The 48,650-nt window shown below is 60.2% G+C and carries 33 protein-coding genes and 5 tRNA genes (1 of these 38 only partly in view); 13 read left to right on the forward strand and 25 right to left on the reverse strand.

All coding sequences use genetic code 11. The features are described 5' to 3' along the window. Positions 1-899: the 3' portion of a sulfatase family protein gene (locus H1B37_RS15705; protein ID WP_182867607.1), read on the forward strand. The gene continues 634 nt to the left of window position 1, outside the view; the window shows 899 of its 1,533 coding nt (coding positions 635-1,533); its start codon lies beyond the left edge, outside the window; its stop codon occupies positions 897-899. A 2-nt stretch (positions 900-901) separates the two neighbouring features. On the opposite strand, the gene H1B37_RS15710 is transcribed toward H1B37_RS15705, so the two are convergent. Next, the gene (locus tag H1B37_RS15710; protein ID WP_182867608.1) at positions 902-1,504 is read right to left on the reverse strand and encodes a hypothetical protein; all 603 of its coding nucleotides are present in this window, start codon (positions 1,502-1,504) and stop codon (positions 902-904) included. A 255-nt stretch (positions 1,505-1,759) separates the two neighbouring features. Here H1B37_RS15710 and H1B37_RS15715 point away from each other — a divergent pair, with 255 nt between their 5' ends. From H1B37_RS15715 to H1B37_RS15735, 5 genes are all read left to right on the forward strand, one after another. Next, positions 1,760-4,081, forward strand: coding sequence for a peroxiredoxin family protein (locus H1B37_RS15715; protein ID WP_182867609.1), 2,322 nt, complete (start codon positions 1,760-1,762; stop codon positions 4,079-4,081). Positions 4,082-4,353: 272 nt separating this feature from the next. Next, positions 4,354-5,187: an efflux RND transporter periplasmic adaptor subunit gene (locus H1B37_RS15720; protein WP_182867610.1), complete on the forward strand. Its 834-nt coding sequence runs from the start codon at positions 4,354-4,356 to the stop codon at positions 5,185-5,187. Positions 5,188-5,193: 6 nt separating this feature from the next. Continuing rightward, a complete protein-coding gene (locus H1B37_RS34430) occupies positions 5,194-7,083 on the forward strand; it encodes an efflux RND transporter periplasmic adaptor subunit (protein WP_182867611.1) in 1,890 nt (629 codons plus the stop codon). Further along, positions 7,068-9,248: a site-2 protease family protein gene (locus H1B37_RS15730; RefSeq protein WP_182867612.1), complete on the forward strand. Its 2,181-nt coding sequence runs from the start codon at positions 7,068-7,070 to the stop codon at positions 9,246-9,248. The genes H1B37_RS34430 and H1B37_RS15730 overlap by 16 nt, the downstream gene beginning before the upstream one ends. A 160-nt stretch (positions 9,249-9,408) precedes the next feature. After that, positions 9,409-10,608 (forward strand): HD domain-containing phosphohydrolase, encoded by a 1,200-nt coding sequence (locus H1B37_RS15735; RefSeq protein ID WP_182867613.1) that lies wholly within the window; start codon positions 9,409-9,411, stop codon positions 10,606-10,608. Positions 10,609-10,683: 75 nt separating this feature from the next. On the opposite strand, the gene feoB is transcribed toward H1B37_RS15735, so the two are convergent. From feoB to H1B37_RS15750, 3 genes are all read right to left on the reverse strand, one after another. Further along, positions 10,684-12,798: a ferrous iron transporter B gene (feoB, locus tag H1B37_RS15740; protein WP_182867614.1), complete on the reverse strand. Its 2,115-nt coding sequence runs from the start codon at positions 12,796-12,798 to the stop codon at positions 10,684-10,686. 39 nt (positions 12,799-12,837) lie between these two features. Next, positions 12,838-13,137 (reverse strand): FeoA family protein, encoded by a 300-nt coding sequence (locus H1B37_RS15745; RefSeq protein ID WP_182867615.1) that lies wholly within the window; start codon positions 13,135-13,137, stop codon positions 12,838-12,840. 304 nt (positions 13,138-13,441) lie between these two features. Further along, positions 13,442-14,842: a dicarboxylate/amino acid:cation symporter gene (locus H1B37_RS15750; protein ID WP_182867616.1), complete on the reverse strand. Its 1,401-nt coding sequence runs from the start codon at positions 14,840-14,842 to the stop codon at positions 13,442-13,444. Between the two features lie 273 nt (positions 14,843-15,115). Here H1B37_RS15750 and H1B37_RS15755 point away from each other — a divergent pair, with 273 nt between their 5' ends. Further along, positions 15,116-16,405 carry a hypothetical protein gene (locus H1B37_RS15755; protein ID WP_182867617.1) on the forward strand — a complete coding sequence of 430 codons (1,290 nt, stop codon included), beginning with the start codon at positions 15,116-15,118 and terminating at the stop codon, positions 16,403-16,405. Positions 16,406-16,591: 186 nt separating this feature from the next. Here H1B37_RS15755 and H1B37_RS15760 read toward each other — a convergent pair whose 3' ends face one another. Continuing rightward, positions 16,592-17,431: an ABC transporter ATP-binding protein gene (locus tag H1B37_RS15760; protein WP_182867618.1), complete on the reverse strand. Its 840-nt coding sequence runs from the start codon at positions 17,429-17,431 to the stop codon at positions 16,592-16,594. 33 nt (positions 17,432-17,464) lie between these two features. Further along, positions 17,465-17,773: an ATP-binding cassette domain-containing protein gene (locus tag H1B37_RS15765; protein WP_286177799.1), complete on the reverse strand. Its 309-nt coding sequence runs from the start codon at positions 17,771-17,773 to the stop codon at positions 17,465-17,467. A gap of 264 nt (positions 17,774-18,037) precedes the next feature. Between H1B37_RS15765 and H1B37_RS15770 the strand changes: the two genes are divergently transcribed. Together H1B37_RS15770 and H1B37_RS15775 are read left to right on the forward strand one after the other, a co-directional pair. After that, entirely contained in the window at positions 18,038-21,040 is a 3,003-nt protein-coding gene (locus H1B37_RS15770) for an FtsX-like permease family protein (RefSeq protein WP_182867619.1), read from the forward strand. A gap of 313 nt (positions 21,041-21,353) precedes the next feature. Beyond that, positions 21,354-22,886 carry a sulfatase family protein gene (locus tag H1B37_RS15775; protein WP_182867620.1) on the forward strand — a complete coding sequence of 511 codons (1,533 nt, stop codon included), beginning with the start codon at positions 21,354-21,356 and terminating at the stop codon, positions 22,884-22,886. A gap of 56 nt (positions 22,887-22,942) precedes the next feature. Here H1B37_RS15775 and H1B37_RS33875 read toward each other — a convergent pair whose 3' ends face one another. The 3 genes from H1B37_RS33875 to H1B37_RS15790 form a co-directional block, all read right to left on the reverse strand. After that, on the reverse strand, positions 22,943-24,730 hold the full coding sequence (locus tag H1B37_RS33875) for a hypothetical protein (protein WP_182867640.1): 1,788 nt from the start codon (positions 24,728-24,730) through the stop codon (positions 22,943-22,945). A gap of 355 nt (positions 24,731-25,085) precedes the next feature. Then, positions 25,086-26,654, reverse strand: a complete 1,569-nt coding sequence (locus tag H1B37_RS15785) for a serine/threonine protein kinase (protein WP_182867621.1) — start codon at positions 26,652-26,654, stop codon at positions 25,086-25,088. Next, the gene (locus H1B37_RS15790) at positions 26,651-27,319 is read right to left on the reverse strand and encodes an RNA polymerase sigma factor (protein WP_182867622.1); all 669 of its coding nucleotides are present in this window, start codon (positions 27,317-27,319) and stop codon (positions 26,651-26,653) included. The genes H1B37_RS15785 and H1B37_RS15790 overlap by 4 nt, the downstream gene beginning before the upstream one ends. Before the next feature lie 489 nt (positions 27,320-27,808). Between H1B37_RS15790 and dnaK the strand changes: the two genes are divergently transcribed. Both dnaK and clpB read left to right on the forward strand, forming a co-directional pair. After that, on the forward strand, positions 27,809-29,746 hold the full coding sequence (gene dnaK / locus H1B37_RS15795; RefSeq protein WP_182867623.1) for a molecular chaperone DnaK: 1,938 nt from the start codon (positions 27,809-27,811) through the stop codon (positions 29,744-29,746). Between the two features lie 233 nt (positions 29,747-29,979). Next, positions 29,980-32,625, forward strand: coding sequence for an ATP-dependent chaperone ClpB (clpB, locus tag H1B37_RS15800; RefSeq protein ID WP_182867624.1), 2,646 nt, complete (start codon positions 29,980-29,982; stop codon positions 32,623-32,625). A gap of 673 nt (positions 32,626-33,298) precedes the next feature. On the opposite strand, the gene rplK is transcribed toward clpB, so the two are convergent. The 15 genes from rplK to H1B37_RS15875 all read right to left on the reverse strand — a co-directional run bounded on the left by rplK (position 33,299) and on the right by H1B37_RS15875 (position 46,235). Continuing rightward, positions 33,299-33,724 carry a 50S ribosomal protein L11 gene (gene rplK, locus H1B37_RS15805; RefSeq protein ID WP_147866773.1) on the reverse strand — a complete coding sequence of 142 codons (426 nt, stop codon included), beginning with the start codon at positions 33,722-33,724 and terminating at the stop codon, positions 33,299-33,301. 55 nt (positions 33,725-33,779) lie between these two features. After that, positions 33,780-34,538 carry a transcription termination/antitermination protein NusG gene (nusG, locus tag H1B37_RS15810; RefSeq protein WP_286177800.1) on the reverse strand — a complete coding sequence of 253 codons (759 nt, stop codon included), beginning with the start codon at positions 34,536-34,538 and terminating at the stop codon, positions 33,780-33,782. Between the two features lie 107 nt (positions 34,539-34,645). Then, complete coding sequence (gene secE, locus H1B37_RS15815) at positions 34,646-35,104, reverse strand: preprotein translocase subunit SecE (protein ID WP_147866774.1); 459 nt, start codon at positions 35,102-35,104, stop codon at positions 34,646-34,648. 156 nt (positions 35,105-35,260) lie between these two features. Beyond that, positions 35,261-35,333: transfer RNA gene (locus tag H1B37_RS15820), tRNA-Trp, on the reverse strand. 140 nt (positions 35,334-35,473) lie between these two features. Then, positions 35,474-36,670: an elongation factor Tu gene (tuf, locus tag H1B37_RS15825; RefSeq protein ID WP_182867625.1), complete on the reverse strand. Its 1,197-nt coding sequence runs from the start codon at positions 36,668-36,670 to the stop codon at positions 35,474-35,476. Between the two features lie 341 nt (positions 36,671-37,011). Continuing rightward, positions 37,012-37,083: transfer RNA gene (locus H1B37_RS15830), tRNA-Thr, on the reverse strand. A 9-nt stretch (positions 37,084-37,092) separates the two neighbouring features. After that, a tRNA-Gly gene (locus H1B37_RS15835) sits at positions 37,093-37,163 on the reverse strand. 61 nt (positions 37,164-37,224) lie between these two features. Further along, a tRNA-Tyr gene (locus H1B37_RS15840) sits at positions 37,225-37,306 on the reverse strand. 218 nt (positions 37,307-37,524) lie between these two features. After that, positions 37,525-37,597: transfer RNA gene (locus H1B37_RS15845), tRNA-Thr, on the reverse strand. A gap of 270 nt (positions 37,598-37,867) precedes the next feature. Beyond that, entirely contained in the window at positions 37,868-38,629 is a 762-nt protein-coding gene (locus H1B37_RS15850) for an MBL fold metallo-hydrolase (protein ID WP_182867626.1), read from the reverse strand. Positions 38,630-38,793: 164 nt separating this feature from the next. Beyond that, positions 38,794-39,621 carry a TrmH family RNA methyltransferase gene (locus H1B37_RS15855; protein WP_182867627.1) on the reverse strand — a complete coding sequence of 276 codons (828 nt, stop codon included), beginning with the start codon at positions 39,619-39,621 and terminating at the stop codon, positions 38,794-38,796. Continuing rightward, a complete protein-coding gene (locus H1B37_RS15860) occupies positions 39,618-40,553 on the reverse strand; it encodes a hypothetical protein (protein WP_182867628.1) in 936 nt (311 codons plus the stop codon). The genes H1B37_RS15855 and H1B37_RS15860 overlap by 4 nt, the downstream gene beginning before the upstream one ends. A gap of 70 nt (positions 40,554-40,623) precedes the next feature. Beyond that, positions 40,624-41,604 (reverse strand): dihydrodipicolinate synthase family protein, encoded by a 981-nt coding sequence (locus H1B37_RS15865; protein ID WP_182867629.1) that lies wholly within the window; start codon positions 41,602-41,604, stop codon positions 40,624-40,626. Positions 41,605-41,723: 119 nt separating this feature from the next. Then, positions 41,724-43,130, reverse strand: a complete 1,407-nt coding sequence (locus tag H1B37_RS15870; RefSeq protein ID WP_182867630.1) for a DUF1501 domain-containing protein — start codon at positions 43,128-43,130, stop codon at positions 41,724-41,726. A 3-nt stretch (positions 43,131-43,133) separates the two neighbouring features. Further along, on the reverse strand, positions 43,134-46,235 hold the full coding sequence (locus tag H1B37_RS15875) for a PSD1 and planctomycete cytochrome C domain-containing protein (protein ID WP_182867631.1): 3,102 nt from the start codon (positions 46,233-46,235) through the stop codon (positions 43,134-43,136). A 234-nt stretch (positions 46,236-46,469) separates the two neighbouring features. Between H1B37_RS15875 and H1B37_RS15880 the strand changes: the two genes are divergently transcribed. Then, complete coding sequence (locus H1B37_RS15880; RefSeq protein WP_182867632.1) at positions 46,470-47,453, forward strand: D-2-hydroxyacid dehydrogenase; 984 nt, start codon at positions 46,470-46,472, stop codon at positions 47,451-47,453. Continuing rightward, a complete protein-coding gene (locus tag H1B37_RS15885; RefSeq protein WP_182867633.1) occupies positions 47,450-47,650 on the forward strand; it encodes a hypothetical protein in 201 nt (66 codons plus the stop codon). The genes H1B37_RS15880 and H1B37_RS15885 overlap by 4 nt, the downstream gene beginning before the upstream one ends. Here H1B37_RS15885 and H1B37_RS15890 read toward each other — a convergent pair. Then, positions 47,595-48,443, reverse strand: coding sequence for a DUF547 domain-containing protein (locus tag H1B37_RS15890; RefSeq protein ID WP_182867634.1), 849 nt, complete (start codon positions 48,441-48,443; stop codon positions 47,595-47,597). The two genes, H1B37_RS15885 and H1B37_RS15890, sit on opposite strands and share 56 nt — an antisense overlap. Positions 48,444-48,650 lie beyond the last annotated feature (207 nt).

The following is a 48,650-nucleotide window of genomic DNA, read 5'->3' on the forward strand; positions in this document are numbered from 1 at the left end:
TCGAGGAAGTCTTCTTTGATCCCGCCGACGTCACCGTCCCGCCGTTCTTGCCCGACACGCCCGAAACGCGTGAAGAGCTGGCGCAGTACTATCAGTCATGCTCGCGAATCGATTCCGGCGTCGCGCGACTGGTCCAGATCTTGAAGGAAGCCGACCTGTACGACAAAACCATGATCGTCTTCACAAGCGATCACGGGATGGCGTTTGCCGGTGGAAAGACGACGGTTTACGAAGGCGGTTTGCGGGTCCCGTTCGTCGTACGCGATCCGTATCAGCCCGAGCGAGGTGTTCAGTCCGATTCGCTGGTCAGCCACATCGACATCACCCCCAGCCTGCTCGACTTCGCCGGCGGCTTGGATCCCGAAACCAACGGTCCCAAGAACCCCTTGAACGCCAACAAGTTTTGGAAGCAGCGTGGCGAAGCACTCAAGGAAAACCGCAATGGAAACAAACCGTTTGTGTCGTACCATGGCAAGTCCTGGATGCCTGTGTTGGCCAACCCCGACCAACCGCACCATGAAACCATCATGGCGTCGCATACGTTTCACGAGATCCAGATGTACTATCCGATGCGTGTCGTTCGCGACCAGGATTTCAAATTGATCTGGAACATCGCCCACCCGCTTCCCTATCCGTTCGCTTCGGATCTGTGGGCCGCCAGCAGCTGGCAAGCCCAATTGGCCAAGGGCGAAGATGCCCCCTACGGCCAGATGACGGTCGGGCGCTACGTCCAGCGTCCCGAGTTCGAATTGTACGACATGCGAACCGACCCCAATGAATCAACCAACCTGGCGACCAGCGCAGGCCACGCCGATGTGTTGGAAAAATACAAAGCGAAACTGAAAGCGATGCAACAGGAGTTTGACGACCCCTGGATCTTGAAGTGGAAGTACGAGTGACGTTAGTGCTCGTCGCTGATCTGAGCCGCCTGCCATAGCTCGCCGAATTTTTCGGCAACGTAGGGCTCCAAGGTCTCGGCGTAGTCTTGGGGCAGGTCGTTGGCTCGAACCAACTGGATCACGTCATCAAAGTCTCTTGGCCGATGTGGAGCCGTCATGCCGCTGGCCAGTTTCAACTCCAGCAAGGTCTTCAACGAAACAAACGGGATCCCGTCTTCCTTGACCTCCCAGACGCGTTCCGGTTCGGGGAAGGCGACCGGCTTGGGTAAGCCGTCGCCGGGGTAACGGCCGACGATCAGCGCGTCGATGTCCACCGCGCACACCGCGTCGCGAAAATTCTTTGAACCCTCGAATTTGTTGATCCAACCGCGACCGATGTACTGCTGTTTGAATTTCTGCAGATCCTCATCGCGGATCAGGATGTCGATATCGGCTGTCGTCCGCCGGTGACCGTGAGCGTTGGCGGCCATCGCGCCGGCGATGGCGAAGGGGATTTTCATTTCGCCGAGAGCTTTGGTCAGACGCAGCATCGCCTGATGAATCGGTGATTGCCCCATGAAGAATTGCCCCGCGCGCTCGGCGACTTTCGAAATCGATTCGGTCATCGGATCGTTCACGAAGAAAAAAGTGGTCCCACCGTTCCATCGTGAACCATCGCCCGCCGCCCATCAAGCCTCTTTCGTCGCCCCCCGCTGGACCAATGCCCAGACGGCACCGGCATCGGTTGCGACGTCTTCCCGACGCGACACTCAAAGGATTGGCAAGAAGATTTTGGAGGTAAGAAAATGAATTCGGCAGTCGGTTGCACTACAATTCGAATCCCGCCCCCGAAACCCCACCTCGATCGCCTACACGCACCCATGTCTGTTTTTCGAATTTTCTGTCTCGTTGTGCTCCTCGGTTGGATTGCTGCGGACCTCGATGCCGCCGACTCTGCGGCGACCGACTCTGCAGCGACCGACTCTGCGGCCGCCGACTCGGTGGCCGCCGGTCACAGTTACCACGGCGAAGCCTTTAACGAAGGCCCACGCCAAGCCGCGGTGATGATGCCGGGGATGGCGAAGATCGAGTTCCCCACGTCGACTAAGTCCGAAGCGGCCCAGGGGTTTATCGAACAAGGTATCGCGCAGTTGCACGGGTTTTGGTATCTGGAAGCCGAACGCTCCTTCCGCCAGGCCGCCAAGGAGGATCCCGAGCTGGCGATCGCGTTCTGGGGCATGGCGATGGCCAACGTCAACAACGACGACCGGGCCCGCGGATTTATCGACGAGGCCAAAGAGAAATCAGCGAAAAACACGTCCAAGCGAGAGAAACTTTATATCGATGCTCTCGATCGTTTTCTGCCCAAGCAGAACGAATCGGACAACGACGACGAGCCATCGAAAGACCGCAAGGATCGCGAGAAGGAAGCAAAGAAGAAACGTGGCGAACGCTACATCGCCGATCTGGAAAAGATCCTGCACGAGTATCCCGACGACATCGAGGCCAAAGCGTTCCTGGTCGTCCAGCTGTGGATGGGGGACCGCTACGGCGTCAAACTGACCAGCCGCTATGCCGTCGAAGCATTGCTGGCGGAAATCTTTGCCGCCAATCCCGCTCATCCGGCTCATCACTATCGAATCCACCTGTGGGATTCGGCACGTCCGGAAAATGCGTTGGTCTCGGCGGCCCAGTGCGGTCCGTCCAGTCCGGGCATCGCCCACATGTGGCACATGCCCGGCCACATCTATTCCAAATTGAAACGCTATTCCGATGCGGCCTGGCAACAAGAAGCCTCGGCACGTGTCGATCATTCGCACATGATTCGCACGCGGTTGATGCCTGACCAGATTCACAACTTTGCGCACAACAACGAATGGCTGGTCCGTAATCTGATTCACGTCGGACGGGTCGACGATGCCGTCGATCTGGCCCGAAATCTGGTCTCCTTACCGCGGCACCCCAAGTACAACTCGCTGGAGAAACGCGGCAGCTATAAATACGGCCGGCAACGCCTGGTGCAAACGTTGACCAGTTTCGGATTGTGGCAACAGCTGATCGATGAATTGGGCGGCCAGTACTTGCCGCCGACCGAGCATGAAGAAACGCGACAAGATGAACTCGGCTGGCTGGGCGTCGCACAGTTCATGACGGGAGCCAAACCCGACGGTGCGAAAACGCTTCGAAAACTACAACGTCGGCGAATCGAGTTGCAATCCCGCCTGCTGGACACCGCCGAAAAGAAGTCCGCCGAAGATGAAACCGCCGATGACGAAACATCAAAGGAATTGAAGAAGGAACTCGAGTCAGTGCGCAAGGTCATCGCCCGAGTCGCGGCAGCGGCGGCGGTCAAACGCAAGGACGTTGCGCAGCTGAACAAGCATCTCAAGGCCGCCAAACTCGATGCGACCACCGAGGCACGGTGGCTGGGGATGGCCGGTGACCGTGCCGCCGGCATCAAGGCGGCCGAGCGGGCCGTCAAATCGGGGCCGTCGGAAGTCCGCCCGCTGGCCGTTCTGGTCGACCTGCTGTGGAAAGACGGCAAACAGGACCAAGCGAAAAAACGGTTTGAAGAACTGCGAACCGTCGCCGCCGAAGCGGACCTGAACACACCCTTGCTGGCTGCGCTGTCGGACGTGGCTGAATCCGCCGGCGCCGATGCGGATTGGCGCAAGAAGCCCGTCCCGGCGAACGACCTCGGCGAGCGGCCTGCCCTGGACGAACTGGGGCCGTTCCGCTGGCAACCGTACATCAGCGAATCGTGGCAAGCGAAAACGCCCGAGGGGGATGTCGTCACGGACGTCGAACTGGGCAACCGCCCCAAAATCCTGATCTTCTACCTCGGTTTCGGCTGCTTGCACTGCGTCGAACAATTGCACGAATTTTCGCCGCACACCGATGCGTTTCGCAAAGCAGGCATCGATCTGGTCGGCATCAGCACGGAGTCGACCGAGGACTTGATGACCGGGATCAAGGCCTTTGACAAGAAACTCGACTTGCCCTTGTATTCCGATGGCGAGCAACAGGTGTTCAAAACCTTTCGTTGCTGGGACGATTTCGAAGACCAACCCTTGCACGGAACCTTCTTGATCGACCCACAAGGACGCGTGCGTTGGCAAGACATCAGCTACGAACCGTTCATGGACGCCGAGTTTTTGTTGGAAGAGTCCAAGCGGTTGTTGGCATTGCCCACCGGGCAGTGACAGCCATCGCCTGGGCATCACCCGTCAAACGTAGCCACGTTCGCCAGAAGGAGGATCCCCGACGTTTCTCACGCTCTAGCGAGCGAAGCAGCGAGGGAGTGCGGCTAAAGCCTGGACACCAGCCCGGGTTAGCCTCTCGCGGGGAGCGATGGCCGCGATGTATTTTCTCGGGTTTTGTCGCTTAATGGTGTCCTAAACTTGCCTTGGGCGAGCTGTTTCATGCAGCCAGACCTTGCATTCCCACCGGCACCCTTCCTGCTTTGCGCGACGCCATGAAATCCAGCCACCGTTCCGCTGACCTGCGATTGCTCTCGTTCCAGTCCGTTTTGATCGCCGTCGTCGCACTGGCCTGTCGGTCTTCCCTCGCGACCGAAGTCCAGGGGTACACCGAACCGGTTCGAACCATCGAAGTCGCCTCGGATGAAACCGGTACGGTCGCCGAGGTGTTGGTCCAGCTAGGCCAGACGATCGAACAAGGCCAACCGCTGTTGCGGCTGAACAGTCAGGTTCACCTGGCCCAGATCGAGGTCGCCAAGCAACAGATGAACGCCCAAGGCAGGCTCGATGCCGCCAAGGCGGAGGTCGAACTGACGTCCGCACGGCTGGAAAAAATCGAGTCGCTGCGCAAATCGGGACATGCCCGCCAAGCCGAACTGCACCGCGCCGCGAAAGAATACAAGGTTGCCGAGGCAAATCTGCGCAGCGTCGTCGAAGAGATGGAAACGCGGCGACTGGAACACGACCGTCTGCTGACCCAAATGAGTCGACGTGTGATCCACGCCCCGGTCACGGGGATCGTCACCGAGTTGCACAAGGAGCCCGGCGAGTTCGTTGCGCCCAACAAGCCCGAGGTCATCACCCTGGTTCAATTGGACACCTTGCTGGCCAATTTTGCACTGCTGGGCTCCCAAGCCGAACAGCTGACGACGGGACAAGAAATCGAATTGCAATTCCCCGAATCAGGCCAAACGACCTCCGGAAAAGTCCACTTCATTTCGCCGGTGACCGACGCCGAAAGCGGAACCGTGTTGGTCAAAATTGCGATCGGCAATGCCGACGGGTCGATCCGCAGCGGCGCCCGCTGCGCGATCCAATTGAAGGATTGAGCAACCGTGGCGACCGAGATCTCCAACAGCGGCACCAACGCCGACAATCCGATCCTGGTCGGCGCCAGATCGAACCTTGCTGCACCGAACCTTGATACACCGTGTCGGCACACCTCCGACGTCGCCGGTGTTTCTCGATCGACCTCTCCGTTCGACTCGGCCACCAACCTCCCGGACGCCCATCAGAGATTGTTGCAACGCCTGGACGAACTCTCGGACCTCATCGCGGCCGTGCTGTTTGACGTCGATGCGAACAACCAGCCGAATCATCCCCGGCCGCTGCGTTTGGATCCGAGCGACCGAAACGCCCAATCGCAGTTGGCACAGCTGACATCGGTCTGTCAACAAACCGCCATCAGTGGCCAGGTTCACTCTCGACGTCAACTCTCCCCCGAACGCATCATTGTTGCGTTTCCGATCACGACGGCAGGGGATTCGCCGGAAGTGCTGGGGCTGATCGTTGTGTTGCCCGACGACCTGCAGCGTTTCACACAAACCGTCCTTCGGCTGACCGAACAGTTTGCCGTTTATCGTCTTCGCGATCGTCTGCAACGGCAGGCGGAACTCGCGTCCGATGCCGCCGCGACCGTTGAACTGTTGACGCTTGCGTTGGCGACCGAGGACCGCAACGAGGCCTGCCAGGTGATCGCGACGGAACTGGCCGATCACTTGCAATTGCGGCGGGCGGCGATCGGGGTGACGTCGACGGGGGCACGAAGTTGCCGGCTGGCGGCGCTCAGCGATTCGACTCGAATCGATGCCACGACCTCCCAAACCCGATTGATCGAGAACGCGATGGACGAAGCGTTGCTCTCGCGGACGATCACGATGGCCGATTCGGCCTCCGGCGGACACGACGCGGCACGCAACGCCGCCGAGCTAGCCCGCCAACACGCCGCCACCGTCTTGGTGGTGCCGTTGGGCGATTCGTCCCAACGACCCCGCGCGGTGTTGTTGGCCGTCATCGATTCGGATCGTTCGGTCCAGCCGGTTCGGCAGTTTTTACAGGCGGCGCAAAACTCGCTCGGCGCCGTCTTGAGTGCACAGGAATCACGGCGCTGGTCTCAGGTGACTCATCGATTGAGCCGTGCCGTGAAATCACGCGGCGGCAGCCTTGCCATCGCGGCCGGCGTTCTGCTGCTGGCTTCCCTGTTCATTCCCATTGCCCACCGCGAAACCTGTGACGTGCGAGTCGAACCGCGAACCAAGCGTTTCGTTGCGGCCCCCTTCGATGCGACGCTGAAAGAGTGTTTCGTCGCACCGGGAGACGTTGTCCACCAGGGGGATCTGCTGGCAATGTTGGACGGCCGGGAATTGAAATGGAAACGCGACTCGCTGCAAGCCGATCACGACCAGGCCGTCAAAAAACGCGATGCCGCCCAGGCGTCACGGGCCTACGCCGACCAGCGAATCGCACAGCTGGAAATCGACGCCCTGCGATCCGAACTGAATCTGCTGGACCTGCGTTTGAGTGAATTGCAGTTGCGCAGCCCCGTCGACGGGATGGTCGTTGCGGGGGATTTGAAGCGTGCCAAGGGCGCCCCACTGACGACCGGACAGTCACTGTTTGAGATCGCACCGCTGGACGAAATGATCATTGAAGCATCCGTCAGAGACGACCGGATCGCTTACGTCCACCAAGACCAAACCGCCCAACTGCGGCTCAAGGCGTATCCGGATCGCAGCTGGGACGCGCGGATTGAACTCGTCCATCCACGCAGCGAGATTCGTGATGAGGAAAACGTGTTCATCGCCCAGTGCACGTTGCCCAACGAGCAACAGTTGCTGCGTCCGGGGATGAAAGGGACCCTGAAAATCGACTGTGGCCGTCGTCCGCTCGGTTGGGTTTGGTTTCACCGCCCCGTCGAAGCCGTTGCACAATGGTTCTGGTGGTAGACGCCATGTCGGACGACCAGCAGCATTTTGCCAGCGACCAAAGCACGACGTCGGTGGTGTTTCGCCAGGATTTGCGAGTGACGCCGTGTGAGGATGCACGTCAGCCCCATGTCGTCGTCGAAGATCCACTCGCGGGGGCGTTTTATCGTCTCGGCCGGATCGAATACGCGCTGGCAAGTCGTCTGACCGACTCGCGAACGGTCGCTCAGGCCTATCGGGACGTGTGCGAACACTACCCGGACCATCGAATGTCCGAGGACGATGCGGCCGACCTGTGCCGCTGGTTGATCGACAACCAATTGGCCCACACCGATTCGTCCAAGTCGTCGGCACGGCTCCATCGATCAGCCGAAAAATCCAAGTCGGATCGAATCAAGCAACGCATCAATCCGATCGCGATCCGAATCCCCCTGCTGCATCCCGATCGCCTGGTCGAAACGTTGGTGAAGTATGCGGGATGGATCTTCTCGGTGCCCGCGACCGTGTTGGGGGTCCTGGTGATGCTGATCAGCGGCTGCTTGGCGCTCGCGCATTGGGGTCAACTGGCGGCATCGACACACTATCTGTTTGAACCCTCGTCGCTGTCGCTGTTGCTGGTTGTCACGGTCGGCTTGAAAGTGATTCACGAATTTGCTCATGCGATCGTTTGCAAACGCTACGGGGGTGACGTCGGCGAGATGGGCGTGCTGTTGATCTTGTTGGCTCCGCTGGCCTACGTCGACGTCAGCTCGGTATGGCGGTTCCGTCGCCGCTGGCAACGCATTCACGTCGCGTCGGCGGGGATCTATCTGGAATTGCTGGTCGCCGCGATCGCGATGTTGATTTGGTATTTCGTCGATTCGCCGTCGATCCGACACGTTTGCACCAGTGTGATGCTCTCGGCCGGCGTCGCGACGTTGGTGTTCAATGCCAATCCGCTAATGAAGTTTGACGGCTACTTTGTGCTGATCGACTGGGCCCGCACGCCGAACCTGTACACGGACAGCCAGAACCACCTGCGGCGCCGGCTGCGATGCCTGTTTTTTGGCGGGGAGGTCAAACAGCCGCAATGGACACCGGGCTATCGGACCGCGGTCGGTGTTTACGCACCACTGGCATTGTTTTGGAAAGGTTTTGTTTGTCTGGGGCTGACGCTTGCCGCGACGAAACTGTTTCACGGGCTGGGAACGCTGCTGGCGGTGGTCGCCGGTGTGTGCTGGATCGGCGGTCCGGCGTGGCGGGGGATTTCGGCGGTTCGCAACGCCCCAAGGCCCGGGCGGCGACGGTTCATGCTGATCGCGGCCGGATCGCTGGCAATGGGCACCGTCTTGTTGATGGTGGTGCCGTGGCCGGGAGCGACGCCGGTCCACGCGGTCGTGGAGTATTCGCCGCACGAAGTGGTGCGGGCCGAGGTTCCGGGCTTCGTCCACGCAATCCATGTCGACACGGGACAGTGGGTTAGCGAGGGCGAGCAGCTGTTGACGCTTGGCAACCCGGAACTGGTCCTCCAGGCCCAACAGTTGGAAACAAAGATCCAACAATCGACGTTGCGCAGACGCCAGCAGACGCTTCAGGGGAAACACGCCGCCGCACAAGCCGAGGCGACGGAGTTGGAGTCGTTGACCAAGCGGCTGCAAGACACGACCGAACAAATCGATTCCCTGGTCGTCCGCGCCCCCCGTTCCGGCGTCGTGGTCCGCAGACGATTGCGGGAATTGCAAGGAACCTATGTCGCCCAGGGGGATGAGTTGCTGGTGATCGGAGACGAATCGCAAAAGGAACTTCGGTTGCTGATCCCGCAGGACAAATTCGACCCGTTTCGTGACCAGTCCGGTACCGTGGTTCGGTTTCGCGCCTCCGGACAGGCGACGCAAACCTCTGCGTTGTCGACGATCATTCCGCGGGCACGGACCGAAGTGGATTACCCGTCGTTGCTGGCCACCAACGGAGGCCCGCTGGCGGTCAAACGCGTTTCCAATGATGCGTCGCAATCCGATTCCCAGTTCGAATTGCTGGTGCCCCACTTCGAAGCGATCGTTCCGCTCGATGCGTCCCAGGGCGTCGATTTGCACAGCGGGCAACGAACCCGTGTCTCCATCGGAGGACTCGACCGAACCGTCGGATCGCACCTGTGGCGGGTGGTGAGAGAGTGGATCGCCCAGGCGGTTCAGGCGGCAGATCGCTGATCCGTTTGGGAGGGTTGCGCCAAAACTGCGGCCACCGTTTGAGATTCCAAATTGATAGCCCAATGCGAATTCATTCCATCACCTGCAATGTCGACAGATTGACTTACGGTTTCCTGCGGGCACAGCTCTCGCGATGATTTCCAGGTAACCCCAAGAGCGGATGAACGCGACGACTCCATCAACGTTGGCCGGTGCTGCCGCCCCCCAGGCTGGCGCGGCCCCCCTGACACACGCCACTTCGCAGCGGTCCAATGAGACCGGCTGCACGAAGTCCGGTCGTGTCATGATCGCCGACGATGAACCGATCAACATCAAGTTGATCCAAAAGTATCTCCGCAGCGCGGGGTACCACGAGTTCGTCACGACCAGCGAGTCGCGTGAGGTGGTCGATCTGGTCCGATCGACGCGGCCCGATATCTTGATCCTGGATGTCGTCATGCCGCACGTCACGGGATTGGACATCTTGGAGACCATCCGCAACGCCCCCGATCAGGCTCATCTGCCGGTTCTGATCGTGACCGCGTCGACCGATGAACAAACCAAGATCGATGCGTTGGAACTGGGGGCGACCGACTTTTTGCATAAACCGGTCAAACCGACCGAGTTGTTGCCTCGGGTGCGAAACTCGTTGGTGCTCAAGGCACACCACGACCAGATGGCCGCCTATTCCAAACGACTCGAAGCCGAAGTCGCCCAGCGGACCGCCGATCTGGCCCAGTCACGCGAAGAAGTCATCCATGTACTCGCCTGTGCGGCCGAATACCGCGACCAAGAAACCGGCAACCATGTCATTCGAGTCGGACGGTTCGCGGGAATCATCGCACGAGAATTGGGGTGTTCGGAATCCGATTCGGAACTGATCGAACACGCCGCCATCCTTCACGACGCCGGCAAAATCGGCATCTCCGATTCGATTTTGTTGAAACCGGGGCGGCTCTCAACCGACGAATTCGAATTGATGAAGCGGCACTGTGAATTCGGCGAGCGAATACTGAAAGCCCAGCCGAGTGATGAAAGCGAACCGTTCTTGTTGCACAGCCGTCGCCCCGTGACGCGCTCGCCCGTGTTGCGCATGGCGTCGGTGATCGCGAGGACCCACCACGAACGTTGGGACGGCACCGGATACCCCGAGCAACTGGCCGGGGAAGAGATTCCGATCGTCGGCCGGATCACCGCCGTCGCCGATGTCTTCGACGCACTCAGCAGCAAACGCTGCTACAAAGACGCCCTGCCGCTGGAAAAGTGCATCGAAATCATGCGCAAGGAACGCGGCAAGCACTTCGATCCCAAAGTCCTCGACGCCTTCCTGGCGCGGATCGACGAAGTCTCCCAGATCGTCGTCAGCCTGGCCGACCAATAGCGCACGTTGGTGTCTAGCCTTTAGGCGATTCCCCGTGCGACGAACGCAATCCGAAAACTTGATGCGGACAGAGCACTAGGCGTAACCCGCCGCGGCGAGCGATTGATACACGACCAGCGCCGCAACATAAGCCATCACAGTCATGTAGACGAATTGGAAGATCGCCCACCGCCAACTGCCCGTTTCGCGTTTGGTCACCACCTGGGTCGGCAAGCACTGCATCGCCAACACAAAGAACACCAGCAAGCTCAACCCGGTCGCGGTCGAAAACACCAGCGTGCCATCGGGATGTCGTTGGCGGCGGAGCGTCTCGACCAGCCCCGCCGGTTCCTCCGCGCCGTCTTCGCCCAGCCCATAGACGATCGACAGCGTGGACACCAAGACTTCTCGGGCGGCAAACGAGGTGAGGATGCCGACGTCGATCTTCCAGTCGAATCCCAGCGGTTTGAAGACCGGTTCGACGATCTGGCCGACCCGCCCGGCCATCGAGTACTCCAGCGCCGCTTGGGCCTGCTCCTGCTCGGTGGAAAACGTTCGGTCGTCGGGCAGTTTCGGATACGTTGCCAAGGCCCACAGGACGACCGAGATCAACAGAATGGTGGTGCCAGCCCCGCGCAAAAACACCGTCGCCCGTTCCACCGTCGTGAACCACGCGTTGCGAAGGCTGGGCATGCGATAGTTGGGCAGCTCCAACACCAACGGGGCCGCTTCGCCCGGGACCACCGTCTTCTTCAGCAGGAACGCTGTGGAAAACGCCGCCAACAACCCCAGTAAATAGGCCCCGGCAAACATCAACGAGGCTTTCCAAGGGCTGTCACCGAACAACAGCGCGGCCACCATCACATAGACCGGCAAACGTGCCGAACAGGTCAGCAGCGGCAAGACCAGAATCGTCACCAGGCGGTCACGCCAGGTTTCGATCGTCCGCGCCGCCATGATCCCCGGGATCGCACAGGCGTGGGCCGACAGCATCGGAACGAACGCTTTACCAGGCAGCCCGACGCGTCGCATCAATCGCTCCATCACGAACGCGCCGCGGGCCATGTAGCCGGAATCTTCCAGCAACGTGATGAAGAAGAACAGGATGCAAATCTGTGGCAAGAACACGACCACGCCCGCCACGCCACCGATGACACCGTCGATCGCCAACGAGCGAAAGTCTTCCAGCGGCAAACAACCAATCACCAACGACGTCACCAACGCGATCGATGTCGAGGTGCGCGTCCATTTCGTTTCATTCAACCAATACGCCAACGCAAAGACCGACATCGAAATCCCGGTCGCGATCGGAAGCCAAATCAGCGTCGACAACGGACTGGTCGGCAACAGGTTGCCGACCACCTCGCCGGCCCAACCGAATCCGTCTTCGATCGCCGACATCGGCACGTCGGCCAACGAAAAAATCAAAAAGAAGACCGACAGCATCACGCCCAACAACGCCGCCAGACCGATCCCGCGAGAGGTCAACAGCCGATCGAGCCATTCCAGTTTGACGCCCTTGCCCGGCGTGTGGCGGACCGAGGCACCGGCCACGCCGTCGGCCCACTCGAACCGAGCCGCGAACGGACAGCCGCTGCATCCGGCCACGCAGGGCTGGCGGGCGATCGGCAATTGCGGCTTGCTGGGTTTGGTCAACTCGTAGATCGCTTCACGCAACTCGCCCAGCCCGCGCGCCTTGCGGGCACTGACCGGAATCACCGGGCAGCCCAATTTTTCACTCAGCTCTGCAAACTGGATTTCGGTTCCGGAGGATTCCGCCGCGTCGATCAAATTGACCGCGATGATCGTCGGCAAGTTTTGATCCAAGATCTCGCCGGCCAAGACCAGCGTGCGGGCCAGGTTGGTGGCGTCGACGACGACCACCACCGCATCGGGCAAACGACTCAGTTCGCCCCGAAACTCACCGCAAATGCTGCGCGCGGCGACCTCTTCCTCCGGACTGGCCGTTTCCAAAGAGTACAGTCCCGGCAGGTCCACCAATTCGATTTCATTGGTCGCTTGGCAACGCGAATCCTTGTCCACCGCCGCGACGTGAATCATCGCCTTGCGCAGGTCGACCGTGATGCCCGGATAGTTGGCCGTCTTGGCACGCATGCCCGCCAGCGCATTGAACAGCGACGTCTTGCCGACATTGGGATTGCCGACCAAAAGCACCACCGGTGGCGCGGTCACATCGTCCGACGCGGGCATCGAACTAACAGTCGGAAGACTCAAGGGACGGGCTCTGCCTTAAAACGCCGACGCCGGAAGCGTTTCCGGCAAGGACGGGGACGGGGGGCTCGATTTCGAATCAGAAACCGAATCGACCACAACCAACTTGGCCAATTGACGTGACAGGCCGACACGTGACGCGCCGATCTTCACAATCATCGGGTCGCCCCGTCCGACCAATTCGATCATGCGACCCTGGCAGACGCCCAAACGCTTCAGCCGGACCGCGTCTTGCCCCTCGGCATGGACCTGCTGGCACACGTAGGGACCGGGTGGGACATCAGCGAGCGAGGAAGCGGGCACCTGGACGATTGCCATCGAGTTGGACCATCCGATTCATCTGGCGGGGCGGGGGGCTGTCACCGAGGACAGCGGCTGGAATTGAGAATCACTCTCAATAGAATGACAGGCGGCCGCAGGCCTGTCAAGCGCTACCGTCGGCTCGCACCCGGCCGCGTGGACACAAGAAGAAATCGATATCTTGTGCGACGTAGCGACGCTCGCCAGAGCGTGGTCAAGCGGGAATTCAGCTTCTGGGGATCCACCTTCTGGGGAAGGTAGCTATGTCTGGCCGGTGAAATTTCCTCTGGCCGGTGAAATTCTGAGCGACTTGGAACCGCCCTTACGCCCCCGCGGCCAGCCCGGCGGGCGAGGGGATGTCCGGCAGCGTTTTCTCCACCACCGCCGCACCGACGCTGTCCCCCAAGACGTTGACCGCCGTGCGGAATCGGTCCAACAGCCAGTCGACCGACAGGATCAGCCCCATGTATTCCAGCGGCAATCCGACGGCGTTCAGCACGATCAGCATGGTGACCAGCCCGGCTTCGGGGATCCCGGCCGCCCCGATGGCCGCCAGGGTCGCCGTGACCGCGACGATCACTTGTTGCCAGAACCCCAGATCGATTCCCGGCACGACTTGGGCGATGAAGATCGCCGCGGCGGCTTCGTAAAGTGCGGTCCCGTCCATGTTGATCGTCGCTCCCAAGGGGACGACGAACTCGGTGGAACGGTTGGAAATCCCGGCTTCTTCGCTGCATTCCAACGTGACCGGCAACGTCGCCGAGGAACTGGCCGTTGAAAACGCGGTCAGCAAGGCCTTGGACATCGCCAGCATGTAGCGGTAGGGATTCTCACGCCGGACCAGATAAAAAATCGCCGGCAGGGTGACGAAGGCGTGGATCGCGAGGCCTCCGAGGACGGATCCGAAGTACCAACCGATTTGGGCAAGTTCTTGCAGGAATTTCCCATCGGCCTGGGCCTCGCCGAACCGCGCCGCGACCAGACAGAAAATCCCCAGCGGGGCGAAGTTCATCAGCAACATCACGAACTGCATCAACGCCTTGTTGGCCTGGGTGATCAGCTTGGTGATGCTGCTGACGTCCTCGTGCATCGTCGTCAACATGCCGGCAAACACGATGGCAAACACGATGATCGGCAGCAGTTGTGTTTTGGCGGCCGAGACGATCAGGTTGTCGGTCACCAACATCAGCACCAGGTTCTTGAAAATCGTGCCGATCTCCGGCTGGACCGATTCGCCTGGTGGCAATTCCGCCAACACACCGCCGATCTCCGTTTTGCTCAACCCCGTCGACTCGGCCAACGCATCGACGATCTTCGATTTTGGCGATCCCGTGCCGCCCGTGTTCATCGCCTGGACCGCCGCTTCGTCCACGGTCCCGACCCCTGGCTGAACCACGTTGACCACCACCAAGCCGACCACGACGGCCAGGATGGTCGTGGCAAGATAGAATCCGATCGCCGCGGCGCCGGGGCGTCCGAGTTTTCGAACGTCTCCCATGCCCAAGACGCCGCACATCACCGACGTGAACACCAGCGGGACGACGATCATCTTCAGCATCCGCAAAAAGACTTCCCCGCCGATCTCCAGTGACGCCGCCAGGTGGGGCTGGATCAACGCCAGTGCGATCGCAGCGACGATGGAAAAGAAAATCGCGTAGGCCAGCCAATTGCTGTGCGGAGTGTTGTCAGAAGCCGGAGCGGAACCTGGATTGGCAGCGGACATGACAGCCAGAGGGGTGCGAGGTTAAGAATCGTCGATCGGTCATTCCCTACAATCGATCGGCGCCAACATACCAGAGTTTCCCCATCGTCGTCTGCCGATTTGATGCGACCGAGCAACGCGCCCAGCGAGATTGTTAAACTATGATGCTCTCGAACGGAAAAGGGGTCAGGTACCAAAAACCAAATGGCCCGAAGGGTGCTCCGCATTTTTGGTACCTGACCCCTTTTCCGCAGCACCCACCTCCCTCCCGTTTCCCTGCCATCCGACCGGTTCATGAAACTTTCTCGACGTCAATTCGGCGCGATCGCCACCGCCTCCGCACTCGCCGCGACCCAGAAACCTCTTCGGGCGGCCGAGACCGGACCGCTGGAAACCTTCGTCCCCTGTCGCGCGATCACCAAAGGCCCCCAGCATCACTGGTTCGGTTACTACGACAAACGAGAATTCGATCCGACCAACACGCTGGTGCTGTCCAACGAAGTCGCTTTCGAAGGCCGCTCGCCGACCGGTGAGGACACGATCGCGGTCGGTTATGTGGATACCAGTGACAATGACCGTTGGCACCCGATCGGGACCAGCAACGCCTGGGGTTGGCAGCAGGGATGCATGCTGCAGTGGCTGGGCGACGACGGCAAACGGATCTTGTGGAATGACCGCCAAGGCGACTCGTTTGTCGCCCGCATCTATTCGACCGAGACCGGGACGACACGCACGCTGGGCAAACCGATCTACACCGTTTCTGCCGATGGAACGTTTGGCCTGTCGGCCGACTTTCGCCGCATCGACAATCTGCGTCCGGGCTACGGATACGATGGTCTGGCCGACCCGAACGTCGCGAATCGTGCGCCAGCCGATTCGGGCATTTGGCGCGTCGATTTGCAGACGGGCGAAGAGGAGTTGATTCTCTCGTTGGCCGACGTCGCGGCGATGCCCTGGCCCGACGACGACACGCATGCCCAGGCCTGGCATTACTTCAATCACTTGCTGATCAGCCCGGACTCACAGCGTTTCATCGTCCTGCATCGCTATCGTCCGGAATTCGATCCGCAGACGTTGCAATTCAAAGGCGGCTTTGTCACCCGGATGCTGACCGCGGCGGTCGACGGCAGCGATCGATACGTCCTGGATCCGTCCGGTTACACGTCGCACTTCATCTGGAAAGGCAGCGACGCGGTCACGATGTGGACCAAACCGGCCGGCCAGCGGGCGGGGTTCTATGAGTTTGTCGACAAGACCGATCAGGTCCGCCCGGTCGGACACGACAAGATGCCGACCAACGGACACAACACTTATTTGCCGGCGCCCTACCAGGACTGGATCCTGAACGACACCTACCCCGATCGCAAGACACGCCGCCAGACGGTTTATCTGTATCACGTACCCTCGGGGCGTCGGTTCGACCTCGGGCACTTTCCCTCACCGCCGGCCTACAGCGGCGAATGGCGCTGTGACACCCACCCGCGAAGCAGCAACGACGGCACCAAGGTCGCCATCGACAGCCCCCACGACGGAGGTCGCCAGGTGTACTTGTTGGACATCGCCGATGTGCTGAAACAGGCCTAGTGCGGGGTTCCCGTTTGATGTTCGAGTCCATGCGTGGTTCGCGGAAAGAGGGCAGAATCAATGACGTCAGGAACGCATCGGCGAGCACGGCCGTCACGCCACCGGTGTGATGACGTCGGGCAGAGTTGATTGTTGCGGATCTCCAAGAGAAATCGGGTGCGCGACAATTTGGTGTCATCCGCCCGATCAAGAGTGGGCCATTGGGTACCGTGCCGCGGAGCCAGAATTCGTGACGGGATCCGCTCCATGATGCTCTGTCGTGGAATCTGCGTCGTCTTGGACGACTTGTTGATAGTGAGCAGCCAATGTCTGAGCATCGCCATAGTCGGAAGCCGAAAAACGATCGACGATGCCGCCGTCTTTCAACACGACGACTTCGTCCGACCAAATCGCAACGCTTGGTTCATGCGTGACCACGACGATCGTTCGATTTTGCTGGTCACAAAGCTCACGCAGCAGCTTGCAGATCGATTGTCCTGTCACGCTATCTAAGCTTCCCGTCGGCTCGTCAGCCAACACGATTGCCGGATTCGTGATCAGTGATCGGGCAATCGCGACCCGCTGCTGTTCGCCTCCGCTTAGTGAGTCGGGACGATGAGTCAAGCGATTTTGAATACCTAGCGAACTGGCAAGTTCATTGATCACAGAATCATCAGGTAGTTTGATTCCGGCTGCATAGATCGGAAATAGAATGTTGTCGAACGCGTTGAGCGACGGAACGAGGTTGAAGGACTGAAAGATCAATCCGATGTGATCGCGCCGGAACTGCGTCAGCTTACGATCGGATAACTCGGCCAAATTTTGGCCGTCGATCGCAACACTTCCTGAAGTGGGACGGGTCAATCCGCTCATCAAGTGCAGCAGCGTGCTCTTTCCAGAGCCGCTCGCGCCCATCACGGCAGTGAAGGCACCCTGCCGGATCTCAAGGCTCACGTCCTTGAGCGCGCAAACGCTTTGGTCGCCTTGCCCATACGTCTTTGAAGCGGCTTCAACGGAAGCAATCGTCGTGATGTTGTCGTCGTTCATTCGCAAGTAAATCGTGAGACAGTTGGATTGACGTCATCCCTGGAAAGAAGGGATTCGCGCAAATGCACCTGTGGCCAACGTTGCACGGCGTGTGCCAATTCGTCTTGCGTCTTCCGTTTCAGACGAGTCCTTTTGCCCTGCGATCACGACCTGTCCTTCATCCACATCAATGAGTCCAGCCATCGCATGCAGAAGTGTACTCTTGCCCGAACCGCGCGCGCCCTTGATGGCGACGAGCTCACCGTGGCCCTCGCGAAGGTGAACATCGTCGATGTGCTTGCACTTCCGCCGTGCCTTGTCGATACCTATTCGACACAGGCTCAACGACGAGCGGTTCTGCAATGGCGTGATCGTTCATCTTGGCTCATTTCTTTTCAGTAGCACGCAGACGACTTGACGACAGGAACGTCGAACGCGAACGCGAACGCCTAGAATCGGCGGAATTTTGATCGGTCGCGATGGAAGATTCGCCGGCTCGAAGCTGTTTCTTCGCTGCCGGCAAGCGTTCATGCGGTTCGAAACGGGCGATGCGTTTGGCCCGCCGCTTGCTATCCCGCGTTGAGGACGCACTCTTAACCATACTTGCAACGAGCTGAGAAACATTGCATGAGCAGTCTTCGACTTCCGTCCAAATTGGTTGTCGCGCAAATGCGTCGGTCTCCGGGTCGAGCCATCATCACGACCTTGGGCATTCTCGTGTCAACCTGCGCCGTCGTTTGGGTCGTCAGCGGATACGATGCGCTCGTCTCGCACTTCGATGAGAATGCAGGCAAGTATCTCGGACGATACGACATCCTTGTAATGACCGAAGGCGGACCTCCTGGGGCTCCAAAGGCTGCGATCAGTCCACAGCTGATTGACGCATTGGAGCAGGATGCTGGAGTGCTCGAGGTCAATCCGATCAGTCGCTCCCGTGTTTCAGCGACGCGTGTTCGGACTGAATTGGATGAAGACGATTCCGGCTCAGCACTTGGATTGCTCATCGGAGACCGACCGCCGGTCAACGGGGCGCCCCCGATCGGACCGACGCTCGTGGGGACACCGGCAGGCGAATCGCCCTACGAGATGGTCGAGGGCGAGTGGCTGCCCAGCGATGCCCAGGCAACAACCGCCGTTGTCGGTGAGGACGTTGCCGAGCAGATGGGGCTTGCGGTCGGCGACGGGATCCTCGTGACAACGTTTGGCAATCAAGTGCCGCTGAAGCTTGTCGGGATCATCGAGCAAGCGGCTCAGACTCCTTCGCTCGGTGGGCGTCGCGGCCGCGGCGGATCGGGCGGAAGCGGTGGACGAGGAGACAGGGGGGGCACTGGAGGCGGGAGACCGGGAGAGGGCCGTGGTCCCGGTGGCGATGGTCCCGGTGGCGATGGTCCCGGTGGCGATGGTCCCGGTCGTCAGGCAGGCACTGAGATGGGATCGAGGGCGTCAGCAGCGATCGGACTTCCCGGCGGATTCTCCCAAGGTGTGCCCACCCGCGCGATTTACGTCCGACCGGCGATGGCAGATCGAATCAACGGATTCTCTTTGAAACCACAGGTACTGCAAGTCGCGATCAGCGATACCGTTTCGATCGATCAGTTTCGCGAGGTGTGGGAAACGAAGCTCGCCGCCAACCAACCTCCACTCAAAATCATCGACTTTGCTGCCGTACGTCGTGGGATGGAATCGGGAAGGAGCATTTCCGGGCAACAATCGCAAGCGTACGCTGCAACCGGTATGGCTTCGCTAGCGGCAGTCTTCATTATCTTTTCAACCCTCAGCATGGGCGTGAGCGAACGAGCACGTGAGTTCGCGATGCTCCGAGCGGTCGCAATGACACGTTTGCAGATCGCGGGCATCATTGCCATCGAAAGCGTTGTTCTTGCCTTGCTTGGGTGGATCGGAGGACTGATTGCCGGTTCTTTGATGGTGTTGGTTGGCAGCCGAGTTCTGCCGGGGCTGTTCAGCTCCGGTGCAGTGCTCGGTTGGACCAGTGTCATGTTGACCGCTGTCACCGTGTTGGTCGGAGCGACGGCGGCAGCCATCTTACCCGCTTGGCGTGCGATGCGGATTCGGCCGCTCGACGCGATGTCCAAACGCACTCCTGCCCCACAGTTGCGTTCGTGGGCGGTTTGGGGTGTCGTCGGCCTCGTGTTGTCCGTTGCAACGCCCGTCTCTGTCTTCATGGTGCCGATGTCCGACGAGTGGCGTTCCTGGTGCTACTCCTTTGTCACCTATCCACTATTACTTGCTGGTATGGTTCTACTCACTCCGGCCATCGTCGTCGGAAGCGAAAACATCATCGGCCCGCTGATCTCCGCGATCTTCGGTTTGGACCGACGAATGATGAAGACGCAACTTTCCAGCAACCTATGGCGAAGTGTCGGCGCAACCCTGGCTCTTTCGGTCGGCCTGGGCCTCTACGCATCGACGCAGACCTGGGGGTACTCGATGCTTGTACCGTTCACACCCGGAAATTGGCTTCCCGATGCGCTCGTGGCATTTCATCCGGTGGGATTGAGCGATGATGATGTGCCGTTGGTCAGCAAGGTCGACGGTGTAAAATCGGACGAAGTCATGCGGTTGGCAATCGAGCAAGCCAAATTCGATTGGGGTGACGACGGACCACCGACTCGCCTGAGAATGGGCGGAGACAACGGTGTCGTTTGTGGACTCGATGCCGAGCGTGCTTTTGGCGGCGATCCATCTTTCTTGCCGCTTGCCTTTGTTCGCGGAACACGCAAGGTGGCGATCGACGCCATTTCAAACGGTAACGGATGTGTCATTGCAGAAGACTTTGCCATGGCCAGTGGTTTGGATGTTGGAGATGTCGTCACATTCATTCCATCGGCGAACGAATCGAAACGAGTGGAGTATAAAATCGCAGGTGTGGTGTCGCTTCCGGGCTGGCAGTGGGTGACAAAGTTCTCAGGGGTTCGCCGACACTTTGTACGAACCGGGACCATCCTCTTTGCCGACCGTCAACGCGTGCACGAGGACTTTGGGTTGAAGCGAAATGAGTTCTTCTGGCTGAATTTCGAAGCGGGAACGGATTTGACGCAAGTGGAATCTGAATTCCAATCGATCGCCGAGCGAAACAGTGGTGAGACGTTTCTCGCAACCGGTGTCGGTGAAGTGAAGGCCTATCGTCCGTTCGCTCGAATGACCGCGACGGAGAACGTCAAAAAGGCGATCAAGATGCGCGCCGACGGGATGATTTGGGGTATGAGCTATCTGCCGCTGGTCACGTTGGCCATCATGTCGCTGGCGATTGCCAATACTGTAATCGCCTCGGTTCGATCGCGAACTTGGGAATTCGGCGTGATGCGCTCACTCGGCGTCACACGCAGCGCTCTGGTACGGCTGGTCTTCGCGGAGACTTTGTTGATCGCCTCGGCCGCGTGTATTCTGAGTTTGATTTTCGGACTCATCGCTGGATGGTGCGGTGTCGGCATGGCGCAGTTTGGCGGTTGGTTTGCCGGACCGCCGTCGTTCATGGTCCCGTGGGGGCAATTGTCGATCGGTTTTGCGATGACGATCGCACTGTGTGTGATCGCCGGTCTATGGCCTGCACTTAAAACCGGACTCGCGGAACCCTTGCGACTGCTTCAGGCCGGACGTGCCACTCAGTAGCCGTCGGCATGCAAAGCGACATTCGATCTGCTTGACAGTCAAGCAACTCGAACGAATCGGATGTCACGAATGCCTCTTGGGGTTGGCTCCGTTGACGCCGGGATTTGACTTGGGGGGAGAGAAAGAAGAGACTACTGACCGGAACCGAGTTCGGTTCCTGGCCGCCAGGGGAGCACCATGCGGTTTACCGACCGCAATCCTCTGGGTTTTTTATGCGCCTAGCGAACTCGCCTTTCAGAGCGGAACGCGACCTCGAGATGAGCGACCGTCACGCATTCAGCCAGTGTCCGCATTTATAACAACGGGATCAAACATGCTTCAATTCCTTGCCTCGACGCAGGACGGTTGCCGCGAGTCAATCCCGCGCCCTTTGCGACACCGAATCGCTACACTCGCGTTTGCATCAGTGGTCGGCCTTTTGACGCTGACGCCGTTTTTTCCTGTCGCAAAAGCGGAATCGGCCAATCCCCCCAACATCGTCATCATGTTGGCCGACGACATGGGGTTCGGCGAGTTGCAGTGTTTGAATCCCCGCCGCGGCAAAATCCCGACGCCGCAGCTTGATGCGATCGCAGCGAGCGGCATGGTGTTCACCGACGCGCACAGCGGATCGTCGGTGTGCACGCCGACGCGTTACGGATTGTTGACCGGACGTTACGCTTGGCGGACCCGATTGCAAAGCGGCGTGCTGACCGGCGGTCCGTCGTTGATCGCACCCGATCGGTTGACGCTGGCGAAACTACTCTCGGCCCAGGGGTATCACACCGCGGTCATCGGCAAGTGGCACTTGGGGATGTTGTTCGATGGAAAACATCTGCCCAAAAAGGTCCCGGTCGGCGCCAAGGTCACCCACGGACCGATCGACCGCGGTGGCTTTGACGAGTTCCATGGGTTTCATCACGCACGGCAAATTGAAACCTGGATCGACAACGATGTTGTGACCGAAACGATCGAGCCGATCGAGATGCTGCCGCGTCTGACGAAGTCCGCCGTCGACTACATCGCATCTCGCAAAGACAAATCCGAGCCGTTTTTCTTGTACGTCCCCTGGAGTTCACCGCACAGTCCCGTTGTTCCGTCAAAAGAATGGCAAGGCAAAAGCGGGCTGAACGCCCACGCGGACTTCGTCATGCAAACCGACGACAGCTTTGGCCAAGTCGTGCAAGCGCTACGTGAGGCCGGATTTTTGAAGAACACCTTGATCCTGTGCAGCAGCGACAACGGCACCTCGGGGCCGACGTCAAAGATCGGCCAGTTGCAAGAGATGGGGCACTATCCCAGTGGCGACTTGCGTGGTTCCAAGGCAGACATCTGGGACGGTGGTCACCGCGTCCCGTTCCTGGTGTCCTGGCCCGGTGTGGTGCGTCCTGGTTCGCAATCCAGCGGTCTGGTTTGTCTGTCCGATGTCGTCCGCACCATCGCCGACATCTTGGATGTGGACCTGAGCGACAACGCCGCCGAGGACAGCATCAGTTTTCTGCCGCTGTTGAAAGGTGAAGTCGAGCACGAGCGAGAAAGCGTGGTCCATCACAGCGTCAGCGGGTACTTCGCGATCCGGCAAGGCAAATGGAAACTTTCGTTGTGTCCGGGTTCTGGCGGCTGGACCGGAGCCCGACCGTCCAAAAAGTCCTGGGCACGCTACGAAAAAGAAGGCCTGCCGATGGTGCAATTGATCGATATGGACGGGGACTTGGGCGAGCAACACAATTTGGCGCGCGACTATCCGGGCAAGGTCGACGAGCTGCGTGAGTTGTTGGAAGAGCAAGTCAATCGTGGCCGCAGCACGCCGGGATTGCCGCAAACCAACGACGCCGAAATCGTGATCAACAAGCGACCGGGGAAGTAGGGATCCTGGCTATGGATGTACATCCCCGTTGGGCAACTCAACCGAACGGATCCGCATCAGAAAATGCCTCCGCCCCCGAATGGATCGCCTCCTCCGCCCGATTCGCCTTCACCGAAGGGATCGTCGCTGGCGCTGCCACGACCACCACCGAATGGATCATTTATCGCGCCTGATCCGCCGAAGGGATCGCCGCCTCCGCCTGCACCTCCACCACCGAACGGATCGTTCATCTCATCGGGGCCGCCGAAAGGATCGGCCAGGGGATCGGCCGGCGACTGTTTTTGTTGGAGCTTGGCTTCGAGTTCCAACAACCGTTTGCGGTGCTGCACCAACCGCGTCACCGTCGCTTCGATCTCGCGTCGCATCGCTTGGATCAACTTCAACTTCTCGTCGTCAGACCGTTGGGGGCTTGCTGCTTGGCCGGCGGCGACTGGTGACGATCCGTTGGAGCGGAACGTCGCCACGCCCTGATCGGAGACCGACAATTCAAACACCCCTTCAACACCTTTGATTTTTTCGTCTGCCAACACGGCGTTGGTGACACCGTCGCCATGTTCCCAGTTGGTGATCGAAACCCCACGAACCTCCATGCCATGTTCGATCGGCTTGATGACGACGTACCAGCCGGGATGAAGCAGATCAAATCGCAGGTTCCTGCCATCGGTCGAAGATGGCAATCGCACGCGTTGATAAGCTGCCCGCTCGTCACGACGTTCGTTCAAGAATTTGGCCATGGAGGACCGTGAGGCCACGGCCGACGCGGGGAGCGTCCTCAGCGTTGGCGAGTCTCCGTACGACTCGCGACGAAACTCGCGATGAAACGGTTCCAGGTGGTAGCGAGGCGGCGGTTGGTCGCCCCATTCGGGCAGCGCCTCATCGCCTTTTTCCGGCGCACGCAGGACCAACGATCGAAGCGGCGGGAAGTCGACGGTGACCGGCTGGGGCGTCTTTCCGGAAACCAAAACGATTGTGCTGGGACCGCCGGTCGTCAGAAGCTCGAAAATCTGCGCCGCACTGAGATCCGAGTATTCGGATGCGTCGTGTGGTTTGGGCACGATCGTCACGCGAACCTCACCCGGCGGGACTGCGATCACTTCGCCCAAGTCCGCCGTCTGGTACCAGCGAAACCGCGGGCTGAATCGCCAGTCATCAGCATCAAGCTGCTTGCCGAGTTTCTGTGATGATCCGAGTTGCTGTTTGTATTCCTGTAGGCTGGGATAGGCGAACCCGTTTTGCCAGCACGTCAGGACGTGATACCGGGAGCTGTCGATGCCCGACGGCGGGGTGACGACGATCTTGCCGCCGCTGCGCAACTTGACCGTTGGTGACAGCGTCGTGCCGGCCGGGATGAAGCTGAAACCTGATTCATGGACGGCAAAGGCAGACACCGCATGCACGTTGACGCCCCGCCGCCGCCGCGTGCCCTCGTTCAGCTTGATCGTTCCGTCATCTCCGGCGGTCCACCTCTCACCCCGCGGCGGCGCGATCGGATGCAGTGGTTCGGCGTTGAGGAATGCCAGGTGAGGGTCGGATGAAGGGCGTTCCCCTCCCATCTCTACATATCCATCTTCCATGCCGGCTCCCATGCCCATGCCCATCCCCATGTCCATGCCCATCCCCATCTGATCGCCCATCCCCATCTCATCGCCCATCTCCATGTCCATCTCCATTTCATACCCTCCCATTCCATAGAGCGACTCGACATCTGGATCTTGAAACGTCCGGTAGAACTTGGTGCCGCCGGCCGGTTTTCCGTCGGGGGTCAAGAACGTGATGTTCTCCGCGGTGGCGGTAGCGGCCACCATCAGGCAACCGAAGAGTACGAGGAGGGTCGTGCGATTCATGGCAAGCACCGTTGGTACGCGTGTTGATTCGGGATGTTTCATACGGGGAATACTGACGGGGTCGGTTTCTCGGGGATTCGTGAGATTCGCCAGCCGGCGCCCAACGCCACCTACTTTCGATCACAAACTGAGCCGTAGGCGCTAGCCTCGGGCCTTACAAGTCTCGGCGGGCCATCCAAGGCCCGAGGCTAGCGCCGTCGGCTCATCAAGTAGGTGCCATTGGGCCGGCGCCAGCCGACACGCCCCCCATCATTCTGCCCCGAATCATTCTGCCATCTCTCCCCATTTTTCCGCCGTCCCGGTTGGTCCCATTGGTTTGGGCAGAGAGGTAGGAAGATTTTTGGGATAAGAAAATTTACGGCGGATCAGCGAGCAACGATTCCATTTCGGATTCCAATTGCGGTAGCGTGGTTTGGTTCAATTGATCAAGTTCCGCTTGGAGTTGATCGAGATAGATGTCGGTTTCGTCGGCAACCAAATTCGATTGCGTCGGCGTGACCGATTCGGTGGGCGTTGTCGGTCCAGAGGGCTGCGGCTGAGCGGGCTGCGGTTGAGACGCGTCCGTTTCAACCGGAGTGGCATCAAGCGGCTCGGCTGGACTTGGAGCTTCCGCTTGCGGCGTCTTGCGGGACACACCACCAGACGCATCAAACATCGTCCAGCCCGCTGCGGCGATCAGGATCGTCGCCAGGCAAACGGCCGAGATCGCGACCGTGCGTTTCGGTTCGGGATCGTTCACGGACAACTCCTCGGGAATCGGGGCGGATCCGCCTTCGGCAAGATGTCGCTGGCAGGCTTCGATCCACTCGGTCAGCTCTTGGGCCGATGGCCGGTCGGCAGGGATGGTCGCGTGCAGTTTCTCGATCAAGCGATTCACCCAGTCGGGAAGGTCACGGCAATGGTCCGACAGGACGGGAAGCTGAGCATCAGCGATCTTGCGTACGATCGCGTGCGTGTGCATGCCGGACATCGGCGGTTGGCCGACCAACATGGTCCACAGTACGGTGCCCAACGAATAGAGATCCCCGGCCGGGCCGGCGCCGCAACCGGAGGCTTGTTCGGGTGACAAGTAGATCGGTGTCCCGGCGAAGGTTCCCGTCGCGGTGCACGTCGCATCGGATTGCACTTTGGCCAATCCGAAATCGGACAACACCGCGCGTTCGGTTCCCGCGCCGAGCAGGATGTTGGCGGGTTTGACGTCGCGATGGACCACACCACAGGCGTGTGCCGCGGCCAGCGCCGAAGCGACTTGGCGGGCGATCCGCAAGGCCTGGTCGATCGGCAGGGGGCCTTGATCACGGATCCGCTGTTCCAACGATCGGCCGGCCACGTAGGGCATCACCAGGTAGGGCACGTCGCGATAGCGATCGACATGGTAGATCGAGATCACGTTGGGATGGACGACCGCGGCGGCCGAGCGGGCTTCGCGTTCGAGCGTCAGCAACGTCTCGGGCGACTGCCAGTACTGTGGCTGTGGGATCTTGATCGCGACGACGCGGTCCATGTCGATGCTGCGTGCCTTGAGCACGATGCCCATGCCGCCGCTGCCGACGATGCCCAGGACTTCGAAGCGGCCCAAGCGGCCGAGCGAGCGATCGTCGTCGGTGGGACCGAGTAATGTTTTCACCAGTGACACGATCGCCCGGTTGGATGTCTGACCGGATTGCTGTTCCGGGCCTTCCAAGGTCGTCGTCGTGCCACCGTCTTGCCAGTCATAACTGCTCAGCCCCGTCGAACGCAGGGCATCACGCGACTGGCAGTAAAACGGGTCGTCCGCGGAGATCCGGGCGACGACGCTTTGGCACGCCATGCAATCATCCAAATGATCCAGCAGCGATTGCTGGTCGACGGCGACATCGCCACCATCGAGCAGCCAATGGTGCCACGTTACTTCGTCAGGGCATTTCGATCGCGTTTCCATCATTCGACCTCCGCGGGATCAGTGCCCTCGCGGTTGCCGTCCTCCAGTCGTTCGATCCGCGTGACGGTGTCGCGAAGTCGGCGGACGATGCGGCTGCGGATGGCATACACCGATCCGATCGAACGCCCCGATTGACGCGCCGCCTGTTCGATCGCAAGCCCATCGACGTGCGTTTGCCAAAACAGCTTCCAGTGTTCGGCGTCGACTTGTGATTGAACCTGTCCGGCGGCGGTGACAAACAGGTGCTGTTGGTGTTGACGCTGCCATTGGCGGCGTGACGCATCGTCGGCGATCGCACGTTGTGACAGATTGATCTGGGCGCTCGTGCCACCGGTGCCGCGTTTGGACAGCTGGCGTGTGACCAGATTCAGCAAGACATTTTCCGCGATCCGCCGCAGCCAGGCGCGAAATCGTAGCGGACGTGATTCCGGGGTGTTGCATTCCTGGTCGCTGTCGGGATCGCCCGACCAGCGTCTGGCGGCGCGAAACACACGCGACATCACTTCGGCGACCAACGCTTCGGCATCGCTGTGCTGCAATCCACGGCCTCGGGCGTAGCGATAGATGACGGGGCGGTAGAGTGCATCAAAACGGTTCCAGGCGGCGTCGTCGCGGGGGTCGGCCAAACGCTGGACGAGTTTCGATTCGGTGTCGGGCCAGGGGGGCATACCAATCGGGTCTTGCGACGAGGGAGGACAAGATGCTCGGGGGACACACTCCATGACCCCACCTGAGGTCAATTCTGACAAGAAAAATCGTGCGATGTCGAGAAAGCGGCGAAGCTGTCAATCTGGCAATCCCTGTCAGCACGCCAATTCTCGTGTTTTGGGGATGCTGCCAAAAAAGGTTTTCCGCCGGCTTGGCTCGCTGCAAAACATTGTTTTCGCTGGGGAATCGCGTCATTCGAACTGGCAGAGCGAGTTTTTCTCGCGGCGCACCGGTCGACTGGCACGGACTTTGCTTTTCCACCACTCCGACGCCTGGAAAGGCGAAATCGACAGGCGGATCGGACCGCGATCGCCCGTCACGAATACCCTCAACTTTGACACGTTCAGCACAACCCACCCACGGCCCGACGAGCGGAAATCCCAACGCGGTAGATCGCCACGGCCGAAACCAAACTCGAACAATCCACTTTTTCACGGAGATGAAGCGTTATGGCTCAGGGCGAAAAAATCATCGGCATTGACCTCGGGACGACCAACAGTGTGGTCGCCATCATGGAAGGCAGTGAGCCCAAGGTGATCCCGAACCCCGAAGGCAACCGGCTGACGCCCAGCGTGGTCGCATTCACCGACAAGAAGGAAACGATTGTCGGCGAACCCGCGCGACGCCAAGCCGTCACCAACCCCAAGCGAACCGTTTACTCGGCCAAACGCTTCATGGGCCGACGCCATCACGAGGTCGAATCGGAAGAGAAGATGGTTCCCTACGGTGTCGTCGGGGAAGCCAATGAGTACGTCAAGATCGAAGTCGGCGATGAAACCTTCACGCCGCAAGAGATCTCGGCCAAGGTGCTTCGCAAGCTGAAGGAATCGGCCGAGTCGTACCTCGGTCACAAGGTCAACAAGGCCGTGATCACCGTCCCCGCGTACTTCAACGACGCACAGCGTCAAGCGACCAAGGATGCCGGCCAGATCGCCGGGCTGGAAGTCGCACGGATCATCAACGAGCCGACCGCCGCCGCACTCGCCTACGGGCTGGACAAGGCCAAAGACGAAAAGATCATCGTCTTTGACCTCGGGGGCGGTACCTTCGACGTGTCCGTGTTGGAAGTCGCCGACAGTGGTGACGAGGAAAACGAAAGCCGCGTCTTCCAAGTGATCAGCACCTCCGGGAACACCCACTTGGGCGGTGACGACTTCGACGAAGCGTTGATCAACTACGTCGCCGGCGAATTCAAAAAGGAAAACGCGATCGATCTGCGGAACGATCCGATGGCGCTGCAGCGTCTGCAAGAGGCCTGTGAAAAGGCCAAGAAAGAATTGTCGACGCTGCCCGAGACCGACATCAACCTGCCCTTCATCACGATGGACCAATCCGGTCCGAAACACCTGACGATGAAGGTCACCCGCAGCAAGTTCGAAGAGCTGATCGACGACTTGGTTGAAAAGTGCAAGACGCCCGTCATGCAAGCACTCAAGGACGCCGGGTTCTCGCCCAGCGACATCGACGAAATCGTTTTGGTCGGTGGTAGCACGCGGGTTCCCAAGGTCCGCCAAATCGTCAAAGAGATCTTCGGCAAAGAGCCTCACCAGGGCGTCAACCCGGACGAAGTCGTCGCCATCGGTGCCGCGATCCAAGGCAGCGTTTTGGCCGGCGACCGAACCGACGTCTTGCTGCTGGACGTGACGCCGTTGACCCTGGGGATCGAAACCGAAGGTGGTGTGATGACCGCACTGGTCGAACGCAACACCACCGTTCCGGTCGAAAAGAAGAACGTGTTCAGCACCGCGGCGGACAACCAAACCGCCGTGACCGTCCGCGTCTTCCAAGGGGAACGCAAGATGGCCGCCAATAACCGGCTACTCGGCGAGTTCAACCTCGAAGGCATCCCCGCCCAGCCGCGTGGCGTGCCGCAAATCGAAGTGAAGTTCGACATCGACCAAAACGGCATCTTGAGCGTTTCGGCCAAGGAGCTGAAGACGGGCAAAGAAGCCAAGGTCGAAATCAAGGAAGCCGGCGCGCTCAACGACGACGAGATCGAAAAGATGCGCCGCGACGCCGAGGCGAATGCCGAGGAGGACCGCAAACAGTTCGAATTGGCCGAAGCACGCAACAAGGCGAATCAGCAGGTTCACCAGCTGGAAAAGGAGATGGCCGAGCATGCCGACAAGCTGTCCGACGACGACAAAGAACCGCTGAACAAGGCGATCGAAAAGGTCAAAACGGCGTCGGGCACCGACGACGTCGAAGCGATCAAGCAGGCGACCGAGGAATTGGATGCCGCCGCCAAAGCGTTCAGCAAGGTGTTGTACGAGAAGACGGCAGCAGCCGGAGGCGATGCGGACGCCGCGGCCTCCGGTGCCGCTTCGCCCGCGGGTGACTCCGATGACGACGACGCCATCGACGCCGATTTCGAAGTCAAAAGCTAAACGACGACAATTTGTCGAAACGATCGAACGTCACCGCCGGCATCCCGCCGGCACCGTGACGACGAGAGACGGGTGTCACGTCGCCCGTCTTTTTTTACGCACCGACGGAACTACCACAACTGCTGGTGTCTAGCCTTTAGGCGATTCCCCGTCGCTGCTTTGCAGCGAAGCGGGCCGCTGAAGCCTGCACACCAACACGTGACCATTCTTTTCTCTACGCAGGAGCAATCGAGATGACCTTCCGATTCGATAAACTGACCACCAAAGCTCAGGGCTTGATCGCCGAAGCACAAGGGCGTGCGACATCGGCAGGCAATCCCGAAATCACCTCCCTGCACTTGCTGGCCGCGATGCTCGATGAAAGCGACGGCATCACCGGCGCCCTGCTGGCCAAGATGAAGGCCGACGCAAAGCAACTGCGCGATCTGACCGCCAGCGAAGCCGACAAACTGCCCAAGGTCTCCGGTGGACGCCAACCGGGAATCTCCGCCGAACTGCAATCGGCACTCAACGAATCCGCCGCCACCGCACAGTCGTTGAAAGACGAATTCGTCAGCACCGAGCACCTGCTGTTGGGACTGGCCAAGGCAAAGACCAAAGCACAAAGCTTGCTCTCGCTTTGCGGCGTCAATGCCAACGACGTGTTGAAAGCGGCCAGCGAAATCCGCGGCAGCGCACGCGTCACCGACCAGAACGCCGAGGACACCTATCAGGCGTTGGAAAAATACGGCGTCGACCTGACCCAGTTGGCCGCCAGCGGAAAACTGGATCCGGTCATCGGCCGCGACAACGAAATCCGTCGCGTCATCCAGGTGCTGTCGCGACGCACCAAGAACAACCCTGTGCTGATCGGGCAACCCGGTGTGGGGAAGACCGCGATCGCCGAAGGCTTGGCGCTGCGGATTTTCGAAGCCGATGTCCCACAAAGCCTGAAGAACAAACGCGTCATCGCACTCGACATGGGCGCGCTGGTCGCCGGTGCAAAGTTCCGCGGTGATTTCGAAGAACGACTCAAAGCCGTGCTCCGCGAGGTCAAGGATTCCGACGGCCGCGTGATCCTGTTCATCGACGAACTTCATCTGGTCGTCGGCGCGGGAAAGGCGGAAGGTTCGCCCGACGCGGCCAACTTGCTGAAGCCCGAACTCGCCCGCGGAGCGCTGCGCTGTGTCGGCGCGACGACGCTGGACGAGTATCGCCAGCACATCGAAAAGGATGCCGCGCTGGAACGACGGTTCCAACCGGTTTATGTCGAAGAGCCGTCGGTGGAGGATTCGATCGCAATCTTGCGTGGTTTGAAGTCTCGCTACGAATCGCACCACGGCGTGCGAATCACCGACAGCGCCTTGGTCGCCGCCGCGACACTGGCCAACCGCTACATCGCCGATCGCTTTTTGCCCGACAAGGCGATCGACTTGGTCGATGAAGCGACCAGTCGGCTGGCAATGGAAAAAGAAAGTGTTCCCGAACCCATCGACCGCATCCAACGCCGCTTGCGACAACTGGAACTCGCCCAGCGACAACTGCAAGACGAAGACGGTACCGATGCGTCGATCGTTTCGCGCCGCGAAGAGATCCAGGAGGAAATGGAATCGCTGGGCAAGGAACTCGCCGATCTGCGTGAACAATGGGAAAGCGAAAAAATCGGACTCGACGGCGTACAATCGATCCGCCAAGAAGCCGAAACGCTGGCCCACCGCTTTGCCACCCTGGACGCCGAAGCCAAGCAGACACAGCTCCGTGGCGAAAACCCGGAAGACCTGTATCGCGAAATGCTGGAGGTGCAATCACGCCAGGCGGAGTTGGAGGCCAAGCTGGAGGAAATCGAAAAACGCGACGACGGGGCCTCCACCGGTGAGCCGTCCGAGGAACCCGAGCGACGATTGCTGCGGCGTGAAGTCACCGCCGACGAAATCGCCGAGGTCGTTTCGGCCTGGACCGGCGTTCCCGTCAGCCGCATGATGGAGACCGAACGGGCCAAGTTGCTGGTCATGGAAGAGCGGTTGCACACCCGCGTGATCGGACAAGACGAAGCCGTCCGAGCGGTGTCCGATGCCGTTCGCCGCAGCCGCAGCGGTCTGGCCGACCCCAACCGGCCGATCGGATCATTCCTGTTCCTCGGACCGACCGGGGTGGGGAAAACCGAACTGTGCAAGGCGCTGGCGGAAATCATGTTCGACGACGAGAACGCGATGGTGCGGATCGACATGTCGGAATTCATGGAACGGCACAGCGTCGCCCGCATGATCGGCGCCCCGCCCGGATACGTCGGTTACGAAGAGGGCGGAAAGCTGACCGAAGCGGTCCGTCGGCGACCCTACAGCGTGATCCTGCTGGATGAAATCGAAAAAGCTCACCCGGATGTGTTCAACATCTTGTTGCAAGTCCTGGATGACGGTCGTTTGACCGACGGGCATGGTCGCACGGTCAACTTTGCCAACGCGGTGATCGTGATGACCAGCAACGCGGGAAGCCAGGAGATCCAGCAGATCGCGGCCGACGGCGGCGACGAAGAGGAGATGCGGGAGGCGGTCGAACAGGCACTGCGGACTCGGTTCCTGCCCGAGTTCCTGAACCGGATCGACGACACCGTGATCTTCCGGCCGCTCGATCAGGGCCAGATTCGCAAGATCGTCCAGCTGCAACTCGAGCACTTGGGTCGCCGCTTGCAAGACAACGGATTGACGCTCGAAGTGACCGACGCGGCCATCGACCAGATCGCCAAGACCGGCTACGACCCGACCTATGGCGCTCGACCGTTGAAACGGGTGATCCAACGCGAGGTCCAAAACGAACTGGCGACCGCGCTTCTGAAGAGCGAGTTCGCTGAGGGCAGCACCGTCACGGTCGACCATGACGGGACGGGGTATGTGTTCCGGTAGGAAGCCGCTTCTGGTAGCGGAACTCGCCAAGAGCTTCGTGCCGGCGCTGCGGCGACATGTGGTGAAGCGAAAGCCTTGGCGGCTTCCGCTACGGCATGAAGGCCGCAAATCAATTTGCGGCGGCTTCCTGAGGGTTCGTCGCCGCTGCATTTTCTGGTAGCGGAACTCGCCAAGAGTTTCGCAGCGGCGCTGCGGCGACATGCGGTGGAGCGAAAGCCTTGGCGGCTTCCGCTACGGCATGAAGGCCGCAAATCAATTTGCGGCGGTTTCCTGAGGGTTCGTCGCCGTTGCATTTTCCGGCAGCGGAACTCGCCAAGAGTTTCGCAGCGGCGCTGCGGCGACATGCGGTGGAGCGAAAGCCTTGGCGGCTTCCGCTACGGCATGAAGGCCGCAAATCAATTTGCGGCGGCTTCCTGAGGGTTCGTCGCCGCTGCATTTTCCGGTAGCGGAACTCGCCAAGAGTTTCGCAGCGGCGCTGCGCCGACATGCGGTGGAGCGAAAGCCTTGGCGGCTTCCGCTACGGCATGAAGGCCGCAAATCAATTTGCGGCGGTTTCCTGAGGGTTCGTCGCCGCTGCATTTTCCGGTAGCGGAACTCGCCAAGAGTTTCGCAGCGGCGCTGCGGCGACATGTGGTGAAGCGAAAGCCTTGGCGGCTTCCGCTACACCGAACGTTCAGCCTTCGACGTCGATGCCCATGCTGCGGGCCGTGCCTTCGATCATTCGAACGGCTTGGTCCATGCTGCGGGCGTTCAGGTCGGCCATCTTCTTGGTGGCGATGTCCTCGCACTGGGCGCGGGTGACCTTGGCGACTTTGTTGATGTTCGGCACGCCGCTGCCCTTGGCGATCCCCGCCGCTTGCTTCAGCAACGAGGCGGCCGGCGGGCTTTTGGTGACGAACTCGAAACTACGATCGTTGTAGACCGTGACGATCACGGGAATCGGGGTGCCGTTGTATTCTTTGGTGCGATCGTTGAACGCTTGGACGAATTGGCCCAGGTTCACACCGAACTTACCCAGGGAGGTACCGACGGGAGGAGCGGGGGTGGCCTGACCGCCGGGGACCTGAAACTTTGCCTGTCCAGTAACTTGCTTTGCCATGATCGGATGCTTGATTTACGATTGAGTTGGTTGTGATGTTTCGGCGTGAGGTTAACTACACCGGTTCGACTTGCCAGTGATCCAATTCCATAGGAACACTGCGGCCGAAAATGTTGATGATCACGGTGATTCGGCCGTTGGCTTCATCGACGGCATCGACATCACCTTCCTGGTTTTCAAAATTGCCTTCCTTGACGCGAACACGATCGCCGACCTTGAACGGAATCGCCGTCTTGATCGGGGCCTCTTCTTCGTCTTCGGCGATCGGTCGGTTGATGAACCGATCCACGTCCGCCGGGTCCATCGGCATGGGTTTACCCGCCGATCCGGTGAAGTCGCTGATTCCGCCGGTTTCACGGACCAGGAACCAGGTGTCATCGTTGATGGCCATTCGGGCCATGATGTAACCAGGCAAGAGCTTTCGCTTCGTGATTCGTTTTTTGCCGTCACGGGTGAACGTGGCGACATCTTCGCTGGGGACGACCACGTCGCCGAAGTATTCCTCCATGCCTTCCATTGCGATTTTCTTTCGCAACGCGTCGGCGATGGAATCTTCTCGGTTGAAGGCGACCTTCAGGATGTACCAATCCATCTCGATTTCATCCGACGGCTGGTCATCGTCGTCATCGTCGCTGTCCAAGAACACTTCGCCGGTGGATTCCGCGCCGCTAGATTCCGCCACAGCTTCGGCCGGTTCGGCGGCTTCGCTTTCCTCGCCGCCCGCGTCCGCGGAATCGGTTTCCTCAAGCACTTCGCTGGACTCGTCGATCACTTCGGAGTCGTCGGTGTTGGGGGATCGGGATTCGTCGGTCATTGGAGCACTGAAAACGGCTTGGGCGTGAAAACGTGAAGAGCGGTGGTGTCGCGATCGGCGAGCGACAAGATTCCAAATCTACCAGCAAATCGATCCAGGACAATCGGTTAGGCCGTTGCCCACAAGGCATTGAAGAACGCCTGCCAGAAGACGTCGAACAGGAACAGCGAGATGGCCAGGATGGCGATCGTGACGATCACCACCACCGACGCCCGTTTGACCTCTTCGCGGCTGGGCCACGTCACCTTCTTCATTTCCGCTTCGACGGCGATCAGAAAGTCGGCAAACCGAGGCCAGTTGATCAGCCGGTAGCCGATCCACAACCCGGCCAGCAGGATGCCGGCGGGGATCCCCACGGCGATCGCCTTGTTGGCGGTCGAACTGTCCAGGGTGGCGTAAAGACGCCAGGCACCGAGTGCGACGATCAACCAGATCGCCAGCACGGTCAACTGGCGGACGATACGTCCTTGGTTCGGTTTGTAAACGGAGGCGTGCAATAGCTCGCTCGAAAGCGAACTGCCACTTGCGGCGGTGTTCGCTTTGCTCCCGGCGATGTCTCGAGACACTCGATTGTCCTTAGGTTCGAATCCGCCGGCTTTTTCGAAGGCCGGCTTCTGTTCAGCCAGTACTAGTCGGAGGAACGCAACACCTCCGCGTCAAGCACATCGTACCGCGACCCGGCGTCTTGGCACCAGAGCAGCGGGATGGGCAGAAAAATCTAGCAGGAGTGGAGGGACTTGAACCCGCAACCGCTGGTTTTGGAAACCAGTGCTCTGCCAATTGAGCTACACTCCTTCGCTGGGACCGAACCGAAATTCGGCTTCGCGTAGTTTAAAGCAGAGAACCAACGAACCGCTAGGTGATTCGTTGGTTCTCGCGATGTCTTTCTTCGAGTTTGACGCCGGCGAGGGCGTCAGCGGGTCCCACGGAGGGGACTACTCGACGATTTTGGTCACAACGCCCGAACCGACGGTACGACCGCCTTCACGGATAGCGAACCGGACACCGTCGTCCATTGCGATCGGCTTGTGCAGTTCGACGGTGACTTTCACATTGTCGCCGGGCATGCACATGTCGGCACCTTGCAGGTTGGCCGTTCCGGTCACGTCGGTGGTACGGAAGTAGAACTGCGGGCGGTAACCGCTGAAGAACGGCGTGTGTCGGCCGCCTTCGTCCTTGCTCAGGCAGTAAACTTCGGCTTCGAACTTGGTGTGCGGGGTGATCGAACCGGGCTTGGCCAGAACCTGGCCCCGTTGGATTTCTTCACGCTTGATACCTCGGAGCAGGCATCCGACGTTGTCACCGGCACGGCCTTCGTTCATTTCCTTGCGGAACATTTCGACGCCGGTGCAGGTGGTCTTGGACGAATTCGGGCCCAGACCAACGATTTCGACTTCTTCGCCGACCTTGATCACGCCGCGTTCGATCCGACCGGTGGCGACCGTCCCACGGCCTTCGATCGAGAACACGTCTTCGATCGCCATCAGGAACGGCTTGTCGTCTTCGCGAACCGGCTCAGGAATGTACTCGTCGAGAGCTTCCATCAGCTCGGTGATGCACTTGCTGGCTTCCGGGTCGCTGGGGCTGTTGTAGGCCGGCAAAGCGGATCCGCGGATGACGGGGACGTCGTCGCCGGGGAAGTCGTACTTGCTGAGCAGCTCGCGGGCTTCCAGCTCGACCAGTTCCAGCAACTCCTCGTCGTCGACCAAGTCGCACTTGTTGAGGAAGATAACGATGTAGGGGACGCCGACCTGACGAGCCAGGAGGACGTGCTCCTTGGTTTGCGGCATCGGGCCGTCGGCGGCCGAAACGACCAGGATGGCACCGTCCATTTGGGCGGCACCGGTGATCATGTTCTTGACGAAGTCGGCGTGGCCCGGGCAGTCGATGTGGGCGTAGTGACGGTTATCCGATTCGTATTCGACGTGGGCGACCGCGATGGTCACCGTCTTGGTCGCGTCACGCACGGTACCGCCCTTGGCGATATCCGAATATCCCTTTGCCTCTGCCAAGCCTTTGGCGGCTTGGACTGCCAGGATTGCACCCGTGGTCGTTGTTTTACCGTGGTCAATGTGCCCAATCGTGCCGACGTTGACGTGGGGCTTGGTCCGTTCAAATGTTGCCTTGGCCATTTCTAACTCACCTGCGCTCGATCGCCCTCGCTACTTGCCTGGGGATACGCCCCTGACGAGCCCACAAAAGCGGTGCCGTGTTCACACCCACGGTGGTTCACCGACCCAGTGGTCGCGACGATCGAACTTTGTTCTTCTAAACAGACAGAAAATCGTATCCAGGAGCGTCCACCAAGGACGCCCCGGTTGTTGCTTCAGTACGCCCGCCAGAGGAGGCAAAAAACAGTGCCGCTGGCGAGGGTGCGTAGTTGTTGCGAAAAGTCGCGTCGCTTGCAATTGCTGATTGAAAAAAATCAGCAAGATCCGCACCAACTTTCCAGATTCTCAGTTCCAGACGCTCAAGCTGCTGATGGGACTTGAACCCATGACCTCTTCCTTACCAAGGAAGTGCTCTACCACTGAGCTACAGCAGCGACGCTCAGAGCGGGTGAAGGGAATCGAACCCTCGTATTCAGCTTGGAAGGCTGCTGCACTACCATTGTGCTACACCCGCTTGATCATGCTCTTCACACGCATCGCAAATTCGGGCCTCTCGATTTGCGACCTCTTCTTCATGGGGGCTATTGGATTCGAACCAATGTAGGCGTAGCCAGCGGATTTACAGTCCGCCCCCTTTAACCACTCGGGCAAACCCCCTTCGTTACTTGTCGATCTTTATTTAAATCTTGCTGTCGGTCTCGTCGTGCAATTGAATCGGTAAATTCTTGATCGGATCGTTAATTCGTCAGGAAGTGTGCCTTGTTCGGCCGTCGCTGGCAAGGCGGCTAGCCGGCCGGCCCGTGCGGTTTCACAGCCCAAACCGTTTCGAACTCTTGGCCCGCGGCGATGCCACCCGGTGGCGGAAGCCACGCCAGAGCCAGCGGAGGGATTCGAACCCACGACCGGCTGATTACAAATCAGCTGCTCTGCCAACTGAGCTACGCTGGCGAATCGCTCGCCCAATCGCCAGGCTCATCGTCCCGGCACTGTCCTGCCCTCGCGGGCGCTGCAACGCAGCACCGTTGGAGAGAGGGCAGAGTTTAGCAATCGATCGTCCTGGGGCAAGCCGGATTTGGGTTCTGTCGACCGCAAACCACCAGATCGCCGCCGGAACGTTCCAACCGCCGGCCTCTGTGACAGCCGGATGAACGCTCGGGTTCGCCGCGTGAAGCACTGTTTCGGCGTTCCCGACGGCCGATCATGAGGCAATTCGGGTTTTCAGCAACCGAATTCGATCACATCGCGGTCGGCCGCCAAACGGACCGGGATTTTTCGCCGCTGGAGCACCTCGCTGACTTCCCGGAGCATCACTTCGGGCTGCGGATCGACCGGATTGACGTGGGTCAGGACCAGCTGTTTCGGCGCCGACGCGGCCGCAATCCTCGCCACACGGCTGCTATGGGTGTGCCCCGTTTTGGTCGCCCACTGAGCCATGGCATCCGGAAAATAGCACTCGTGCATCATCAGGTCCGCCCCACCATTCCAGCGAATCGCCTCGCCACCGTCATCGCCCGTCGTGTCGGTCAAATACAACAACCGCGTGCCGTCCGCCCAGCGGAATCGATAGCCGACCGACGCCCCGGGGTGTTGCTGGTGACGCCAATCGATCGTGCAGTCGCCGATCGTAAATTGCGGCAAATCGTCGATTTCACGGAATTCCGCTTCGATCTGGACGGGGAACAACAGTCGCGAAAACAAGTGCTGTTGGATCGCCGCCAGTTTCTCCTTTTCGCCCCAAATCCGCAGCCGATCGACGGGGCGTTGATGCAGCACGTCCAGCAAAAACGTCAGCCCGGCGACGTGATCCAGGTGGGCGTGGCTGAGCAAGATGTCCAGCGTCGGCGTCTGGATCAGCTCCGCCAACCGAAACAGCCCCGTCCCGGCGTCGAGCACGACCCCGCTTTCCGGCAAGAAATAACAGCTCGTGTGTCGATCCTCGTTGGGGTGATACCCGGCCGTTCCGAGGCAATGCAGTTGCATGGTCGACGTTGCTGGCGAGCGAAATGAGCGGTGAAGGCTGACCTGAAGCGATAATTGTAGTACACGCGAGCGGATCGTTGTACGACGCCCTTTCTAGGTCGTCGCCGCGGACGCTGCTCGCGACGGCCCGGAAGGGAGCGTCGTCCACCAAGGTGGATGGCTCCTCACACCCGACGCGTCAGTTCGTACAGCAGGATCGCGGCGGCCACCGAGACGTTCAGGCTGTCGACCAACTGGCCGCACCCCGAGGCGGTGGCCATGGGGATGGTCACCCGATGCGTCGCCGCTCGCTGCACCTCGGTCGGCAACCCCTGGGCCTCGTTGCCCATCACCAAAACCATCGGATCCGCATTCCGCGTTACCTGATCGATGGAGACGGCATCGGATGCCAGCGTCGACGCCAAACTGACGACCCCGTGACTTGCCAGTGCCCGCAGATCGTCGGCCGGTTGCTTCAACGCCAGCCAACGCATGCCTAGAACCGCCCCCATGCTGACCCGCATCGCCCGCCGGGAAAACGGGTCGACCGACCGGAGATCGATCAGGATCTGGCGGATCCCCAGCGCCGCAGCCGTACGCACCATCGAGCCCAAGTTTTCCATGTCCGTCGTGTGGATCAGCGCCAGCGATACCGGATCGTCGCGAAAGTCGGCGATCGTACCGAGCGGTTTGCGATCGGCACTGGCGAGAAACCCGCGATGGAAATCAAACCCGGACAGCTGGCGCATCTGATCGCGTGACAGCACGAACACGGGCGTGGGGGCGGGCAGTCCGCCCAGCACGCTGAGGTCGCGGCCGTCTTCGACCACCACCGCTCGCAGCGGAAAATCACTGGCGATCAATCGCTGTGTGATCAATTGCCCCTCGACGACGAAATGTGACGAGTCGATCACGCGTCCGGTCGGGCGATGCCTCAGGTTTCGAAAGCCTGAAAGACGCGGATCGTCGATCGAATCGATCGTGACACATTCGATGGGGCCGCGGTCGGTCACGGAGTCACCGTCAACCGCTGCATCTTCGCCGGCCTGCCTTCGCTGGTCACCCAGACACGCCCCTGGTCATCGACGGCGATCGCTTCGACTTGCTTCAACCTCGGCAATTCGACGATGCCCGGCATTTGTCGCAATCGCGTCTCCAGCGGTACGCGCTTGGAGTGGGGAAAGCGATAGGCCTGCAGGTAGTTGGCAATCCAGAGGTCTCCCGTTTTGGCGCACAGATCCATGCCGGTCGCAAGTGGGATCGCAAGGGTTTGAACTCGCTTGGCTTCCACCTGGATGACCGAGACGTCCGCCTCGGACGATTCGCTCGCGTCGCCGCGTTTCGGCAGTGGGACCTCGAACATCGTTGCCATCAGCGGTGATTTGGCCAACAACAAGACCCGCCGCCGTGGAACGTCGACCGCCACAGCTTCACAATTGTGCGGCCCGCCCGGATAGCGCACGGCCAGGTGCTGGAACGATGCGACCAGGGTTCTCGCGCGGGGGCTGGGCTCATCGAAAATGTACAACGAAACCGATTGACGCCGGGAGTCGTTGTCGCCCACATCGGCCACCAACAGTCGTGGCCCGTCGTCGTCGAAGGACGCCATGTCTTCCCAGTCATGGGCCTTGACCCCACGTAGCGCCATCCGACCGCAAGGGCGGCCGTTGACGTAAAAGGCGTACAGCCTGGCTTTGTCGCCGGAATCATTGTGCGACCAAACGCATTGGGGGTCGACGCCGGAAAATGCCAGTCCGCTGCTTTCGGTCAGCGTCGGGGAGGCGAGTTCCAGAGCCGTCTGCCCCGCCAACACCGACTTGTTCTTTGGTTCCCAAGCCCGGGCGTCGGTCGCAGCGGCCGCTGCGACGGCGACCAACAACACCGGTAACAGGGTTCCCTTGCAGATCGTCACCGAGAAACGTTGGTTGAATCCGATTGCTCTCATTGCCGCGCCCCGACTGGCATCTAATGCGTTCCCGCCCGTTGCGAAGAAACTTCCGTTGTGTGTGATGTGGCTAGGGTGTCTTCAGTTGCGACATCACCTGGCTGACGATCTTTTGGATCACTTGATTGGACACGCCGGGTGTCGGTGCGTCGACGAACTCCTTCAGCAAATCATCGATCTGTCGCTGGGCTGCGGCAATCGCGTCGCGCTGTCGCTCGGAAATCGGGACGCGTCCCGGGCCGAGGTCCCAGCCTCGTGATCGCGCACCGGCACGAAAGCCTTCGGGGAATTCGCCGATCGAGAGCATGGCGTCAAACAGCGGCAGCAACTGGTACTGCAATTTCATCGCTTGTTCGATGTCCCCGGCGACGACGCTGCGGTGGATCGCACGGGTCAGTTCGGGGACGACGCCGCTGGTCGCGTTGGTTCCGCCGTTGGCGCCGGCGACCAGCATCGGCACCAACGCCGCATCCCAGCCGGTGAGAAAACAAAAGTCGTCGCGGAGGGGACGGATCTGCGAAATCATCCGCATCATGTTCGGCAGGTCGCCCGAGCTGTCTTTGATGCCGACCACACGTGGGCATTCCGACGCCAGCCGCACAACGGTTTCGACGGAAATCGGCGAGGCGAACAGGGGGATGTTGTACAGCGTGACGTCGACCGAGACGGCGTCGGCGATTTCACGGAAATACGCGTACACGCCTTGGTCGGACAGCCGGTAATAAAACGGAGCAACGATCGCGACCGCTCGCACCCCCATCGCGCCGTACGCGTCACACGCCGCAATCGTCTCCTTGGCATTGGCTTCGGCCGCGCCGGCCAACACAGGCACCCGGCCGGCGGTCTGGTCCACCACGACCTCGACGATCCGGCGGCGTTCTTCGGCGGTAAACCGGATGAATTCCCCCGTGCTGCCGTTGGGGTACAAGCCGTCGACGCCTTTTTCGATCAACCAATCCACGTACCGACGCAGCGTGTCTTCGTCCACACGACCGTCACGATCGACAGGCGTGATGTTGGGGGTCAGGATTCCGGAGATCGGTTTGGACATCAAAAAAGTCGAATTCGAGGGGCAAAGCTGACGGATCGAGATGGTTTCGGAAAGAATAGTTCAACGCTAGCCGAGGGTGAACGCATCTCAGGACGGCAAATTGATTGTTTTTGTCGCCCTCACGCCAAAATCTCTCGCACCACACGCGCCGGTTCGACACCGGTCAGCCGTTGATCGAGCCCTTGGAATTTCACGCTCAATCGGGTGTGGTCGAACCCCAACTGGTTCAAGATCGTCGCGTGCAAATCGCGGACATGCACGCGATCACGGGTGACGTTGAAGCCAAAATCGTCGCTCTCCCCGAGTGTCGCCCCGGGCCGCATCCCGCCGCCGGCCATCCACATCGTGAACGCGTTGGGATGGTGGTCGCGGCCGTCGTTGCCCCCGCCTTGGACCATCGGCGTGCGCCCGAATTCGCCGCCCCAAATCACCAGCGTCTCGTCCAACATCCCACGCCGCTTCAAATCTTGGACCAGCGCCGCACAGGCCTGGTCGGTGTCTCGGCAATTGGTCTTCAACCCGCCGACCAGGTTGCCGTGTTGGTCCCACGCTTCATGAAACAATTGCACGAATCGGACGCCCCGCTCGACCAACCGCCGCGCCAACAAACAGTTCTTGGCGAACGAAGGTTTGTCGGGGTCGGCACCGTACAGGTCCAGCGTTTTCTGCGTCTCGGATCGAATGTCCATCAACTCCGGCGCCGACGCCTGCATCCGGTACGCCATTTCAAACGAATTGATCCGCGTCGCGATTTCGGGATCTCCCGTGACCGACAAATGTTGCTCGTTGAGCTGCGTGATCGCGTCGAGTGCGTCACGCTGGGCCCGCGAGTCCACGCCCGGCGGGTTGGACAGGTACAACACCGGATCGCCGACGCTGCGGAGCTGGACACCGGAGTACACCGTCGGCAAAAATCCGCTGCCCCAGTTGCTGTTGCCGCCGCTGGGGCCTTTGCTGCCGCTGCTAAACACAACGAACCCCGGCAAGTCTTTCGACTCGCTGCCCAAACCGTACAGCGTCCATGATCCCAGGCTGGGTTTGCCGAACAGTTGCGATCCGGTGTTCATCATGATTTGCGCCGGCGCGTGATTGAACGCGTCGGTCGTCATCGATTTGACGATCGTCAAGTCATCGGCGATTTTGGCCGTGTGCGGCAGGATCTCGCTAATTTCCGCACCGCACTGGCCGTGACGGGCGAATTTGAATTTCGGCCCCAGCAGTTTTGAATTCGGATCGATGAATGCCGCACGATAACCCTCCAGCAATTCCGCCGGCGGCAACGTGCCATCGAACTTGGCCAATTGGGGCTTGTAATCGAACAGTTCCAAATGGCTGGGCGCGCCGGCCATGAACAGAAAGATCACGTTCTTGACTTTGGCCGGAAAGTGCGGGGCGCGCACTGCCAGCGGATCCGCGGTCGATTTTGCCATCGACGGGTCGGCCATCATCTGGGTCGCGGCGATCGCTCCCAGGCCGACGCCGCAATCGCGCAAGAACCAGCGGCGTGATCGATTCAGAGGGGTCATGATCTATTCTCGAGTGATCGTTTCATCCAAGTTCAATAACACGCGGCAAACGAGCGACCATGCCGCCAATTCGTCCGCGTCCAAATCGCCGACCTCCAGTAACGCCCCGGACGATAAAATCTCGTCGGCCGACAGCGATTGGTTTTCCAGCCGAGTCCGTTGGCTTTGCAGATAGTCCGTCAACACGCCCCGCTCGTCCGCACTCGGATCACGTCCGACACAGCGCTGGAATGCGAATCGGATTCGAGCGCCGTCACCCGTCTCGGGAGTTTCGCGAATCGTCTTGGCGGCAAGCGCGATCGCGCACTCCAAAAACATCGGCTCGTTGAGCGACGTCAGGGCCTGCATCGGCGTGTTGGACAGACTGCGACGCACACAGGACAGATTTCCCGGCACGGCGTCAAAGTTTTCCAACATCGGGTAGGGGACGCTGCGAAACCGGAACGTGTAAAGCGCGCGTCGATAACGCTGGGCGTCTTCGGCGACCTCCCAAACCTTCGGCCCATAGCTGACCGGCGGCTTGAACAGAAACTCCGGTGCCGGAGGATACACACTCGGCCCGCCGACGCTGCGGTTGAGCAAGCCGCTGGCCGCCAACGTGATGTCGCGCACCGTTTCGGCGGGGACTCGGAAACGAGCTCCACGGGCCAGCAGTCGGTTGTAGGGGTCACGCTCTGCAAGCTCAGGCGTCAAACGCGACGATTGTCGATAGGTCGCCGAGCTGACGATCAGGCGATGCAGATGCTTCAGGCTCCAACCGTTCTCGATCAATTCCACGGCCAGATAGTCCATCAGTTCGGGATGCGACGGCGGCGCACTTTGCGTCCCCAGGTCGTCGCTGGTTTCGACCAAGCCGACGCCGAAGTAGCCCTGCCAGATCCGATTGACGATCGAGCGTGCCGTCGTCGGTGATTCCTCCGACGCCAGCCAACGCGCGAACTGCAATCGCGGCGGGGCGTCGTCATTTTCCAACGCGTGCAAAAACGCCGGCACGTGCGGGGTGACCGGTTCCACCGGGCTGAGGAAATCTCCCCGGGCCAGCAGCGACGTCGTTCGCGGGTCTTCGCGGCGGGCCAGTGTCAATTGTGTCGTCCCACGCGGATGCGACTTCCAGGCTTGATCGATCGCTTCGTTGTGCGGCTCCGCTTCGGGCACCGTCGTGCGCCAATGCGAAAACACCGTGGCTTCCTGGTCGGGCGACCATTGCGCAGGCGGACGCCTCACGATTGCATCGACCGCACTGGGCAGCGGATCGAACTCGGGGATCGCGTCGCCGGTCAGCGACACGCGAAACCGTCCGATGTTGAACGTCTGGTTGTCGTCGCTGTTCCAGCCGCCGTGACGCTGGGCCAGATGAACGGTGACGATCGCGTGTTGCCCCTCAGGAATCTCGATCGGCGATTCGAACTCGAACCACGCCGTTTGAGAGATGTTGCTCTGGGGCGTGTCGACTTCGTTGGTCCACGCGGTCGTTTCGTCGCCGTCGATGGCAAAGTCGATTCCGCCGGTGACGCGTTTTGAATTCTTTTTGTTGCCGTAGCGTGGTCTTAATTCTGCGACCGGAGGCGACCGATCGGCCAGGGCGCGGCTGAATTTCATCCGTGTCGCTTGATCGGGACTGTCCGACAACGCGACCTCCGCCGTCAACTCGCTGAGCGCCCACGTGCCGTCGACGCTTCGTCCCGGTCCGCTCCGCGGCAGATTGGGGTGCGTCAGCAATTCTAACTGCAACCCCGTCAAGCGATTTCCGTGATAGGTTCCGGTGCCCTGTGGTTTAAAGTTCGTCGGTGCATAGCTCTGGCACAGATAGGATCGATCACCTTGGGGCAGAAACTTCGATCCACCCAGTGTCCGATCCAAGAACGACAACTCGATCGGTGTCCAGTCTGGCTGGCTGCGCCCCGACACCTCGCCGGCCCAGCCGTGCATGCGCTCACGCCAGTCGGGGATCGCGGCTTTGATCAAACGTTCCTCTCGGGCGACTTGCTGCAGCACGTGATCGCGGCGATTCTGTTCGCTGTCGGTATAGACCGGGATGATCGCGTCGTGGGTGTTGTTGAGAAACGCGAACATGCCGTAGTATTCGTGTTGCTCGATCGGGTCGTACTTGTGTGTGTGGCATTGGGCGCACTGGATCGTCAGCCCCAGGATGGATTTGCCGATCGCGTCCATGCGGTCGAACATCGCTTCCATGCGGAACTGTTCGGGATCGGCGCCGCCTTCTTCGTTGACCATCGAATTGCGCAAAAATCCGGTGGCGACGTGATCCGATTGAGTCGCACCGGGCAGCAAGTCGCCGGCGATTTGCCGGACCAGGAAATCGTCGTAGGGTCGATCGTGGTTGAAGGAATCGACGACCCAGTCGCGATAAAACCAAGCCTGGCGGGGTTTGTCTTTTTCATAGCCGTCCGAATCGGCATAGCGCGCCGCGTCCAACCACATCCGCGCCCAGTGTTCCCCGTAGTGGCTGGATTGCAGCAGCACGCCGACCAGATCCTGGTACGCCGCTTCGCCATCATTTTGCAGCCGCTTGATCCACGCGGTGACGAATGCCGGTTCCGGCGGCAGCCCCGTCAGGTCCAACGCCAGACGACGGATCAACGTGCGGTGGCCGGCGGCCGGGGAAGGCGAAAGCCCCTCCGAATCCAGTTCCCTCGCGACGAATGCGTCGATCGGGTTCTTCACCCAAGCCGACTGCTCGAAGGGCGGGATCTCCGGTCGCGACGGCGCGACGAACGCCCAATGCGTTTCAAATTCGGCCCCCTGGTCGATCCAGCGTTTCAAGATGGCGATCTGTGACGCGTCGAGTTGCTTGCCCGAATCGGGCGGCGGCATTCTCAACTCGGGATCTGATTCCACCAACCGGGCATACAGCTCACTGGACGATGCGTCGCCCGATTCGATCACCGCTGCGGCCGATTCGGGATCGTCCAACCGCAGGTCGGCGGCGCGGGATTCTTCATCCGGTCCGTGGCAGGCGAAACAGGCGTCCGAAAGGATCGGGCGGACTTGGCTGGCAAAATCGATGCTTTCCGAATCGGTCTCGGCCAGGGCCGGTCCGAACGCGGCAAGCCAGACCGCCAGGGCGGCGAATCGTCGAATCATGGGCGGGGGCGTGGGGAGGAGGGAGGAAGGGAATGCATTGTAACAGGCCAGGCACGTGCGGCGAGGTGCAAACCATCTCATGCCAGCCCGTCGCGTCAGCAAGGGGCACGGCGTCGGTAACGGGGGAGGCCGGCCGCTCACGCGTCCCGCTGGCAAACCGGTGACGGATTGAGCAGATTTGCCCGGTCGGGGATACTCCGCGTTCACGCGAATCCCCCTTCACGGAACCGCCCCATGCGAATCGTTCTCTGTTACCCCGTCGGCCAGAAACACATCGACCAGATTCAAGCCGCCGCGCCGGACTATGAAGTGGTCAATGCCGGCCAGGAACGCATCGACGAATTGCTGCCGACGGCGGAGATCTTCATCGGGCACGCCAAAGTTCCCGTCAACTGGGACCGCGTGCTCGATGCCGGAAAGTTGCGTTGGATTCAATCCTCCGCGGCCGGGCTGGACCACTGTCTGGTGCCTGGGGTGATCGAAAACGACGCCATCGTTGTCAGCAGCGCGTCGGGGTTGTTTGCCCCCCAGGTCGCCGAGCAAACGTTTTCGCTGCTGTTCGGCGTGATCCGCCGCGCCCCGTTGTTCTTTCGCGCCGAAGCACGCCGAGAATTCATCCGCTTGCCCACCGATGACCTGCGTGGCAAAACGGTCGGGATCGTCGGCCTGGGCGGCAACGGTCGCTTTTTGGCCCGCGTGCTGGCGCCTTGGGACGTGCGTCTGATTGCCACCGATTACTACCCGGTGGATTGCCCACCGGAGGTCTCTCAGTTGTGGCCGGCCGACCAACTCGATCGGCTGTTGGCCGAAAGCGACGTGGTGGTCCTGACGCTGCCACTGAACTCGGGCACCAAGGGCGTGTTCGATGCCGAGCGGTTTGCGAAAATGAAACGTGGTTCGTACTTGATCAACGTTGCCCGCGGCTCGGTGGTTCAGGAACAGGCCTTGTGCGACGCGTTGGCCAGCGGTCATTTGGCCGGCGCAGGATTGGACGTGACGGAGGTGGAACCGTTGCCGCCCGAGAGCAAGCTGTGGGACGACCCCAAGGTCATGATCTCGCCACATGTCGGAGCCCAGTCGCATCGCCGCGTCGACGACTCGACGGCTTTGGCGGCCATCAATCTGAAACGCTACCAGGCGGGAGAACCGGTTTACAACCGCGTCGACAAACGGCTCGGGTTTCCCCATCCCTCGGCGGTCTACCGTGGGCAATCATGAGCAGCAGCAATCGAACCGCCGTCCCCTGCGACGCGGCCATCTATCGCGACGATCACCCGGTCGGACCGATGCGGTTGCCGATCAAGGAACCGGCTTCCTTTGTCGAAGAATTCAATCGGTTGTATCGCCGGGCGGGCATCGTCATCGAGCGGTTTGAGCGTTCAGCTGCCAGTTGTAATCCAGATAAGAAAGGCTGACCGCGTTGTCCATCGCCGCACGCCGCGCGGTCTCATCGGGCAACCACACGGCGACGCGTTTGAGAACCTGCGATGGGTCGTCACCGAAATCTTCGGCGAACCATTTCAAGATCGCCGACAGATAAAAACGTTTTCCGGCGACGTCGTGGCGAAAGTTCTGACGCCGAGAGAAAAAGTCTTTCGCATTCGCCGTCAATTGCTCGTCCACCCGCTCCGGCACATAGGCCTCGTTTAATAGTCGCGGGCAACCGATCGACGCACAAACGATCGCGAAATGGATCCGCGGTTCCCCCATTTTTCGCAACACCTGGTGCTCGATTTCGTCCAGCGAGAACGGTTTGTGTCCGACGTGCAGTTTCAAGTCGTGCCAGATGTGGTATCCCCACAACCGCGGGGTGTGATTGCGAATACTGGTGGTCGGGTATTCGCGCAAGATGCCTTTGATGGTCAGCGCGTTGTAGGCATTGATCCAGAACGCCAGCCGGTGTGATTGTGTGGTTTCGTTGTCGGCCGCGATGGATGCGGTCGAAAGTGTTTGCAGGTAATCGTCAAGCAACGCCTGATCTTCACCGCTCCCATGCCAGCCTTTGTAGTCCACCCTGCCATCGGAATCGACGTAGTTGCCTAGCAAGTTGTTCCAAGCCGAATGATCGATCGTGTGCATCGGCACCAGGCGGGCTTTGGCCTGGCCGACGTAGACCGGTGTTCCCGCGCTGGCGGTCTGGATGGAGACGATGCCCGGAATCGATCCAGCGGCGAGCATCAACGCAACGGTGACGACAAAACGATTCATCGGCAAAGGATTCTGTTTCGGGACCGTTTGATTGTAAAGGGATGCTCGATCGATCAGCTACAGTGGCCAATGACCGCCCGCCGACAGGTTCCGCCAGCAGTGGAATAAGGGCATCACATTGGCGGACGAGAAATTCCGACACACATTCCTCATGTCTCCAGGCTCCGATTAGGTCTACGCTGATCGAGGAGGATCCGCCTCTGTGAA

The organism is Stieleria mannarensis, assembly GCF_014154935.1.
GTDB classification, from domain to species: domain Bacteria; phylum Planctomycetota; class Planctomycetia; order Pirellulales; family Pirellulaceae; genus Stieleria; species Stieleria mannarensis.

Excerpts from the sequence above, each read along its gene's own strand:
- H1B37_RS15710 (WP_182867608.1), bottom strand. The coding sequence starts at position 1,504 with ATGACCGAATCGATTTCGAAAGTCGCCGAGCGCGCGGGGCAATTCTTC.
- H1B37_RS15715 (WP_182867609.1), top strand. The coding sequence starts at position 1,760 with ATGTCTGTTTTTCGAATTTTCTGTCTCGTTGTGCTCCTCGGTTGGATT.
- H1B37_RS15720 (WP_182867610.1), top strand. The coding sequence starts at position 4,354 with ATGAAATCCAGCCACCGTTCCGCTGACCTGCGATTGCTCTCGTTCCAG.
- H1B37_RS15730 (WP_182867612.1), top strand. The coding sequence starts at position 7,068 with ATGGTTCTGGTGGTAGACGCCATGTCGGACGACCAGCAGCATTTTGCC.
- H1B37_RS15735 (WP_182867613.1), top strand. The coding sequence starts at position 9,409 with ATGAACGCGACGACTCCATCAACGTTGGCCGGTGCTGCCGCCCCCCAG.
- feoB (WP_182867614.1), bottom strand. The coding sequence starts at position 12,798 with ATGCCCGCGTCGGACGATGTGACCGCGCCACCGGTGGTGCTTTTGGTC.
- H1B37_RS15745 (WP_182867615.1), bottom strand. The coding sequence starts at position 13,137 with ATGGCAATCGTCCAGGTGCCCGCTTCCTCGCTCGCTGATGTCCCACCC.
- H1B37_RS15750 (WP_182867616.1), bottom strand. The coding sequence starts at position 14,842 with ATGTCCGCTGCCAATCCAGGTTCCGCTCCGGCTTCTGACAACACTCCG.
- H1B37_RS15755 (WP_182867617.1), top strand. The coding sequence starts at position 15,116 with ATGAAACTTTCTCGACGTCAATTCGGCGCGATCGCCACCGCCTCCGCA.
- H1B37_RS15760 (WP_182867618.1), bottom strand. The coding sequence starts at position 17,431 with ATGAACGACGACAACATCACGACGATTGCTTCCGTTGAAGCCGCTTCA.
- H1B37_RS15770 (WP_182867619.1), top strand. The coding sequence starts at position 18,038 with ATGAGCAGTCTTCGACTTCCGTCCAAATTGGTTGTCGCGCAAATGCGT.
- H1B37_RS15775 (WP_182867620.1), top strand. The coding sequence starts at position 21,354 with ATGCTTCAATTCCTTGCCTCGACGCAGGACGGTTGCCGCGAGTCAATC.
- H1B37_RS33875 (WP_182867640.1), bottom strand. The coding sequence starts at position 24,730 with ATGAATCGCACGACCCTCCTCGTACTCTTCGGTTGCCTGATGGTGGCC.
- H1B37_RS15785 (WP_182867621.1), bottom strand. The coding sequence starts at position 26,654 with ATGATGGAAACGCGATCGAAATGCCCTGACGAAGTAACGTGGCACCAT.
- H1B37_RS15790 (WP_182867622.1), bottom strand. The coding sequence starts at position 27,319 with ATGCCCCCCTGGCCCGACACCGAATCGAAACTCGTCCAGCGTTTGGCC.
- dnaK (WP_182867623.1), top strand. The coding sequence starts at position 27,809 with ATGGCTCAGGGCGAAAAAATCATCGGCATTGACCTCGGGACGACCAAC.
- clpB (WP_182867624.1), top strand. The coding sequence starts at position 29,980 with ATGACCTTCCGATTCGATAAACTGACCACCAAAGCTCAGGGCTTGATC.
- rplK (WP_147866773.1), bottom strand. The coding sequence starts at position 33,724 with ATGGCAAAGCAAGTTACTGGACAGGCAAAGTTTCAGGTCCCCGGCGGT.
- nusG (WP_286177800.1), bottom strand. The coding sequence starts at position 34,538 with ATGACCGACGAATCCCGATCCCCCAACACCGACGACTCCGAAGTGATC.
- tuf (WP_182867625.1), bottom strand. The coding sequence starts at position 36,670 with ATGGCCAAGGCAACATTTGAACGGACCAAGCCCCACGTCAACGTCGGC.
- H1B37_RS15850 (WP_182867626.1), bottom strand. The coding sequence starts at position 38,629 with ATGCAACTGCATTGCCTCGGAACGGCCGGGTATCACCCCAACGAGGAT.
- H1B37_RS15860 (WP_182867628.1), bottom strand. The coding sequence starts at position 40,553 with ATGAGAGCAATCGGATTCAACCAACGTTTCTCGGTGACGATCTGCAAG.
- H1B37_RS15865 (WP_182867629.1), bottom strand. The coding sequence starts at position 41,604 with ATGTCCAAACCGATCTCCGGAATCCTGACCCCCAACATCACGCCTGTC.
- H1B37_RS15870 (WP_182867630.1), bottom strand. The coding sequence starts at position 43,130 with ATGACCCCTCTGAATCGATCACGCCGCTGGTTCTTGCGCGATTGCGGC.
- H1B37_RS15875 (WP_182867631.1), bottom strand. The coding sequence starts at position 46,235 with ATGATTCGACGATTCGCCGCCCTGGCGGTCTGGCTTGCCGCGTTCGGA.
- H1B37_RS15880 (WP_182867632.1), top strand. The coding sequence starts at position 46,470 with ATGCGAATCGTTCTCTGTTACCCCGTCGGCCAGAAACACATCGACCAG.
- H1B37_RS15885 (WP_182867633.1), top strand. The coding sequence starts at position 47,450 with ATGAGCAGCAGCAATCGAACCGCCGTCCCCTGCGACGCGGCCATCTAT.
- H1B37_RS15890 (WP_182867634.1), bottom strand. The coding sequence starts at position 48,443 with ATGAATCGTTTTGTCGTCACCGTTGCGTTGATGCTCGCCGCTGGATCG.